The organism is Bacillus sp. DE0042, assembly GCF_007680225.1.
Taxonomy (GTDB): Bacteria; Bacillota; Bacilli; order Bacillales; family Bacillaceae_G; genus Bacillus_A; species Bacillus_A wiedmannii.
This window is the reverse complement of record NZ_VEJP01000005.1, coordinates 323,829-370,453: the sequence shown is the minus strand read 5'-3', so window position 1 is coordinate 370,453 and position 46,625 is coordinate 323,829. Positions and strand designations below refer to the sequence as shown.

Sequence of the window (46,625 nt, the reverse complement as noted above, 5' to 3'; positions counted from 1 at the left end):
TGAGTCCATATAAATATAGAACTCAGGTTGCTTAGTTGCGCTTTTTTAATACTGTCTACTTGACAGGGGTCACTGCAATCGGTAATCCTTTTTTATATTTCTCGACTATCTATTTGCTTTCTTTCTTCTAAATAACAGAAGTAATCCCGCTCCAACAAACGCCAAGCCTGCTCCAATTGTAGAAGCAACACTTGTACCTGTTTTCGGTAAATCACGTTCTTCTTTCTTTTCACTTACAGTTGTTGTTGTTTCTTTTGAGTTTTGATTATCCGTTGTAGTTTGTCCAGATCCTGGCGGTGTCGTTGGATTTTCTCCATTACTGCCTTCACCTGTTGGTGGTGTCGTTGGATTTCCTCCATTATTTCCTTCACCTGTTGGTGGTGTCGTTGGATTTCCTCCATTATTTCCTTCACCTGTTGGCGGTGTTGTTGGATTCTCTCCACCAGTTTCCTTATCATCATCGTTCTTCTTCGTTATATCAATTGCATATTTAGCAAATTCATTTTCAGATGGTCCAACATATGATATTTTCCCATCTTTCTTTATATACTTTTGTGCATTTGGTGAAGAATCGAATGTTGTATGTAATTTATCTGCAACAATCGGTTTAAACGTCCAATTTTTATCTGCTGCTGGATCAATAACTGGTGTTTCTTGCATATACTTCACAATGATTTGACGTGTTTCATCTTGTGATTGGTATACAACTTCTCCTTTACTTACACCTGGGAACGTTTGGCTACTTCCGCGATAGTTATTTGTAGCGACGATGAACTCTTGATTGTCAGCTACTGGCTTACCTTCATATGTCATATTTATAATACGATTCGTATTTGCATTTACAACTTTTCCATCTTTATCGTATTTCGTTGGTTGTGTTACATCAATTTCGTATTTTAAGCCATCTAAAATATCGAAGTTATATGTAGGATAGCCTATATTTACTAACGGCTGTTCTTCTGTTTTCTTTGGATCAATTTGATTAAACTGACCTGCAGACATTTCAAGCCATTCTTTCACTTGTGCACCATTTACTTTTACAGCATATAACGTATTTGGATATACATATAAATCTGCAACGTTTTTAATCGCTAACGTTCCAGCTGGAATATCCGTATAATATGTAGCACCGTTTCGGCCACCTGCTTTAAATGGTGCGCCTGCAGATAAAACTGGAATTCCTTTATATTTGCTATACTGTCCATTTTCAGCTAATAACTTTTCTACATACCATTTTTGTGCATTTGTTACAAGTTGTACAGAAGGATCATCTTGTACTAATGAGAAATAACTATTAATTGGCGCTGTCGTTTTTCCTACAGCTGTATTGACATAATCAATTGTCGCTTGGTGATCATCTTTAATTTCATTAACTAATTCTTGATTGGATTGTACTAATGAATTCCCTTTACTATCAGCAATCGGACGCAGTTGCGGCTTCGATTGCTCTTTTTGTATTTCCCATTTTCCGTTTACCTTTTTCAATTGCATATCAATAATACCTAGGTTACTTCCAAAGACACCAGGCATTACAACTGGAACACCATTAAATACATCCTTCATTTCAGTATGTGAATGTCCCATTAATACTGCATCTACACCAGGAACCTCTGTTAAATAATACGACGCGTTTTCCATGCCAACGTTGTATCCACTCTTATCAACACCGGAATGCGCTAGTGCAACGATAACATCTGCACCTTCTGCTTTCATTTTTGGCACCATTTTCTTCGCTGTTTCAACTATATCTTTTGCTTTCACTTTTCCTTCTAAATTCGCTTTATCCCAGTTCATAACTTGAGGTGGAACAAATCCCATTACGCCAATTTTCACTTTTTGCTTTTGACCTGATTCATCTTCTACTTCTTTTTCAAAAACATGATATGGTTTAAAGTAGTTTTTGTCGTTCTCTTCATTATTATCTTTATCATCCTTATAGACGTTCGAGTTAATAACCGGGAACTCTGTTTTACTAATTACTTTGTTTAAATAGTCTAAACCGTAGTTAAATTCATGATTCCCAAGAGAGATGACGTCATACTTCATTAAATTCATTACACGATATAATGGATGTGTATAACTAGGATCCACAGGCTTCTTCGGATCATTTATTTTATTAGCTACATAATCTCCAAGCGGTGTCCCTTGTAATGCATCCCCATCATCAAATAGGACAGAATTCTTCGCTTCTTCACGTGCTTTATTAACAAGTGTTGCTGTTTGCACGAGACCTACTTTATTATCTGTTTTCGTTTGATAATAATCGTAATTCATTAAGTTAACGTGAATATCTGATGTTTCTAGAATTCGTAAGTTAACCGTACTCTCCCCGTTGTTCTCATCCGCATGAGCTGTTGTTGGCAACACTTGTGGTGCTATTACACCAATAGCAAGAGTTGCTCCAGCTAGCATTTTTTTTGACTTTTTCACAAAAAATCCCCCTTATACAATTACCAAAAATAATGAAATAAACCTCTATTTGCCTCTAACCACATACCTTTTTTCTTCTATTAGAGACAAGATTTTCATTTCATCCTGCGCTAATGAGTAGTCCCCTTAAACGCCCGATTAGTGAAACTTTAATTAGCGAGAAATAAAGCCCTACTCATTAAAATTTCACCTTATCTGACATTATCATATATAATGTACTTTCATATCGTCAATATTTTTTGACATACTTCTACAAATTTTCTGTAAAGTTGTTGTAAACTTTTCATAAACATATAATATGCCCTTACATTGTTAATACTGCTGAATATGATACAATTACCAATTACAAGGAGGATGAATTTATGAAAAAAGTCATCTTAACAATCGTTTGTCTCCTCCTTCTAATCATTTCTTATTCTTATTTTGAAAAGAACGATGAGACAAAACAAAATGAACCCGAAGAAAATACAGAAAAAACATCTACTCCAAGTTGGATTGATAAGCAAACAAACGATTCCTTTTATCATCTCGTACTAGGTGATTCGCTCGCCAAAGGATATGGATCGACACAAGGGGGATTTGCTGAATTAGCTTCTAGACAAATAGAAGCACAAATTCATAAACCAATTACCGTAGAAAACCTTGGGGTAAACGGCCTTACAACAGATCGTCTCGCTAAAAAAGTGCAATCAGAAGATGTAAAGCAAAAAATTAAAGCTGCAAATATCATTACAATTAATATTGGAGGAAATAATTTATTCCGTTTAAATCGTGATGTCGGTGTTATAGATGGTATTAAAATGTTAAATAAAGAAAAAGCTCATTTTGAAGCGGATATAAAAAATATTGTAAAGACAGTTCGAGATCAAAATCCGAACGCTTTACTCATTCTCTCAGAACTCTATAATCCGTTACAACTCGATGACTCCATCTCCAGTTATGCAGATATGTTTTTAGATGGCTGGAATGAATCCGTTTATTCCATTTCAAAAGCAAATCAACCATCTATCGTTTTACCAATTCGTAAATTAATATCAAATGATAAAAAAGATTTACTCTTTGACCAAGTACACCCAAATGATAACGGCTACACGATTATTGCTAATACGTTTACAAAGCAAGTGTTATCCTACAAATATTAAAGCGTCTATGAAACAATTCTATTTTTATACCATGTCTTTTTTGTTACAATGATAGTGTGGAAGGGGGCCTTTATATGGAATCACGCGAGTGGGAACGTATTGTTGATCATCTTCTTTCGCTAGTGCCTCTTTTTTATCGCAAATTTATGCTTCCTGGAGAATTTTCTTCTCAAAGACATATGCCGCCATCACATACACAAGTATTGCTACTTCTGCATGAAAATGGCACATTAGCAGTTTCCGAAATCGGCAAGCGGCTAGCGATTTCACGGCCTAACATGACACCTCTATTAAACAAACTAATTCAAGAAGAACTAATAGAGCGTCATTATAGCGAAAAAGATCGACGGGTCATTTTAATTTCCCTAACAGCTGAAGGGAAATTGTTAGTAAATCAGTATCAACAATTCATTTTAGACAAATTAAAAGAAAATTTCCAAACATTATCTGAGGAAGAGCGCGAAAAGCTCATTCACTCTCTTCAAACCATTCAAAATTTAATTTTGAAAACAAACGCATAAAGCTGCTTCTACATAGAAGCAGCTTTATGATTCGTAATAATTACCATAGTACACATTTGAATATGGCCATGTCGTTAAATATGGTTTTTGTTCTTGCGTAGGCTGTTGTTGTGGTATTTGTGGTAATTGCTGTAATTGTTGTTGTCGATATAATTCGTATTGTCTACTCATATCATAAACAGGATAATAATTTACATATGGGTATACTTGCGGTACGTAATAATAATACATTCATTCTCTCCCCCTTTTTCTTAAACATATTCAAAGGAGAAAATGAATGTGACACTCTTTATATTTGCACGAGTGGTTCTCTCACTCGTTTCTTTCTATTCTTCAAGCGTAGCTTACGGTTCTTTTCATATAAATAATGCACAACGAAATATGAAATTCCCCCAAACACAACTCCTAAAATTGTCATTCCAATTAATACATACACTTCACTCTGCACTAAACCCTTTAATATCGTAAAAATATGACTCGAAAACAAGTCAGATATCGTAAATGGTTCATGATGTATTTTTTGTACATGAAATGGATATATCATTTTTCCTAACGCATAAGCAAATGGAAATAAAAATATCGGTAGAAACGATATTTTCCCAATAATATTGCCAATAACCGCAGCAGGAAAAGATCCCTTTGCTAATCGGACGATCGGATAAAATATTACATATACGAGCGATGCCGTATATATGACCAACATCTCTAAACCAAAACCAATCGCAAAACCTAATGATACTTTCTTTGCTCCTTCTGGTGATCGAAGCAACTTATAATATTGAAACTTTAATATTCTCCACATCCGCTGAAAAAACGAATATGTTTTCTTAGTTGTTTTCAAATTCATCATCTCTTTAACTATATTTTTTCTATCTAGTATGTCCTTACATGATATGAAAAACAAATGTAGTTTACTCTTTTTATTATAAATGATATAGAGATGATTAACCAAATATACATACGACATTTCAATATAAAAAAGCACACCTCCAATTGTTATTCGTACCTAACAATTGGGGTGCACATCATTCAGGAAAGTTCTTCTATATTTTTAAATAAACTTACTAATAATGCTTTTTGCGCGTGCAATCGATTACCAGCTTGCTCAAATACGATAGACTGTGGTCCATCTATAACTTCTCCTGTTACTTCTTCTTCACGATGGGCAGGTAAACAGTGTAAGAAACGATATGTTTGCTTTGCATGCATAACAAGTTCTTTATTGATTTGGTAAGGTTGAAATAAAGTATATTTCTCTTCTTCTCCCTCTTGCCCCATACTCATCCAAACGTCAGTATAAATGAAATCTGCTTCACTCACTGCTAATTCAGGGTTATGCAAAATTTCAATTTCAGCTCCTGTTTCTTCAGCGATCACTAACGCTTTTTTTACAATTTCCTCATTCGGTTCATATCCTACAGGCGTCGCAACAGTCATATTCATTCCAACTTTTGCACTCGCTAACAACAATGAATGACATACGTTATTCCCATCACCTACATAAGCCAATTTTATTCCTTTAAATGTATTTGTTTCTTCATATATTGTCATTAAATCTGCCAACGCCTGACAAGGATGGTGATCGTCCGTTAATCCATTAATAACAGGAATGCTCGATTCTTTTGCAAGCTCTTCTACATCGGCATGTGAGAATGTACGTATCATGATCCCATCAATATAATGAGATAATACTTTCGCAGTATCTGAAACGCTCTCTCCTCTTCCAATTTGCATCTCTTTCCCACTTAAAAACATGCCATGTCCTCCGAGCTGTACCATTCCTGCTTCAAAAGATACGCGAGTACGAGTTGAATGTTTATCAAAGATAAGCCCTAATATTTTGCCTCGTAATAAAGGCTCCTGCTTATTCTTTTTTAAATATATAGCGAACTCAATTAAAGAAATGATTTCTTCTTGCGTCAGTTCTTCTAGTGTTAAAAGATCTTTCGTGTTTAATTTTGGTACTTGTACAGTTGACATGAAACTTCCCCCTTATATGATTGATACGTTTTTTGTACAAACTACTTTTTTTATCATATATACTGCCTGTTCTAACTCTTCATTCATTACAATAAGTGGCGGTAATAGTCTTATCACATTAGGCCCTGCTTGTAATACGAGAAGTCCTTCTTTCTCTAGTTGTTCTATAAAACTTGCAACTTCATGCTTACACTCAATCCCAATCATAAGCCCCTTACCACGTATATTTTGAATATATTCAACATGTCGTAATTCCTCTCGCAACTTCTCTAATACGTACTCACCCTTTTCCTTTACCTCTTTTAAAAATGATGGATTCTTACTTACTTGCAATACTTCTTTCGCTGCAGCCATTGCAATATAATTTCCACCAAACGTTGAACCGTGTGATCCTGCAGTAAACGATGTTCCAAGTTCTTTCTGGCCAATCATCGCTCCAATGGGAATGCCATTGCCAAGCGCCTTAGCGGTAGTAACGATATGAGGATGTATTCCCATTTGTTCATAAGCAAATAATGTCCCTGTTCTTCCAATCCCTGTTTGTACTTCGTCAATAATAAATAAGGAACCGAATTTATTGCATAATGTTTCAATTGCTTTCAAAAAAGATAGATTAGCAGGTATGACTCCTCCCTCTCCTTGAACAACTTCTATCATAACTGCCGCGACTTCTTCATTCATTACTTCCTCTAACGCCTTTATATCGTTAAAAGGGATATGTAAAAAAGACGGAAGGAGCGGACCAAACCCTTCTTTCACTTTATTTTGTCCCGTCGCACTCATCGTTCCGAATGTTCTACCGTGAAAAGACTGCTCACATGTTATAACGAGAGATTTTCCAGTATGCTTACGGGCTAGCTTCAAAGCTGCCTCATTCGCCTCTGCCCCGCTATTACAGAAAAAAACAGAATCTAATGCTATATTTTCTGTTAATAATGACGCGACTTCTTCTTGTAAGCTATTTGTAAACAGGTTAGATATATGCCATATATCATGAAGTTGCTCTTGTACAGCTTTCATAACAGTAGGGTGACAATGACCTAAATTACATACGCCAATTCCTGATGTGAAATCTAAATATTGCTTACCATTTTTATCAATGACTTCCGTTCCACTCCCCTTTACAAACTCAATATTTCTTCTCCCATACGTTTGAAAAAGATGACTTGTCATACGATACTTACTCCTTTCGTTACCGTCGTTCCGATACAATCTCCCGTAACTTCAGTAAAATCTTTTGTACCGTTCACAATACTTATCTTTTGCACTCCCATTTTTAATGATGCTAGTGCCGCCTGTACTTTCGGGATCATCCCGCCTGTAATAACTCCTTTTTCTATAAAAGTAACAATTTCAAATTCATCCGTTTTCTTTACTAACTTTCCCTCATGTAATATCCCATCTACATCCGTAATAAAAATGAGTTCTTTTGCGGATAACGCGGCTGCAATTCCAGCTGCAGCGGTATCCGCATTTATGTTATAAATCTCATTATCATTTATCCCAACCGGAGCAACGACAGGAATATAATTCAAATTTATTAACCCTTTTAGTAAGGCTGTTTCAACATAACTTACTTCTCCCACATATCCTATTTCTTCGCTGACAGGTTGAACTTGAAGTAAATTGCCGTCACACCCTGAACAACCTACTGCAAGTAAATTATGCCTTTGCAACTTCATTACAAATTTTTTATTCGTACTTCCACATAGCACCATTTGAACAACATCCATAACTTCTTTTGGTGTTACTCGTAACCCATCTCTTTTTTCTACTTTGATGTTACAATCTTTTAATTGCGCATCAATTTCTGGGCCGCCACCATGGACAATCACTACTTTATACTTCTGTTGCAATTTCTTTATACAATCAAAAAACACATCATTTAATTGATCCAACATACTACCGCCGCATTTCACTACAATATAATCGCTCATCTTCCCTCTCCTTATGTACGATAACAAGCGTTTATTTTCACATATTCATAGCTTAAGTCACAGCCCCAAGCTGATCCGGTTTCTTCTCCTAAATGTAAATACACGTCAATCACAATTTCATGTTCTTTTAATTTCTTTTTCATTTCCTCTTCAGAAAACATTTGAGGTTCACTATTTTTTAACACAGCGATAGATTGAAGTGTAATATCAATTGTATTTGGATGAATCGCTACTTCACTTTGTCCCATACTGCTAATAATTCGCCCCCAATTTGGGTCTTCACCATGTATTGCTGTTTTCACAAGACTCGAACCGACTATTTGCTTTGCAATTTTCTTTGCCTCTTCATTCGTTCGAGCTCCTAGCACATTTACTTCTATTAACTTCGTAGCACCTTCACCATCTTGTGCAATTTTTTTTGCTAAATCTTCACATACCTTCTGTAAAGCAAATACGAAAGTTTCCCAATCTGCATGTTCCATATTGATTGGTTTCGTTTCTGATAATCCACTTGCCATAACGATGACCATATCATTCGTAGAAGTATCTCCATCCACCGTAATTTGATTAAATGTATGATTCGTTATTTGTGATAATGCTATTTGCAATACATCATGCTCTATATGAGCGTCTGTCGTAATAAAACTCAGCATCGTTGCCATATTCGGATGAATCATCCCTGAACCTTTAGCAACACCAGCAAGCACCACTTTCTTCCCATCAATCTTCATCTCATAGCACGTTTCTTTCGTTATAAGATCCGTTGTTAAAATCGCTTCAGCAAAAGAACGTGCTTTACTTACTTCCTTCGTCGGGATAAGATTTGCAACTCCCTTTCGGATTATATCCATCGGTAAAGGAACACCAATTACACCTGTTGAAGCTACTGCAACGTAATTTTCTTTCACTCCAAAATGTTCGGCCCCTAATGCACGTATCTCGTACGCATCTTGTAATCCTTTCATTCCTGTACAAGCATTTGCATTTCCACTATTGACGATAATCGCTTGTAATTTCCCTTCAGCTACTATACTGTCTTTCGTTACTTGCAGCGGGGCTGCTTGTATTTGATTCGTTGTATAAACGGCGGCACATGATGCTGGCACTTCACAAATGATTACACCTAAATCCTTTTTTTCTTTTTTTAAACCATTTGCAGTACCGATTGCCGAAAAGCCTTTTGGCGTTACAATTGAACCATTTTCTAATTTTGTTATAGACTCTACTTTAATCATCATGTCCCCCTTATAGATAAAGCGGCATATGTTGTAAACCTGTTGTTTCTTCTAGTCCCGCTACTATGTTTGCATTTTGAATCGCTTGCCCAGCCGCACCTTTCATCATATTGTCTATAACAGAAACGACTGTCACTCTTCCTGTTCTTTCATCGTAAGCTATCCCCATATCACAATAATTTGATCCCCTCACTTCTTTCGGACTTGGAAACTCTCCTTGCGTGCGAATTCGAATAAAAGCCGATTGTTCATATGTTTCTTCATATAATTTTTGAAGTTGTTCTATTTCCATTTCTCGTTTTACTTTCGCATAAAGTGTAACCATAATCCCTCGTGATATCGGTATTAAATGTGTACTAAACGTGATTGGCTTCGTTTCCCTATTCCACTCTGCAAGCATTTGCTCAATCTCAGGAATGTGTTGATGCTCATTTACTTTATAAATGTGCAAGTTATCGTATAACTCAGGAAAGTGAGTCATTGTTGTTGGCGTTTTGCCCGCTCCAGATACTCCTGATTTCGCATCAATAATAATGGAATCTTCTTCAATCATGCCGCTACGTACTAACGGCAATATCGCTAATAATGCGGCTGTAGCAAAACATCCTGGGTTTGCAATTAAATTTGCATTTTGAATCTCGGACCTTTTCCATTCACTTAACCCATATACAGCTTCCTTAAGAACTTTTTCTTTTGCAGCTCCCTTTTTATACCACTGTTCATATGTCGAAGGATCTTTCATACGAAAGTCTCCAGATAGGTCAATTACTTTTAAACCTACTGCTAATAATTTTGGAGTTAACTCTGCCGACACTCCTGCTGGGGTTGCTAAAAATACAATTTCTGCTTTCTTCTCTATCTCCTCAACATCAATTTCTTGTAACGTATAGACAAGAACATTTTGAAAATGCGGATATACATTTGTTATACACTCGCCAACTTGCGAAAAAGAATGGAGAGAGGCTATCGAAAAATATGGATGTTGCTCTAATAACCGAATTAACTCAATACCTCCATACCCAGTTGCTCCAATAATTGCGACTTTCATATGCTCCTCCTCATATCGATTATTTAAATTAAGTATGATTATAATATTGTATATTTATAGAGTCAATTAAATATTTATAAATTTTACAAACTTAAAAAACTTAATTTTACTAGAAAAACAATATACACAACCGAATTTTTATACAGAAACAGTGTATAGTAGTTTTTTCATTTCACTTCAAGTACAATAAAACAATACATGTATACATACAGGCGGGGAAAAACATGAATGAGAAATTAATTGAGAAAATGATCATAAAAAGTTTTCAACAATATCAATGTAATCCTATGTCAAATGAGGATCAGGAAATGCTAATTAAACATATTCAAACGATAATTCATTCAAATACTGAAATTGATGTATACGAGGCAGTTGAAGATATCGTTTACGATTATGTGACTGGAAAATAAAAAAATAGGAGATTTCCATATGGAAATCTCCTATTTTTTACTTAATGATTTACCTGCAACACGCTCAAATAAACCTGGGAATAGAGCATACAATTTCGGACCAATGCCCATCCATTTCGGTAAGTTTACTTCACGCTTTTTCGTTTGCATCGATTTTACAATTTGCTCTGCTACATACGTCGGCTTTAACATATAACGTCCCATATTTTTCACATATGTACCGGATTGATCCGCTATTTCAAAAAAGTTTGTATCTATCGGACCTGGATTAATCGCTGTTACGAAAATATTTGTACTAGACAACTCCATGCGTAAACTATTCGTAAATCCTAGTACTGCATGTTTCGTCGCTGCATACGCACTCGATTTCGGAGTTGCAATTTTCCCAGCAAGTGAAGCAATATTAATAATATGTCCTTCGTTCCTTTTCACCATATAGGGTAGTACCGCTTTCGTACAAGCTACTAATCCAAATACATTTACTTGGAACATATCTTTCACTTCATCCATTGACGCATCTTCAAATGTTTTAAAAATACCAAATCCCGCATTGTTTACTAATATATCAATACGTCCCACTTCTTGTAATACCTTTGAAAAAACAGATTGTACTTCCGTCTCTTCACTTACATCTAATACATAATAATAGCAAGGCGTATTATAAGTTTCTTTAATTTTCTCTGCTAACGCTTTTAATTTCTCTTCTGTTCTAGCCATTAATACTGGAGTCGCCCCCTGCTCTGCAACTTGCATTGCAACTTGCTCTCCAATTCCACTAGAAGCACCTGTAATGACGATTACTTTATTTTGTAAACGTCCCGTCATTGCTGTCACCTACTTTGCATAATAAATCAATTGTTGCGAAGATTCATCAATCATCACTTGTTGATTATATGCTAAAAAGTCTAATTGTCCAACAGTTTCTGAAATAGTAAGCGGCAATTGCTCCTTATATAATACCGGAAATAGTTTTACACATACTTCAAATGCTGTCATTGGTTTTTCCTTTAATAACTCAAGCACTTTAAACGCACGTGTTTCTTGCTTTTGTAATCTCGTTTCAATAAGTTGTTTCACATTTAGAACATCTTCTCCATGTCCTGATAAAATGCGCGAAATATTCATTTCACTTAAACGCTTTAATGTTTGATTATATTGTAATAACGGGCGCGCCCTTTCTGTTTGTCCTTCATATGGTGGTTCTAATATGGGATTCGAAGAAATATGACTAATGAGAGCATCCCCGCCAATTAATATTCCATCAGATTCTCTATATAATGAAATATGAGTGGAAGCATGACCTGGTGTTTCGATTACTGTAAATCCAGGTAAAGAATCAATACGATCTCCCTCTCTCACAGTATGCGTTAACGATCTATTACAAGAATATTTAAGTGTCTTCGTCGTCAATAACGCCTCGTCTTTCAAAAATGCCGCTGGAACACCAAATTGCAAAGCTGTCTCTCTAAAAAACTCATGATACCACTTTAAAAATTCTGGATTTTGCGTGATCCAAGGCTCATTCCAAGGATGTCCAATAATGTTCGTTTTCTCAGAAAATATATTTAAAAGCCCACAATGATCCGCATGATGATGCGTAATGACTACTGTTTTAATATCTTCTATCGCATATCCTAATGTACCTAATTGCCTTTCTAACGCACTTCTTGCCTCTTCTGTATTCGTCCCTGTATCAATTAATGTTAATGTCTCCCCCTCAACTAAAAACACATTCACAGTTTCAACTGCAAATGGCACAGGAATCTCCATTCGGTGAATCGCCGTCATGCTTAGCCCCCCTGTCTCTTTCCGGTTCAAAAATGAATACTTCTTCAGTTTACAACTTCTATATATATTTGTCATTATTTTCAGATAAAAAGAGGTGTTTCCTATAAAAAAACGAATGTATGTACATTTATAAGAATTTCTAACCAAATTTAAAGGAGGAACATCATGTCTATTCAAAACATTTCCTTTCTCGGTGCAGGCTCTATTGCTGAAGCTATTATTGGTGGCTTGTTACATGCAAATGTTGTGAAAGGCGAACAAATTACCGTAAGTAATCGTTCTAACGAGACAAGATTGCAGGAGCTACATAAAAAATATGGCGTCAAAGGTACGCATAATAAAAAAGAGCTACTTACTGATACAACTATTCTTTTTCTAGCAATGAAACCAAAGGATGTTGCAGAAGCACTTACTCCTTTTAAAGAAGATATACATAATAACCTGCTTATTATTTCCTTATTAGCAGGTGTTTCTACTCACTCGATTAGAAACCTGCTTCAAAAAGATGTTCCAATTATTCGTGCGATGCCAAATACATCTGCAGCTATTTTAAAATCAGCTACTGCTATCTCGCCTTCAAAACATGCAACAGCGGAACATATTCAGACTGCCATAGCTTTATTTGAAACGATCGGTCTCGTCTCTGTTGTAGAGGAAGAAGATATGCATGCTGTCACTGCATTATCTGGAAGTGGGCCTGCTTATATTTATTACGTAGTGGAAGCGATGGAAGAAGCCGCAAAAACAATTGGTTTAAAAGAAGATGTTGCAAAGTCACTTATTCTTCAGACGATGATTGGTGCTGCTGAAATGCTAAAAGCAAGTGAAAAACACCCTTCTGTTTTGCGAAAGGAAATTACTTCTCCTGGCGGAACGACCGAAGCAGGCATTGAAGTATTACAAGAACATAAATTTCAACAAGCACTTATTTCTTGTATTACACAGGCTACACAACGATCACATAATCTTGGGAAAACATTAGAACAACTAACAAAAGAAAAATAAAAAATGGAGCTCAATTTTACTTGAGCTCCATTTTTTATTAACATATATTGTTTAGTTATTAGTCTTCCCAAAAATCTCTTCTTGCAGACGGCGACCAGTTGGTGTTGCTGCAAGTCCACCTTCAGCTGTTTCACGAAGTGCTACTGGCATCGTTTGTCCGATTCTAAACATCGCCTCAATTACTTCATCACATGGAATTGTACTCGTTACGCCAGCTAATGCTAAATCAGCTGAAATCATCGCATTCGCAGCTCCTGCTGCATTACGTTTTACACAAGGTACTTCTACAAGCCCTGCAACAGGATCACATACTAAACCAAGCATATTCTTTAATGAAATCGCCATCGCTGTAGCTGCTTGATCTTGTGTTCCACCAGCCATCTCAACTGCTGCTGCTGCTGCCATTCCACTTGCTGAACCTACTTCAGCTTGGCAACCTCCTGCCGCGCCGGAAATACAAGCATTATTCGCAACAACCATACCGAAAGCTCCTGCTGTAAATAAAAATTCGATCATCTCTTCGCGTGTCGGCTGTAACTTTTCTTGCAGTGCAAACAGTACACCTGGCACTGTTCCAGCAGACCCTGCTGTTGGTGTTGCACAAATAATTCCCATCGCTGCGTTTACTTCATTTGTTGCAACAGCTTTACTCACCGCGTCCAAAATCGTATCTCCAGATAAGCCTTTTCCGCTATTCATATACGCCTGAACTTTTACAGCATCTCCGCCAGTTAAACCAGTTGGTGATTTCACTCCGCGAATACCACGTTCTACTGCTTGCTCCATCACGACTAAGTTCTTTTCCATACCAGCAATTACTTCTTCACGTGAAATACTTCTTGTTTTCATTTCACATTGAATCATAATTTCTGCGATTTTTACATTTTGTTCTTTAGCTTGCGCCACTAGTTCCGCTGCGTTCCGAAACATGGTGTGTCCCCCCTGCAATTATTCCATAATAGTTACTTGACAAATATTTTGTTGCGCGTTTATTTCTTCAATCACTTCATCTGCTAATAATTCATCTGTTTCGATAACCATAAGCGCTCTTCTTCCTTTTTCTTTACGAGAAACACTCATTGTACTAATGTTAATTTCATGTTTCGCAAGGATTGAAGCTACTGCTGCAATAGCACCGAAGCGATCGTTATTTACAATAAGTAGTGCTGGACTCGTGCCTGTTAATTGAAGATCGAATCCGTTTAATTCTACAACTTCAATTTTACCGCCACCAATTGAGCAAGCAACAACTTCAATTTCTTCTTCACCTTTATACAAACGAATTCTCGCTGTATTTGGGTGAGGTGCATTTGCATCTTCTTCAATGAATTCTACTTCGATTTTGCGCTCTTTTGCTATGTCTAGCGCCTCTGGAATACGTAAGTCATCTGTTTCAAACCCTAATATTCCACCGATCAATGCTACATCTGTACCATGCCCTCGATACGTCTTTGCAAATGATCCATATAATGAAATGCTTACTCTTTCTGGTTCATGACGAAACAGCTGGCGAGCAACTTGCCCCATTCTTGCTGCGCCTGCTGTATGTGAACTTGATGGACCAATCATAACTGGACCAATAATATCAAATACTGAGCGATACTTCATCATAACTCCCCCTAAACCTCTATGCAAAAATTTTTTACTATTCTATTAAGCTACCGAATCGGTTGCTTTTCCAGTTGTACGACGAATTTGTTCCGCTATACGAATTGGATAGTTTTTGAATAACAGTGAAGCAATATATCCTGAAATAATACCAATTATCATAATAAATAAGAAACTTAGCATTACCTTCATTTAAAAATAATATAAGCTAATCCAGAATAAAGTCTGGTAGCAATCCAAAGTTTAACACAGAACCCCTTACAAGGATAGCATAAACAAGTGAAACGCCCATTGCTTTCATACCTTTTAGTGCTTTAAGGCTAAAAAGTAAAAAAAAGACTTCATACAAATAATAGTAATATCTTTCCTATTATAAATTCCATGTTGCTCTCTCACGATTTAGTCAACTTCACTTATTACGACAAATGGCTAAAATGCATGTAGCCTACAATAAATTTTGATCTGCCCTCATTATAGCTCGTTTTTAATAAAACGCTTACTTTTAATGAATTTTAAAAGTTCTGAATAACGATTTGTTTTTGCTATTTGTACCACTCGTATGTCGTCTGACTTATATAACAGTTTTTCTAAACAATCGGTACTATGCATTTTTATCCCATCTCTTCACATCATTAAAACTTTCTGTTCCATCCAATATAAACATAAAATGATAACAGTTTTATTTTAAATTTTTTTTAGAAATAAAAAAATGGCAACCTTTCGTCACCATTTTTTCACACCATTATTATCTTTCTACCGGAAAAATTTTCAAGTCCGTAGCTATTTCTGTATTAGAAAATAGCTCTCTTGCCTCTTTCCATAATTCCTTATATGTATCCCCTTGATAACGAGAACTAATATGAGTCAATATTAATCGTTTTGCATTTGCCTGAAGTGCAATACTCGCAGCTTGCTTAGATGTAGAATGAAAATAATCATACGCTTGTTGTTCATCTTCTGCTGCAAAAGTTGCTTCATGAACAAGTACGTCAGCGTCTTGTGCCAGCTCTCTACTCGCTTCACAATATCTTGTATCACCTAAAATGGTAATAATTCTTCCCTTTTGAGGTGGACCAATAAAGTCTTTTCCATTTAATATCGTACCATTTTCTAATTCAACTACTTCTCCATCTTTTAAACGTTTAAAGAGCGGGCCCGGTTTCACACCCATCTCCAGCAATTTATCGACTAAAAGAGCACCTTGTATATCTTTCTCTACAATACGATACCCAAAACATTCAATACCGTGTGACAATCTTTTCGTTTCCACGTGAAATTCATTATCTTCAAATACAGTACCTTCTTCTGTTATCTCCACAATTTCAAGTGGATATTTTACATGTGTCGTACTGACTGATAATGCCACTTCAATAAATTGTTTAATTCCTTTTGGTCCATACACTGTTAAAGGTGTAGTCCCTCCTTGAAATGAACGGCTTCCTAATAAACCAGGCAAGCCAAAAATATGATCACCATGTAAATGCGTAATAAATATTTTTTCAATGCGGCGTGGGCGTACTGATGTATGTAATATTTGATGTTGCGTCGCCTCGCCACAATCAAATAACCAAGTCTGTCCTCGTTCTTCTAACAATTGCAAAGCAATTGCCGAAACGTTCCTTCCTTTCGAAGGAACACCTGCACCAGTTCCTAAAAATACAAATTCCACTTTCTTTCCTCCAGCTCTTTATATAATCTACCTTTCATCTTACGGAATGTTATTTCAAATGGCAAATCGAATTTACATAACCAATCATCTAGACAACTATATAACACGAACGTTATACTCGAAAAACTTAGCAATTGTTCGTGTTTTATGTTAAAATGATTATACTACATTTTAAGGGAGCGTTTTATTATGAAAGAAGCATTTCGTTTACAAACTGATTTTTCATCTTCATTTGATCGCTGGGTAAGTTCTTTCGTGTCTGATCACCCAGCACAATTAGAATGGACGACTTTGAAAGAATTAATCCATGAATATACAACAACACATACAAATGATTCATTACCAACATATATTTCTTCAGCTTTAACATATTACGCTCAACGCGTTTCAACAACAAACAGTTCAGAAATTGTTATTTTTGAAAATGCTACAATCTCATAATCTATAATAAAAAGCACTGTAATCAGTGCTTTTTATTTATGTTCATTACAGTATTTATTTTCCATCCATATTTCAACAAAACTCCTCTTTTTTCCTACTATATAGCCATCATAAACCTATTTGATTTTTCAAAAAAAGATATTGACACTATAAATTTACAGTGCTAACATTCAAATTGTAATTGAATATGGTCTCTGTTAGGTGAGGCTCCTGTATAGAGAAACGCTGCTGCCCAAAAATGTCGAGAGACGCCAATGGGTCAACAGGAAAGGTCGGAATGAAGGCCTTTCTTAACGTAGCTGGTTTCAGTACCTATGCTATACAGTGCTAAAACTCAACGAGGGAGAGGTGCATGTATTTTTTGTCATACACAAAAACTGTTTTTATCTATGTTTACTAACAGTCTTTGTTGTGGACTCTTTTAACTGCGAATTCAGACCTTTACTCGTTTTGAGTAAAGGTCTTTTTATATATGCACCTTACTATGAAACAAACATAGCATATTCAGAAACTACTAAATTGTACGGAGGTGAGGAACAGTTGGCAATTGATGATTCGGCCCAGATACCCATATGTTTTACGTTAATATTTCATCATGTAGGTAGGAAAGAAGCTGTTCCTCCTAATTTTAAATAGTCGAGTAACAGATTGTTTCCTCCTTCATGAAAAAGGAGGAACTACCGATGTTAAATTTACAAAGACAAGAAACAAAACATTCTTACGATCAAGATCGTATGAAAACAAATAATGAATTATTGGTGGAAGTCGCAACACAAGATGCAAACAAGGCGTTACAACTTTTAGAAACAACAGAAGATGGACTCTCTAAACAAGAAGCGGCTCGTAGACTTACTTTATATGGCCCGAATGAAATAGCTCATAATAAAACATCACCGTGGTACATTCAATTTCTACTAGCATTTAAAAATCCATTTATTTTTGTTTTATTAGCTCTCGGCGCACTCTCTTTTTTCACAAATGACATACAAGGAACCCTTGTCGTATCTGTAATGGTAATGCTAAGTGCAACGATTCGTTTTTTACAAGAATTTCGTTCTCAAAAAGCTGCGGATCAGTTAAAAGCTATGGTTCGAACAACGGCGAGCGTCTTTAGAATAGATGGATTTGTACACGAAACAAAAAAAGTAACAAATTTAAAGCAAAATTATACAATGGAAATTCCAATTGAAGAACTTGTACCTGGCGATATTATTTCACTTTCAGCCGGTGATATCATTCCGGCTGATGTGCGTATTTTATCAGCTAAAGATTTATTTGTGAATCAGTCTTCTTTAACTGGGGAAGCACTGCCTGTGGAAAAGTACGAAAACTGCTATCATACAGAGAATAAACATATCTTACCGAAAAACATGAAAAAAAATTATAATCCACTCGATATGGAAAACCTTTGTTTTATGGGTACAAATATTGTAAGTGGTAGTGCAAAAGCTGTTGTCATCTCCACAAGTACCGATACGTATTTCGGCTCTTTAGCAAAAAGGGTAATCGGCAAACGAGTAGAAACAAGCTTTGATAAAGGTGTAAACAAAGTAAGCTGGCTCTTAATTACATTCATGCTTATTATGGCGCCTATCGTTCTTCTCATTAACGGATTCACAAAAGGGGATTGGCAAGAGGCTTTCTTCTTCGCTATCGCAATTGCTGTTGGTCTCACACCTGAAATGTTACCAATGATTGTAACTGCTAATTTAGCAAAAGGTGCCGTTAACATGTCTAAACAAAAAGTAATTGTAAAACAACTGAATTCTATTCAAAACTTAGGTGCTATGAACATTCTTTGTACCGATAAAACAGGAACTTTAACAGAAGATAAAGTTGTACTTGTCCGCCATTTAGATCCTAACGGTAATACATGTAATCGTGTATTACACTTTGCCTATTTAAATAGCTTCTATCAAACAGGATTGAAAAATTTAATAGATAAAGCCGTTATGAAACATACAGAAGAAAACCAGAAGTTTAATCCATCCATTTTTCAAAAACTAGATGAAATTCCATTTGATTTTGCTCGCCGGCGTATGTCCGTCATCGTGAAAGATATTTCAGGTGAACATACAATGGTTTGTAAAGGAGCAGTAGAAGAAATTTTATCTATTTGTAACTACACTGAAGTAGATGGAAAAGTTGTTTCTCTTACCGATGACATGCGTTCGAATGTTAAACAACTAAGTGAGACATTAAATAGTGAAGGTATGCGTGTTATTGCTGTAGCTTATAAAAAAGATAGACCAATAAATGATACAGAGTACGCGGTACAAGATGAAAATGATATGATTCTCGCTGGATATATTGGCTTTTTAGATCCACCGAAACCATCTGCAGCTACTGCCATTCAAGCATTGCAAAAACATGGTGTACAAGTAAAAATTTTAACTGGCGATAACGAAATCGTGACAAGAAAAGTTTGCAAAGAAGTTGGATTAAATATCGGTGAGCCTGTCCTTGGTTACGAAATCGATTCTTTACCTGATAAAGCATTAGCAAAATTAGCCGAAGAAACAACTGTATTTGCTAAACTAAATCCAATGCAAAAATCTCGCATTATACGAGTATTACAAGGAAACGGACACACTGTAGGTTATATGGGAGATGGCATTAACGATGCCGTAGCGTTACGTGAAGCTGATGTTGGCATATGTGTTGATACTGCTACCGATATTGCAAAAGAGTCTTCCGACATTATTTTACTCGAAAAAAGTTTAACAATATTAGAAGCAGGTATTTTAGAAGGACGTACTACATTCGGAAATATTTTAAAATATATTAAAATGACAGCTAGCTCTAACTTCGGAAATGTATTTAGTGTATTAGTAGCAAGTGCTTTCATCCCCTTCTTGCCGATGCTTGCCATTCACCTTTTAATTCAAAACTTACTTTATGATATTTCACAACTGTCTATTCCATGGGACAAAATGGATAAAGAGTTTTTAGATAAACCAAGAAAATGGGATACTGCCAACTTACGAAACTTCATTATTTGCATCGGTCCAATTAGTTCCATATTTGATATTATCACATACGTAGTCATGTGGAACGTCTTCGGTGCAAATACAGCTAGCGAACAATCATTATTCCAATCTGGTTGGTTTGTCGTTGGATTACTAACACAAACTTTAATTGTTCACATGATAAGAACACAAAAGATTCCGTTCATTCAAAGTACTGCATCAATACCGGTTCTTTTATTAACCGCTTGTATTATGGCAATCGGAATTTATATTCCATTCTCGCCACTTGGAGCAGCCGTTGGATTACAAGCATTACCACTTAGCTACTTCCCTTGGTTAATAGGAATACTATTAGGCTATGCTTTCTTAACACAGTTCCTAAAAAAAGTTTATATTAAAAAGTTTCATAGCTGGTTATAAAGTGAAGCTTTCATCAGCCCGCAAATAGCGGGATAAAAATGAGAATGAGCAGGTACTCCCCACTCATTCTCAAAAATATAACATGGACTTATATGTATGGAGGTGACCATGATGGTATGGTATGACATTGTATTAAGATTATTTATCGCAATTATTGTAGGTGCTTGCATCGGAATGGAACGGCAATGGAGACACAGGATGGCTGGATTACGGACAAATGCTCTCGTATCACTTGGTGCCTGTATATTTGTTTTATTATCCGTCATGCTTGATCACGATGCTAGCCCCTCACGTATTGCTGCTCAAGTCGTTAGTGGGATTGGTTTTTTAGGAGGCGGCGTTATAATACGCGATGGTTTTAGTATTAGAGGGCTTAATACAGCAGCTACTCTATGGTGCGCAGCTGCTGTTGGTACTCTTACAGGTGCTGGTTTCCTCGTTGCAGCTATATTAGGTGCAGCCGGCGTTTTACTAGCAAATATACTACTTCGCCCAATCGCTCTCTTTATGAATCAGAAATCAAAAGAAGAATCACCTGAACAAACGAATTACTTACTTTCTCTTACTTGTTCAGAGGAACATGAATCCCATATTCGTTTTTTACTTATGCACATGGTAAGTTCTGAAGGCATCGGTTTAAAAGAATTGTATAGCGAAGACGTAGATTCTAATCAAAAAGTGTGTATACAAGCTACATTACATTGCAGTACAAATGCAGCAGTCTTAATTGAAAAAGTAGTAGGTAGAATGCTATTAGAATCTGACGTTACTGCAGCTGGGTGGAAAACTTCATTAGATTTAGAGGTAAGTTAAAAATGAAAGGTGTCATGATATTTACAGCTTCATGACACCTTCTACATAAACTTATTTTCTAACTTTTGCTGAAAAGACTTTTCTTGCTTACGTAATAATTGACTACCTCGTTGTAAAATCGGCATTCCATACTTATCATTAATTTGATCGATGACAGCAAGTAGCGGCTCTTCTTTCGCATCTTCTTCAAATGAAAACAAATCTAATTGTTTCACCGATTCTGTCTTCCACTCTATTTCAGTAGCTGTAACACCTAATAAACGAACGGAATCACCGTCCCAATGTTGCTTCCATAAACGAGAGGCTGCCTGAAAAATATCTCGTTCTTCCCAAATGGCATTTTTCAGTTGCTTACTCCGCGTTACTGTCCGCCTATCATGATATTTAATCATAATTTGAATATTATAGCTGACAAGAGTTCGCTTTTGTAATCTTTTACTCACTGATTTTGATAGCCGTTCTAACATATCAAGTAATTCTTTCTCTTCATCCATATCCTTTGAAAAAGTCATCGAATTACCGACACTTTTATGTTGTCCCATTTGACTCGGATCAACTTCCCTATCATCCATACCTTTTGCCCGCTGTTGTAAATCAACACCATGCTTTCCAATTTTAGCGCGAATGATATGTTCGTTTCCTTTTGCTAACTGCTCAATTGTTTGTATATGAATATCATTTAATTTTTCAGCTGTTTTTTCTCCAATTCCATGCATCGCTCCAACCGGAAGTGGCCAAATCATTTCTGGAATATCTCGTTTTCGAAGCACCGTAATACCGAGAGGCTTTTTCATATCAGAAGCTGTTTTTGCTAGGAAAAGATTTGGAGCAATTCCGATGCTACACGGAAGTTGTAACTCTGTTAATAACGCCTGCTGAATCATCTTTGCTATTTCAAGAGGCGAACCGAGTGCGTAGCAATCTGTAATATCTAAATACCCCTCATCTATAGAGACTGGTTGTATTTTTTCCGTAAAACGGGAAAGAATTTGAAACATTTGAAATGAAGCTTCACGATATAATGTAAAATTAGGACGCATTACAACTAATTGCGGGCATAACCTTTTTGCTTCCCAAAGAGGCATCGTTGTACGTATTCCATAGTCTCTTGCCTCATAACTACATGTTATGATAATTCCTTTTCTTTCTTTTTCATTCCCAGCAACTGCTAACGGCTTCCCTTGTAATGATGGGTCATGAGCAATTTCAACAGATGCGAAAAAACAATTCATATCTACATGCAAAATAACACGACCATTTTTCGGATACATTTCTCGCATAGTACTCACCCCCCTAATCAGAACGTTCGTTCTTTCATTATATCAAATTTTGCATAATAGTTATAATAATTGCGTGTTCTTTTCCTTTTATACATTTGATATAATTTACATAAAATGTATAAAATCACAAAAAAGGGTGATTATGATGAAATCAACTAATAAACTCAACTATACGTTCCTTGTGATTATATTAATCATAGCCATTAATTATTTACTGCTTCCTATTTTTAATATTAATACGTTTGGGTTCTTCCCTCGCCTAGTACATATAGCAACAACTTATATATTGCCATGGATTTTCTTATATTGGCTGATCCGCCTTGTAAAAGCAATTGAATCAAAATAAAAAGCGTGTAAATCAATTGTGATTTACACGCTTTTTCTATTACATTACTTCGCTACTTCTTCAATAATTGCTATAACTAATTCTGCTGTTTTCGCTAATTCTTCAACAGGAATCTTTTCGTTTGTTGTATGAATTTCTTCATAACCAACCGCTAAGTTAACTGTTGGGATACCGTGTCCTGCAATTACGTTTGCATCACTTCCGCCACCACTTTGGTGAAGAGAAGGTGTACGACCAATGTTTTCAGCTGCACGTTTTGCAACTTCTACAACGTGATCGCCATCAGCAAATTTAAATCCTGGATACATAACGTTTACTTCAACGTCTGCTTGACCGCCCATTTCTTTTGCAGTTGTTTCAAATGCTTCTTTCATTTTCGCAACTTGTACTTCCATTTTCTCATTGATTAAAGAACGCGCTTCTGCAAAGATTTGTACATGATCGCAAACGATATTTGTTTGTGTACCACCTTCAAAACGTCCAATATTTGCAGTTGTTTCAGAATCAATACGACCAAGTGGCATCTTCGCAATTGCCTTCGCTGCGATAGTAATTGCAGATACACCTTTTTCTGGTGCTACACCAGCGTGAGCTGTTTTCCCACGAATAATTGCATTCACTTTCGCTTGTGTTGGAGCTGCAACAACGATTTCACCAACTTTTCCATCGCTATCTAATGCGTAACCGTATTTCGCTGTAATGCGCTCACGATCTAATGCTTTTGCACCAACAAGACCAGATTCTTCTCCAACTGTAATAATAAATTCAATTTTACCATGAGGAATGTTTTTCTCTTTTAAAACACGAATTGCTTCGAACATTGATGCTAATCCAGCTTTATCATCCGCACCTAAAATCGTAGTACCATCTGATACGATATATCCATCTTTAATAGAAGGCTTAATTCCATTACCAGGAACTACTGTATCCATATGAGAAGTAAAGTAAATTGTATCAACACCATCTTTTGTTGCTGGTAAAGTACAAATTAAATTACCTGCACCATGCCCAGTAACAGCCATTGTGTCATCTTCAAATACTTCTACACCTAAATCTGTAAATTTCTTTGTTAATACTTTGCAAATTTCTGCTTCAAATTTCGTTTCAGAATCTACTTGTACTAATTCCATAAATTCATTTACTAAACGTTCTTGATTAATCATAAGACTGCGCCTCCTGCACTACCATTATGTATGTAACACTATTAATTATAACAGAATTTCGCAAAAGTTTCGAAATACAAGACAAAAAACAGACGGTTTATATGTCTAGATAACCATCTGCTTTCTATTACTCATTTAACAATACCCAGCGCATATGATCTTCCCATACTCCATTTACCATTAACATCTTCCTAGACACGCCCTCATATTGAAAGCCTATCTTCGTCACTACTTGTATAGATGCTAAATTTCGTGGCATAATCGGTGCTTCTATACGATGTAACTGAAATTCTTCGAAAGTAACTTGAATAGCTTTCCTAAGCGCTTCTGTCGTGTAACCTTTATTCAACTCTGCCTTATCTAATTTATAGCCGAGCACACAAGATTGATAAATACCGCGAACGATTAGATTAAATGAGATACACCCAATAATTTTTGTATCATCACCCTTTTTAAAAATCCAAAGCCTGATGATTTTACCTTCTGCAAACTCTTTTCTATCCTTTTGTAACTTTTTCTTCTGATAATCTAACGTAAAAAAATCATCCGGTCTATACTCTTCCCAAGCTTTTAAAAATTCACGATTTCTGTCGTAATATTGAAGAACTTTTTCAGCATACGACTCATCAATTTCCCTTAAATGTAAACGATTTGTTTCATATATTTTCATCATCGTATCTCCATTCTTCAGCTTGCATAACAAAAAAATTATACTCTATCATTATTATATATTCTCTACATACATACAAATTTCCTGTTATACTTTACACGCACTTCTCGAATTTTGTCACTTCTCTCCCCTTGTCCACAATATCATTTCTCGTTACAATGATATTGTACTGATTTGCAAGGGGGTTTAACGATGCATAAAAAAGCTCAAAAAGTTATGATTTATGTAATGCTAATTTCTATGCTTGTAACAACATTACTTGCTGGCGCAAGTATGTTTTGGTAAAAAGGACGATCTGTTCGTCCTTTTTTTACTTTTTACACATAACATAATAAAATAAACCATCTCGATATCGAGATGGTTTATTTTATATAAAGCACAATCGCTACAATACTAAAGGAAAATGACATTACAAGTGCTGTTATAAAACTTGTATATTGTTTCTGCTGAAATGCTCCAATAACAAAAGTAAGATTGAGTAATGCCATACATACAATTGCTACAAGATAAGAACATATATTAAAAGTTGCCAATATGAATGTAATAACAAATAGAAATCCCATAAAAAATTGCATATACGAAATTTTTGGATTCAAGTACATATGAGCAACCCCTTTATCTAATTTTTTATCCCGATTGGTGAGGGCTGATAATCCGCGGGTAAAAAACCTCCCACTGATTAAAGTTTCACTTTATCTTTCTATACTCTCATTAACTCATGGTTATGTACACATGTCAAGACAACTTATTACAATAGAAAAAGCCAACCTTTTCGTTGGCTTTTTCATATGCAATGGCTCCTTTTTGTTTTGCCAATTGCTGAAATGATTTTTTCGACTTCACAATCCATACTTTCGTTCCAATTGGAATGCGATCAAATAAATACTCCACATCGTTTTTCTTCATTCTTATACATCCTTGTGAAATATACTTTCCAATTGAACTAGGTTGGTTTGTTCCATGTATTCCATATTTACTTCCATCAGTTCCTCTTGCATTAAATCCAATCCACCTTGACCCAAGTGGATTTTTCGGTGACCCACCTGGAATATCCTTCGCAATATAATACGGATCCTTTGCTTTCATTACAACATCAAAAGTTCCATCTGGAGTTAATTCATTTGTTTTCCCTGTCGCTACTGGAAAAACCTTTTGAATCTTTCCGTCGTCAATATAAGCTAGTTTATTCGTCGCTTTATTTACAATAATAAAAGGATCTCCGGCACGTGGATTATCACCAAGAGGCCAAATAGGCGATAAAGAAAGACATAATATGAAAGAGAGAAGATACGGCATAATAATTCCTACCTTCTATATAAGTTCTTTTATATTATCCTTTCCCTTAAAACGGCTTTTAATGAGTAAATATTGTTCCATCTCATACACAAGTTGAACAAGCTTCGCACGTATCTCAAATTCTTCACGTGTAACGGGCAATGGCATGTCTCTAAATAATTCTCTCATTTCTTGAAGCTGTCTTAAGGAAATAACCCCAGTACTCTCAGGGCTAATAGCATTTCCAATGTTTTCAACCACATCCGCAATCATATCAGCTTGTTCATATGTCCATGATAAAGAAGCTGCTAATGGTATCATCCGTTCTAAAATTTCGAATTGTTGCATGCGCATATTAAAATAACGATAGTAATAGCCATCTTCTCGCATAAATGCATTCTCAAGTTTCTTAAACGATAAATCCCTTGCTTCATTTAGCATATTTTCAGTTTCAATAAGTTCTGCCCCGCTCCAGCTACTTTCTCTGTTTCGTAAATACACGACCATTTCAAACAAAATTGTTTTAAAGTTACTTTCTATTGTATCCTGATACTCTTTTAGCTTATTTTCACTACTTGGCATATACATATTCACTAATAAAGCCACGCTAATTCCTATCGTTAATATCGCAATTTCATTCCCAACAATAAGCCATGTAATTTGTTTCAATGAATATAGATGCATCACAATAACTGAACTCGTGACAATACCTTCTTGAATTTTGAGCATAACTGCAGTCGGAATAAATGTAAGTAATAATATACTAATTGCAAGTGGTGTATATCCAATTGTTTCAAAAATACAAAACGCGAATACCATTGATAATACACAAGCTAAAAAACGATGTAGCGATACTTGAAGTGATTTACGTTTCGTATTTTGTACACATAATATAACTAAAATGCCCGCTGAACTATAAAATTCTAATCCTAATAACTGCGCAATAAAAACTGCTGCGCCTGTCCCTATTGCTGTTTTTACTGTACGGTATCCAATTTTGAACATAGCACTGCTCCTATATGTATAAACGTATTTACAGTTAGTATAAAAAAAGGATGACACAATGTCATCCTTTTCTACTTATTATTCACGCAACCTTTACATATTACAATATTTTTTGTAAAAATTGTTGCGCACGTTCACTTTTCGGTGCTACAAAAAATTCTGTTGGCGCGCTATCTTCTACAAGCTTTCCACCATCTAAAAAGAGAACACGATCTGCTACTTCTTTTGCAAATCCCATTTCATGTGTAACAATCACCATTGTCATTCCTGTCGTAACTAATGATTTCATAACTTCTAACACTTCTTTTACCATCTCTGGATCTAGTGCTGATGTTGGTTCATCAAATAACATAACTTCTGGTTCCATCGCTAACGCTCTCGCAATTGCTACACGTTGCTTTTGTCCTCCCGAAAGACGATTGGGATACGTATCTTTTTTATCTAATAAACCGACCTTTTCTAAAAGTTTCTCGGCTTTCTTGTCAGCTTCTTGTTTCGTTACTCCTTTTACATTGATAGGAGCATACGTAATATTTTCTAATACAGTCATATGAGGAAATAGGTGAAAATGCTGAAATACCATTCCGACATTTTCACGAACGTGCATAATATTCGTTTTCGGATTCGTTACTTCTTCCGTTCCAATCCAAATGTGACCATTTGTCGGTGCTTCTAGCACATTCATACAACGTAAAAATGTTGATTTCCCTGATCCAGACGGTCCAATAATTGCTACTACTTCCCCTTTTTCAATCGTTGTTGTAATCCCTTTTAATACTTCGTTTTTTCCAAATGATTTATGAAGGTTTTCAATTTTAATCACTTTTCTTCATTCTCCCTTCAATTGCCTTCCCGACTAATGTAAGAATAATGACTAGCATATAATAAATGAGTCCAACAAAAAGTAATGGTTCAAGATATTTAAACGTCTCACCGCCTACAATGTAAGCACGGCGCATTAAATCTGTCGCTCCTATTACTGTTACTACAGCCGATTCTTTCGTAAGTGTCGCAAACTCGTTCACAAGCGCTGGTAATATATTTTTTAATGCTTGAGGGAAAATGATATTTCGCATCATTTTCCCGTAAGGAATTCCTAAAGCCATCGCCGCTTCTGTTTGTCCTTTATCAACCGCTTGAATGCCGGCACGAATTACCTCTGACATATATGCACCTGAATTTAAGCTAAATGCTAATACAGCTGCTACGAATGCTGGTATTTCATAACCAATTATTTGCGGGACACCGAAATAAATAATCATTAATTGCAATACAAGTGGTGTACCACGGAAAATTGATGTATAAAAATCTGCCGCTATATTTAATGCTCGTATTCTAGCAATTTTGCAAAGCGCTAATAACGTTCCTAAAATAAACCCAACTAACGCTGATACTGCTACAATTTTTAAAGTAACTTCTAGCCCTTTTAGTATATATGGTATCGAAGGCGTAATCGCCGAAAAATCTAAGTTCATTCTTTTCATTCCCCTCACAGAAAAGTGAAAGGCAGCTTATTTTTCGCTGCCAAACCATTTCTTCACTAATTTATCCATTTCTCCATTTTCTTGCATTTTTTTAATTACTTTATTAAATTCTGCTGTTTTATCACTGTTTTTCGGAAGGGCAATTGCTGCTCCTACTTCTTCTGGTGCTTCTTTAATTTCAATTCCTTGTAATTCTTTCATTTTTTCTAAATAATTTTTAGCAACTGTGTCTTCTATAATTGCAGCTTCAAAACGACCAGCTTTAATTTCTTGTACGATTTCTGGTATACGGTCACGTCCCTCAACTTTGAAATCTACTTGTTTTTTAAATTCTGCTGCTTTCTCTTCTTGGATAGATCCTGTTTGTACCCCTACTTTTTTCCCTTTTAAATCCTCTACAGATTGAATATTAGAATCCTTTTTAGAAACGACCATGTTTTTCGCAACAAAATATATATCTGTGAAATCAACATTATTTTTACGCTCTGCCGTTGGCGTCATACCTGCCATTACGAAATCAACTTTTCCTGAGCTAAGGGATGCTAATAAACCACCAAAATCCATATCTTTCACTTTCACTTCATAACCAAGTTCTTTTCCAATATATTTAGCAACATCAACATCAAAGCCGATAATTTCATCACTTTTTGAAGCTTCTACGTATTCATATGGTTTATAATCTGCTGAAGTCCCCATAACCAGTACTTTCTTATTTTTTCCACTAGCCTTTTCTTCCCCATTACTACAAGCACTGAACATACTTACAATTAAAATAAGTGCAAACGATATTGATAATAACTTCTTCATCTTTCTTCCCCCTAATAATGTATATTTAAAAGTTTAATAGAATATTTATTCGATGTTTGTATTGTATCAGCACTTTAATTTTTATGCAATATATAAAATAAAAATAAATAAAACATCAATACAAACACCGTTCGGTATGTATAAAATATTGCATAAAATAACACAACTATGCATGTCCCATAAATTTTAATACTAAATAAAAAAAGGCGGTACATCCACTTCACTGTGGACGTACCGCCTTTTCGCTTATATTTATAGTTCTTCACAATTCTCTTCGAAATAAGATTGTAGTTTTGCAATAACTTGCATTGGTTCATGACCTTCAATTTCATGACGTTCTACCATCGTTACAATTTTTCCATCTTTTAATAAAGCGAATGATGGAGAAGAAGGTGGATATCCCTCGAAATATTCACGAGCTGTTGCTGTCGCTTCTTTATCTTGACCTGCAAACACCGTTACAAGATGGTTAGGACGTTTATCATAATGTACGGAATGCGCAGCAGCAGGACGAGCAATACCACCTGCACAACCACATACAGAGTTTACCATTACAAGTGTTGTTCCATTTCTTTTAAACGCTTCTTCTACTGCTTCCGGCGTCGTCAATTCTGTATATCCAGCAGAGACAATCTCTTCACGCGCTTGGCGGACAACATCATTCATAAAAAAGTTAAAATTAATCAATCTTTTCCCTCCTCTAAAACTACCTATTTGTATCTTACCAGTTAATGTTTATGAAATACAAGTAAGTTTACTTGTATTTGAGTATAGAAAAGGTGTTAGAGCTCTTGCTCTAACACCTTTTTTAATGGCCACGATGCTTTTGCTTTGCTTTTTGTACTTTAATTAAGCGTCTTCTTTGTTTTTCAGCTTCTCGCTTCTCTTTAGACTGCACTTTCTTTTCTTGTTTATGCAGTTCATAAGATAAGCTAATTGCCTCTTGCGCCTTAGTAAAACGGTTTACATTTACTTCTTTTGCTGCTTGTCGTATAATCCGCTTTATATTTTTTGGACGCTGTTTTTCTTTCACTTCCACACCACATTTTGCAAAGTGCTGAAAATACGCTAACATTGAACCGTTCACAAATATAAGCACTTCTTCGTCTGAAGGTTCCGTTCCAAAAATATACCTTGCTCCATACAACTTCCCTTTTTCTTTACATGTAATAATTCCTACGAAAAATTGACCATCGTGATATACTGTCAAATCCATTGACAGCCCCTCCTTTAAAAAATTAGAAATACTGGACATCCCGGAGGGGAAGGTTACTGACATAAAATCATGCGTCTGGACTACCAACCAGAGCTGTGTTTTTGTATTTCTTTCACTATTATTATATCTTTTTTTCCATAATCTTCATATATTCAACAATCATTTTTTTATGAGATCCTACAATATAGTCAGGTAGTTCTGTTACTTGAAAAAATTTAAGCTGAACCGCTTCTTCTTTATTCATAACAAAATCCCCTTCGTATTCATCTGTATAATAAGCGGTCGTTACAGATTGAAATTCATCACCGTTTGCTAATTTTGTAAAATAGTTCGCTCCAGAAAATACATTAATTAATCGTAAGTTCTTCACTTTTATTCCTGTCTCTTCATATACTTCCCGGTAAGCTGTTTCTTCTGGTGATTCACTAAGTTCCATGAGCCCACCAGGCAGCCCCCATTTTCCGTACGGCTCTGTTCGTTGCTGTAGTAATACATATCCATTTTCATTTATAACGAGTACAACAGCACCAACTAAAATTAAAGGGCGATGACCAACTATTTTTCGTAATTCTTCTACATATCCCATCGTATCCCTCCTTTTTCGTTGTCCACACTATTGTATCATATGTATGAAAAGACAAAATGCGTATATTTTTCATTTTTTTAACAAAATATTTATTTTATGCGCTTCATCCACTGTAGCTAACATAATGGATTCGATTTCCGCACTCTTCTCTAAAAACTCTTTCGCCCACTCTTCTGTTTTTCCTAATAAAGCAAGAACATCTTGCTGAATCCTCCCATCCTTTACTAATATAAAAGAAACTGGAGATCTTCTTCCCGCCACTTTCAGATCAAGCCGCGAAACTGCTTCATATTCTGGATACCGAAATATAGAAACAACACCGCTCGCTTCCCATAGTGCTAATTTAATCGTCTGAATATCGCTCACATTTCGCATACGAAGTTCCGAAAATAAATATTCCACAGTAATTCTCGCTTTTTTCAAATTGCTAAAATCAATGAAACCATTGTGTATAAGAATAATAGGTGCTGGCTCTAAAAAGCGTCTCCATCTATCCCATTTCAACATTAGAACTGAGCTTATAATGTGAAGTACAACGAGTATGAACGTTGTAATCATCGAACCGAGTAATCCCACTTTTTCATCAGATAATGCGTTAGAAATATTCCCACCAAGCAATAACACTAATACGACATCTAAAAAACGAAGTTGTGCGATGGACCTTTGCCCCATCGCTTTCGCAACTAATATTAAAAATATGTATGCTATAATAGCCCGAATAACCCATTCACTATTAGAAAGATGCCGTGCCCCTTCAAAAATATGCATATGCATCACTTTACACTCCTTACCCGTCTCAAACTGCTACTTTGTTTTAGTTTGCAACGTTTAAGAGCATATATGTAAAAAAGCTGATTCGTTTTTAAACGAATCAGCTTTTTTACTTGACGGAAAACATATACTTTTTATACGTTTTTCGTACGGATAATATGAGACCCATCATAATCATATTCGAGAACAAGGAACTTCCCCCATATGATAAGAACGGTAATGCAATCCCTTTTACAGGCATTAATCCAACGATCATACCGATGTTTTGGAATATTTGAACCGTTAATATCCCAATTGATCCAGCACATAATAATGTACCGAATAAATTATCAGCAGAATAACCGATAATAATTGTTCGATATAGTAATAATAGGAACAAGAATACAACTAACGCTGCTACGATAAATCCACCTTCTTCGGCAATTGTAGCGAAAATAAAGTCAGTATGCTTCTCAGGGATATAGACGTTCCCTTCGCCAAATCCTTTCCCTTCCATACCGCCACTACCTACAGCTAAAATCGATTGCTGTGTTTGATAACCTTGATCTGTATGTTCGAATGGATCTAACCAACCTAAAATACGTGATTGTTGGTGAGGTTTTAGTAACGTAACTAACTTATTAAAGAAGAAATCTTCATACCTTACGTAAATAAATATTAACGTAGATAATATGGTGACTGGAATAACTGTACATAACGCTATCAATTTCTTCTGAATACCTGACATAAATAAAATACATGCAATTGCAGCAGCATATAAGAACACCATCCCTGTATCCGGTTGGCTATATACAACAGCCATAGGCGGGAGGGATACTAACACAATTTTACCTACTAATTGTAAATCCGTTTGGAATGTCCTTGCCATATACTGTGCATTATGTTTCACTGCTATACTTGCTACTACGAGAAGCAATGAAATTTTGAAAAACTCAGATGGTTGAATTTGTCCAACTAACGGAAATACAAACCATCTTTTTGCACCTAATTTTTCAGGTGTGAAAGTGGAAACCGGTAGTATTTTCAAAAGAATAAGTGAACCAAATCCAACGATATAAAGTGGCCAAGACAATTTTTGTAATTGATCTAAGTCGATGCTTGCAACAAGCAATAACAATACAACTCCAATTATGTAGTTCAAACCCTGTTTCATCGCAAAGTTTGCCTCTCCATATTGGCCGGTTTGCTGACTGCTATATATAGCAGCTATACTCGTAACACATAATGCTAACAAAATTAATATTAATTTTACATCTAAACTTTTTAGAAACTCGGTACTTCTTTTCATGACATCCTCCTGAAACATTGTTACAGCAAAATAAAAAACCAGGAGTCAACATTCTTCATGTTTTGACGACTGATTACACATTATCTATAAAACACTTATATAGAATAACTCTCTTTTTCATACAATACAATATATTATACTACAGTTTCGTCAGTAAGATTTGCCAAAAAAATTATTCTTTTCTTATTTTATATCCATATACCATATATCAGCAATGTATTTTCATAAATTCCTAATACATAATCGTTCATTGTAAGATTACTGGGGAAGATATTATACATATAGTAGGATGTAGATGAAGAAATAAGATGATAAAAAGCTCGCATAAGCGAGCTTTTTATTAATATACAGATGTATTATTTTCTGACGTATTTTCTAAAATTTCTTTTACACGTCCTAAGAACTTACCACAAATTAAGCCATCTAGTACACGGTGATCAAGTGATAAACATAAGTTAACCATGTCGCGAGCACCGAACATACCATTATCCATAATTACTGGGCGTTTTACAATCGATTCAACTTGTAAAATAGCCGCTTGTGGGTAATTAATAATACCCATAGATTGAACAGAACCAAATGATCCTGTGTTATTAATTGTAAATGTTCCACCTTGCATTTCGTCCGCTTTTAACGATTTCGTACGTACTTTTCCTGCAAGCTCTGTAATTTCACGAGCGATACCTTTAATCGTCTTCTCATCCGCGTGTTTAATTACTGGTACAAATAGTTCGTCCTCTGTTGCAACAGCGATAGAAAGATTAATATCTTTCTTCTGAACGATCTTATCGCCAGCCCACATTGAATTGATTTGAGGATACTCTTTTAACGCTTGCGCTACTGCTTTTACGAAGAAAGCAAAGAACGTTAAATTAAAGCCTTCGCGCTTTTTGAAATCACCTTTAATTGAATTACGGTATGACACAAGGTTTGTCACATCTACTTCAATCATCATCCAAGCATGTGGTGCTTCGTGTTTACTACGTAACATGTTCGCTGCAATTGCTTTACGCACACCTGTTACTGGAATTTCGATATCGCCAGGCATTGTTGGTACAGAAACTGGTTTTGCAGCTTCTACTTTTTGTGCTACTGGCGCTGCTTTTGGTGCTTCTGGACGCGCTTCTACTACTGCTGCTACCGCTTCCGCTTTCTTCGCACCTGCTTGCGGAATATTTCCAGATTCCACTAGCTTTAAAATATCTTTACGAGTGATACGGCCATTTGCTCCCGTACCTTCTACTAAATCTAAATCAACATTATGCTCACCTGCAAGTTTTAAAACAGCTGGTGAAAAACGTGGTTTTCCATCAGTTGGTTGTTTTGCTTTCGGTGCTTTTTCAGGCGTAGCTACTTCTGCCTTTGGTTCTTCTTTTGTTTTTTCCTCAACAGCTGTCGCTGCTACTTCATCTGCGCCTTCTACTTGAATAACACAAACTACTTCACCTACAGCTAACGTCTCACCTTCACCAGCGATTAATTCTTTCACAATACCAGTGAAAGAAGATGGTACTTCAGCATTTACTTTATCAGTCATTACTTCTGCAAGCGGATCATACTTGTTTACGTGATCGCCAACATTAACGAGCCATTTACTAATTGTACCCTCTGTAACGCTCTCCCCGAGCTGAGGCATTGTGATATTTTCTACAGCCATGTATAGTCCCCCCGATTAAAATTCCGCAAGTTCACGCATTGCTTTTTCAACTTTATCTGGATTTACCATAAAGAATTTTTCCATTGTTGGTGCATATGGCATTGCTGGAACGTCTGGACCTGCAAGACGTGCGATTGGCGCATCTAAATCAAACAGACAGTTTTCAGCAATAATTGCTGCCACTTCACTTATAATACTTCCTTCTTTATTGTCTTCTGTTACAAGAAGAACTTTACCTGTTTTAGAAGCTGCTTCAATGATTGCTTCTTTATCTAATGGATATACAGTACGTAAATCAAGAACATGTGCAGAGATGCCATCTTGCGCTAACTTTTCAGCTGCTTGAAGAGCAAAGTGAACACATAATCCGTACGTGATAACAGTAATATCATCACCTTCGCGTTTTACATCTGCTTTTCCGATTGGTAATACGTAATCATCCTCTGGCACTTCACCTTTAATTAAGCGATATGCACGCTTATGCTCAAAGAATAATACTGGATCTTCATCACGAATTGCTGCTTTTAATAAACCTTTTGCATCATATGGTGTAGAAGGAATAACAATTTTCAAACCTGGTTGGTTCGCAAACATCGCTTCCACAGATTGCGAATGATACAATGCACCGTGAACACCGCCGCCAAATGGCGCACGAATTGTAACTGGACAAGTCCAATCGTTATTAGAACGATAACGAATTTTTGCTGCCTCAGAAACAATTTGGTTTACTGCTGGCATGATGAAATCGGCAAACTGCATTTCAGCGATTGGACGCATACCATACATTGCCGCACCAATTGCTACCCCAGCAATTGCAGATTCTGCAAGCGGTGCATCAAGCGCACGATCTTCACCAAATTGATCATATAATCCGTGTGTCGCTTTAAATACGCCACCTTTTTTACCAACATCTTCACCTAAAACAAATACTTTCTCATCGCGTTCCATTTCTTCGCGCATTGCTAATGTAATAGCATCAATATAAGACATTACAGCCATGAAACGTTCCCCCCTATTCTGCGTATACGTGCTTCAATGCATCTTCAGGTGCTGCATACGGAGCATTTTCTGCATATTCTGTTGCTTCATTTACGATATGCATAATTTCGTCTAACATTTGTTTTTCAAATTCCTCAGTTAACACGCCAGCTTCTTTTAAATAAGCTGCAAATGTTATAATTGAATCTTTTTTCTTTGCTTCTTCTACTTCTTCTTTATCACGATAAACACGATCATCGTCGTCACTAGAATGTGCTGTTAAACGATATGATACTGTTTCAATTAAAGTTGGGCCTTCACCACGACGGCCGCGGTCTGCTGCCTCTTTTACAGCTTTATATACTGCAAGCGGATCGTTTCCGTCTATTGTATATCCAGGCATACCGTAACCAATTGCACGGTCTGATACGTTTTTACATGCTAATTGTTTTTCAACTGGAATAGAGATTGCGTATTTATTATTTTCACACATGAAAATAACAGGTAGTTTGTGTACACCAGCAAAGTTTGCCCCTTCATGGAAGTCACCTTGGTTTGAAGAACCTTCTCCAAATGTAACAAACGTTACTAAATCTTTCTTTTCCATTTTTCCAGCTAATGCAATACCAACTGCATGTGGTACTTGCGTTGTTACTGGAGATGATCCTGTCACAATACGATTTTTCTTTTGCCCGAAGTGACCAGGCATTTGACGACCACCAGAGTTTGGATCTCCAGCTTTCGCGAAAGCAGACAACATAAGCTCTTTAGCTGTCATACCGAACGCTAGTACAACACCCATATCACGGTAGTATGGTAATGCATAATCTTTCTCTCTATCAAGAGCGAATGCTGCTCCAACTTGTGCAGCCTCTTGTCCTTGACAAGAAATTACGAATGGAATTTTACCCGCACGGTTTAATAACCACATACGTTCGTCGATTTTACGTGCAAGTAACATCGTACGGAACATTTCTAATACTTGCTCATCACTTAAGCCAAGCTCTTCATGGCGCTTTTCTTTTACTTCTGCCATTTTTCATAACCTCCTAAATCCACATTTTTATGCGTGTAACGCTTTTCCATCTACAGCTAATGCTGCTTCACCAATCGCCTCAGATAATGATGGATGCGGATGAATTGTATGTGCTACTTCCCACGGTGTTGCATCAAGTACTCTTGCAAGACCAGCTTCAGAAATCATATCTGTTACATGTGGTCCAATCATATGAACACCAAGAATGTCATTTGTTTCTTCATCAACTACAAGTTTTACGAAACCATCTGATTCGCCGTATACAAGTGCTTTTCCGATTGCACGGAATGAGAACTTACCTACTTTTAGCTTATAGCCTTTTTCTTTCGCTTCTTGTTCTGTTAAACCGACAGAAGCAACTTCCGGACTGCTATATACGCATTTTGATACCATAGAGTAATCAATTGGTGTAACTTCTTTACCAGCAATATGTTCTACTGCAACAATTCCTTCATGAGAAGCAACGTGAGCAAGTTGTAAGCCACCGATTACATCTCCAATTGCGTAAATATGAGATTCTTTCGTTTGATAAAACTCATTTGTTTGAATGTATCCTTTTTCCACAACGATATCCGTATTCTCTAAACCAATATTTTGCGTATTGGCTTGTCTTCCTACAGATACAAGCATTTTTTCTGCTTTAAATTCTTTATTCTCACCGTTATGTTCAGCTTGAATTGTTACTCCATTATCTTTTACCAATGTTTCTGGTAATACTTTTGCACCAGTTACCACTTTAATACCTTTTTTCTTGAATAGACGTTGCATTTCTTTTGAAACGTCCTGATCTTCTAGTGGTAATATCGTTTTCGCATACTCTAATACTGTAACTTCTACACCGAAGTCAGCAAGCATAGATGCCCACTCAATACCGATTACACCGCCACCAACGATAATAATTGAGCTAGGAAGCGTTTCCATTTTTAGAGCATGATCGGAAGACATTACATACTCTCCGTCTAATTCTAAACCTGGTAATGAATTCGGACGAGAACCTGTTGCAACAAGTACATTTTTTGGAATTAACATTTCATTCTCTTCTCCACTTGCAAGTTCAACTGAAATTGTCCCTGGCATTGGAGAGAAAATAGATGGGCCAAGAATACGGCCGATACCTTCAAACACATCAATTTTACCTTGTTTCATTAAGTGTTGAACACCTTTATGAAGTTGCGTTACAATCTTCTCTTTACGCTCTTGCACTTTCGCAAAGTTTAGTTCTACATTACTTGCAATAACTCCGAACTCTTCGCTTTTTTTAGCAGTTGCGTATACTTCCGCACTACGTAAAAGAGCTTTACTAGGAATACATCCTTTGTGCAAACAAGTACCACCAAGATTTTCTTTTTCAACAAGTGCAGTTTTTAAACCTAGTTGTGATGCTCGAATAGCAGCAACATATCCACCAGTACCACCGCCAACGATGACTAAATCATATTCTCTTGCCATTATCTCAACCCCTAGCTACTGTTTGTTTTTCTCGTACAACATACTCTTTCGGCGCTTCTTCTTCACGTAATACACGAAGTGCTCCTTCTGCTAATGCTTGTAATTCATCTTCCCCTGGATGTACGATAACATCTGCAATCCAGTCAACACGTTCTTTTATTTCATCAACAAGAATTTTACTGTACGCAAGTCCACCAGTTAAAACGATTGCATCAATTTTCCCTTGAAGTACAGCGCTAGCTCCGCCAATCTCTTTTGCAACTTGATATGCCATTGCTTTATAAATAAGAGTTGCTTCCGGATCACCTTTTTCAACCATTTGTTCTACTTTGATTGCATCATTTGTACCGATTAGGCTTACAAGTCCACCTTGTCCAACAAGTTTTTTAACCATTTCGTCACGGTAATACTCACCAGAGAAACACATCTCCACTAATTGCCCTACCGGTACTGTACCCGCACGCTCTGGACTAAATGGGCCTTCTCCGTTTAAGCCGTTATTCACATCAATAACTTTTCCTTTTTTATGAGCACCAACTGTAATACCGCCACCCATATGTGTAACTAATAAATTTAAATCCTCGTATTTGTGATTTAATTCTTCAGCCACTTTACGAGCAACCGCTTTTTGGTTTAATGCATGGAAAATACTTTTACGTTCCATACCAGCAATACCGCTTATACGAGCAATCGGCTCCATTTCATCTACAACGACAGGATCTACTATGAATGCCGGAATATTTAATCCAGAAGCGATTTCATATGCTAAAATGCCTCCAAGGTTTGAAGCATGATGACCGCTAAACCCATTTTTTAAATCTTCTAACATCGAATCGTTTACTGTGTATGTTCCGCCTTCAATTGGACGAAGTAATCCCCCACGCCCACAAACTGCGTTTAACTTTGAAATGTTAATACCATGAGAATGTAGAACTTCTAAAATCGTTTCTTTGCGAAACTCATATTGATCGATAATTCGCTTATATTTTCCAATTTGTTCTTCGTCATGACGAATAGTTTCTTCTAAAACGGGCCTTTCATTATCAAAAACACCAATTTTTGTGGATGTACTACCCGGATTAATAACAAGAATTCGATTTAAAGACACTGTTGCTACCTCCACTAATAAATTCAAAAGGAGGTGGAAACCTCATAAGAGGTAACCACACCTTTTGTAAAAGTAATATATGAATGATTAGCGACGGCTAATAATGTCGTGACCGTTGCGTAAGTATGTGCTACGAGAGTTTTTCAAGCTTGCAATGCGCTCTTCAGCTAAACGATCTGCTGCTACATAAGTTGCAATGCCATCGCGTTTTGAAATTTCGATTACTTTTGCAATTGTGTCATAAATAGACTCAACACGTTTTAGTGCACGTTCTCTATTGTATCCATATAATTCGTCTGCTACGTTAATTACACCACCAGCATTAATAACATAGTCTGGTGCGTATACAATACCCATTTCATGAATCATGTCGCCGTGACGATTTTCTTTTAATTGGTTATTTGCAGAACCTGCGATTACTTTTGCTTTAAGTTGTGGAATAGTTTCGTCATTAACTGTTGCGCCTAATGCACATGGTGCGTAAATATCACATTCAACACCGTAAATTTCATTTGGCTCAACTGCTGATGCACCGAATTCTTCTACCGCGCGTTGTACAGCTTCTTTATTAATATCTGTAACGATTAATTTTGCTCCTTCAGCATGTAAATGTTTGCATAGGTGATATGCTACGTTACCAACACCTTGAACAGCAATTACTTTTCCTTCTAAATTATCAGTACCGAAAGCCTCTTTAGCAGCTGCTTTCATACCACGATAAACACCGTATGCAGTTACTGGAGATGGGTTACCAGAAGAACCGAATGATGGTGAAATACCTGTTACAAAGTCAGTTTCTTCGTGAATAATATCCATATCATCTACTGTTGTACCAACATCTTCAGCTGTAATGTAACGTCCGTTTAGTCCTTGAATGTATCGTCCTAATGCACGGAACATCGCTTCGCTCTTATCTTTACGTGGATCACCGATAATTACTGTTTTCGCACCACCTAAGTTTAAGCCAGCTGCTGCGTTTTTGTATGTCATCCCTTTTGCAAGACGCAATGCATCTTCAATCGCCGCTTCTTCAGAATCATATGTCCACATTCTTGTTCCACCAAGAGCTGGTCCAAGTGTTGTATCATGAATTGCAATGATTGCTTTTAAACCAGATTCTTTATCTTGACAAAATACTACTTGCTCATAATCATATTTTTCTAAGTATTCGAAGATTTCTAATGTCATTGTCGTTTCCCCCTAGTGTTTTACCCTTTTTGGTTTATTTTGAAGCAGTCGCAACTGCCAATGCTAATGAATATACTTTTGTTTCTGCTGAATCAGCACGAGATGTTAAAACAATCGGTGCTTTTGCGCCAGCAATCATAGCTCCTACTTTTGCATCCGCAAAGTATACGAGTGATTTGTATAGCACATTTCCAGCTTCAATCGTTGGGACGAGTAAAATGTCTGCCTTACCTGCTACATCACTTACTATGCCTTTATGTTCTGCTGCAATTTGTGATACTGCATTATCTAAAGCAAGTGGTCCATCAACGACACAATTTTTAATTTGTCCGCGGCGATTCATTTGAGTTAACATCGCTGCATCAATTGTCGCTTGCATCGCAGGATTCACAACCTCTACCGCTGCAATTGGTGCTACCTTTGGCAAATCTATTCCTATTGCCTGGGCAACTTCTACAGTATTCTGTATAATAGCAGCTTTTTGTGTTACATCAGGTGCAATGTTCATCGCTGCATCTGTAACAAAGATAAGACGATCGTAATTTGGAACTTCAAATGCTGCAACGTGTGAAAGTACGCTACCTTTACGAAGTCCCCACTCTTTATTTAATACAGCTTTCAAAATATTTGCTGTCGGGATGTTTCCCTTCATAAGCACATCTGCTTCGCCATTTCTTACAGCTTTAACAGAAAGTTCTGCAGCCTCAGCACTTGACGCTGCTGCAATCACTTCAATGTGTTCTGAAGTTTGTAAACCATGTTCTTGTAGCATCCCCATTATTTTTTCTTGATTTCCATATAGACGAAATTGAGCTAGCTGTAATTTAATTGCTTTCGCTACAGCTTCAATTACTTCATGATCTTCAGCTACTGCTACAGCCACAGTTTTTTTAGGCTGTCCTGCTGCTTGATCAATTAAGTGTTCTAACTTCATATTTTGTAATCAACCCTTTCCGTCGTCCCTCGTCTATTTATAAAGCAAATACCGTGCCAACTTTTAAAAGTGGTCTTACCAATAATGAAAACGCATTCAAAATGCAGTAAAATCAATACTTTGGAAAATAACAAAACATTCTGTCTTTTTTTGTCGCATTTTGTATACCATGCAATAAATTGCATGGTACGCAATTTATTGCATGCTATTTTTTGCACACTCATACTTTTCTAGCTTGTAATATAAATTTCGAACCGAAATTCCTAATGCTCTTGCAGTTTTTGTTTTATTTCCATCAAACCTCTCTAAACATTCATGAATGATACGCCCTTCAAACTCTGTCACTAAATGTTCAAGTGGCTTTTCTTCTAATTCAGGTAATAATTTATTTTGTTTTACCTCAGTCTGCTCTTCTGTATGTAAAGGTGGTAAATGATGGACATCAATATATATTTCGTTATAATTCATAAAGATAATAGCTCGTCCTAAAATGTTTTCAAGCTCCCTCACATTTCCTGGCCATTCATATGATTGTAAATATGAAATAGCCGAATCAGTGAGCCCCTCTACATTCCGGCCATAATCTTGGTTAATTTTTTGAATCAATCTGTCTGCAATTGCTGGTATATCTCCTTTTCGCTGACGAAGAGACGGAATTTGAATTGGAATTTTATTTAATCGATAATATAAATCCTCTCTAAACTCTCCTTCTAGAATGCCCTTTTCTAAATTCACATGTGTTGCTGCAATTACCCGGACATTTATAGGTATCGCTTTCGTTCCACCAACTTTTACAATTTCTTTTTCTTGCAACACGCGAAGGAGTTTCGCTTGCGTATTTGCAGACAATTCTCCTATTTCATCTAAAAAGATACTACCGTTATTCGCTTCCTCAAAAAAACCTCGTTTTCCGCCTCTTTTTGCTCCTGAGAATGCACCTTCCTCATAACCGAATAGTTCACTTTCTAATAAAGTCTCGGAAATAGCAGCACAGTTTACCCGGACGAATTTATTATATTTTCGATTACTTCCATTATGAATTGCATGTGCAAACAATTCTTTACCCGTTCCAGATTCTCCGCGTAGTAATACTGTTGCTGGTGTATTCGCCCCAAGTTTCGCCTGCTCAATAGCAGCCGTTGTTTCATCTGAATTTCCGACAATGTCATCAAATGAATATTTCGCTTCTAACGTTCGAATAATTTGCCTTGCCCTATTCAATTCATTTGTTAACTTTTGAATTTCTGATACGTCACGAATTACACCAACGCTTCCTTTCAATATCCCATCCACTATAACTGGCGCTACGTTTACAATTACATCACGCTTCTTTTGTCCAATCTTCATATGTATTCCGCGTACCGCCCTACGCGTTCGAAGTACTTTCATATGCATACTTTCACCTTCTACAATATCAGTTGTAGCCGGTTTCCCAATAATGTCCTCTTCTGTTAAACCTGTTAATTTCGTATACGCAGGGTTAATTACTAATCCTCTTCCCTTTTCATCCACGACCGAAATTGCTTCCTCAGACGAGTTGATAATCGCCTCAAGTAACGTTTGAATCTCCTTTAAATCTGTAACTTCTTCCGCAAGATCTACAACCTCTGTTATATCTTTAAAAATCGCAAATGCCCCTTGCACCTCTCCTCCCTCTTTTAATATTGGAATACGGGTTGTAATAATTTTCTTTTCATTCTCTAATGTCAGTTCATAATTTACTTCTATTTGTTTCGTACGTATAATACGAAGCAACTTACTAGTCGGAATAACTTCTAAAATATATTTCCCTACCGCATCTTCTTTTTTATATCCGATAATACGCTCTGCACTTTTATTAAATAGGCGTACTTGTCCCTCTCGATCAATCACAATCATACCGTCATGCGTAGAATTTAAAATTAAATCCCCTTGCTGCGTCTGTTCTTCTAACTTTCCAATTAAACCTTCCTTCTCATGTGCTAATCTCGTAACAATTTTCGCAATATCACCTGGTATAAGAAGAGTATCTTTATGCTTTTTCTTTATTAAATCTTTATGTAAATCATCGTCACCCGTCATATCAAACATTACATCAATATGCATAGAAAGAAACGGCGTTACACTCTCTCCAATTGTAACCCCGTATTCCTTAGCCATTTGTAATCCCTTTGCTATCGGATTTATATCAATAATCCCTATAATTTGAAATATATTTGAACTTTGTAACAGATTCAGCAGTGTACTACCACCTTCACCTGCACCAACAATTAAAACTTTTTGTTTCATATATTACACTTCCTCTCGAAGTATCTCTGCAAAATTTTTCACACCCTTATCTTACTCGTTCAGCCCCCTCTTGACAAACCCCCTTTTCATATAACATCATTAAAATAAACAAAATAATCTGAAAAGGAGCGTTTATATGCAGCGTTACCTTGCTCTATCATTAGCACTCATCCCTATTTCATTAGCTGTGTTTGGCATTAAGTTAATGAGAGATACTGTATTCGGGATTCTATTTCCTCCACTCTCTATACTATGGTTACAATTTTTAATCGGCGCTCTCTGCTTCGGGCTCGGGTTTTATATCTTCGGAGGCTTCGTCTTACACCGAGACCGTAAACGAAATAAAGTACAAGCTCGCTTTAGAAGGTAGGAAGGCCCCACTATTTATAAATAAAAAATGAGACCGTTACATGCGGTCTCATTTTTTTATTGGCAATAACATTCTTGCCGTTTCAGGATAATCAGTAATAATCGCCGAAATATTCATGTCAAAATATTTACGCATAAGCGTTTCTTCATTAATTGTATAAGGGCGAACCTCTACACCACTCTCCATCGTTAATTCAGCAACGGCATCTTGAAGATAACGATAATTAGGATGCACTGCTGTGGCGCCCATTTTTTTCGCATATGCCCACGGACTATGCAAACCTTCGCGATATAAAATCGCTGTTTGAATATCAGGAGCCATCATATGACACCTTTTCATACTGTAGTGATTAAATGAGGAAAATATAACACGATCTTCTAGATTACATTTCCGTACAAGCGTTATAACTTCTTCCTCTAAACCTCTGTATGAAATTTTATTATTTTTAAGTTCAATATTAAGTAGCAACTCTGTTTTTTCAATCCATTCTAACACCTCTTCTAAAAGAGGTATTTTACAAAAACCTACTTTATCACCGAATTTATAGCTCGCATCTAATTTACATAAATCCTCATATAAATAATTACGAACCGCACCTTTTCCATTTGTTGTCCGGTCCACTGTTTCATCATGAATGACGACAACTTTTCCATCTTTCGTTAATTGAACATCGAGCTCAATTCCATCTGCTCTAAAAGATTCAGCTGCTTCAAATGAAATCATTGTATTTTCTGGGTACGTTCCCGCTGCACCACGATGTGCAAATATAAGAGTCATCCTCACTCCCCCAATCTTATGCTATACTATACGAAAAAGGAGGTACTTCTATGAGACCATTACAAATTTCTCCAGACACTGCAGTCCGCCTATCAAAAGCATTAGGTGTTCCACTTGAACAACTCATGCATATGCCGCAGCACATTTTAATTCAAAAGTTAGTTGAATTAGAAAAACAAAATAAAGACGAAGAATAATACAGTCCTGTTTTGCAGGGCTTTTTATTATTTTCTATTATATCACGGATGACTTCCCTACTAAAATCCTTTAACAGATATACTATGATTCCATTTAATCTTTTCTTCAAACATTTATAATCAATAAATTAAAACCCCTCTTTTAATAAAAGAGGGGTTTCTTACTACTCATTTCAGTTACTCAAATTATGCAGTTTTCTTTTCTTTTTTAAAAATCATAAACAATTTATACAATCCTAAAGAAGCTGGAATATTCATAAATGCAAATGCCTCATAAGTATAATGAGGAGCTGTTTCCCATAGTAATAAGAAAGTAAACATCCCTAACGTACTAATCATCGCAATTCGTATAACTTCCGATTCATTTTCATCTTTCTTTTTATAAAGAATAATAGCCGCTAGAACAGCTCCATACACGAATAATTTGATAACATACGAATATACAGTAACGATTTTATAATTCGTTGTACTATAGTTCGATACGTAATTAGTTACAGTGTCGTTCTTCTGCTCAAACCATTGTCCAATACGGTACATGGAGAACTGGCTCGATACCCATTCTCTAGTTATTTTTTCGTTTAAATGCTGTACATAACCCATTACGCCAAGTTCATTAAAACGCTGGACTATAACTTTTTTATTATGTTCATCCAAATCCTTTGTATTTTTTATATTTTCATCATTAATATAATCTGTATCTGCCTGATTCCAAACACCATACGTATCTTTATTCAAACCCATTTGCACCCAATGGGTATATGGAATTTTTTCAATTTCATTATCGGTGCTGAGATTTAACTTTGTCGTTATACCTTTAAAACTTACAATAAGGATTAAACAAAATAAAACACTACTTAACACCTTTACAGAATACTCCTTACGAAATTTAAAAATATTTTCAATTAAAATCGCTAACGCTACCGCCAATGCTGTCGGTCTTATAATATAAGTACAAGCCGCAAAAACTCCTAATAAAATCCATAAAATAATCTTCAGCCTTTTTGTTTCCGCTGTTTTCAAGCACAAATATGTATACATCGTTGCTGAAATAAAAAATATTACTAATGTATGCGTATAGAAAACTGGCGCCTGCCAATATATAAAAATGTTTAGCACAGATAACACGATCGATATGTGGGCAACTTTAAAGTTTGTAATTTTCTTTACAATCAATACATTTAAAATAATACTACCTGTTATACATACTATTGGCAATATTTTTATCGCCACATCTACGCTTCCTACCAATTTAGCAAAATATCCTCCTAATAATACAATATGTGTATTATATGGATAAAATAAAAGCTGTCCCATTTCTAAAAATTGATTATCTCCCTTAAACACAGAGACAATTCC

Annotated in this window: 49 protein-coding genes and 1 riboswitch (1 of these 50 only partly in view); of the genes, 11 read left to right on the top strand and 38 right to left on the bottom strand. The window is 36.2% G+C overall.

Annotated elements, in window-relative coordinates; all coding sequences use genetic code 11:
• Nucleotides 1-105: 105 nt before the first annotated feature.
• Nucleotides 106-2,430 carry a bifunctional 2',3'-cyclic-nucleotide 2'-phosphodiesterase/3'-nucleotidase gene (cpdB, locus tag FS802_RS20660; RefSeq protein ID WP_000748626.1) on the bottom strand — a complete coding sequence of 775 codons (2,325 nt, stop codon included), beginning with the start codon at nucleotides 2,428-2,430 and terminating at the stop codon, nucleotides 106-108.
• 362 nt (nucleotides 2,431-2,792) lie between these two features.
• Between cpdB and FS802_RS20655 the strand changes: the two genes are divergently transcribed.
• A complete protein-coding gene (locus FS802_RS20655) occupies nucleotides 2,793-3,572 on the top strand; it encodes a GDSL-type esterase/lipase family protein (RefSeq protein WP_000755846.1) in 780 nt (259 codons plus the stop codon).
• A gap of 74 nt (nucleotides 3,573-3,646) precedes the next feature.
• Complete coding sequence (locus FS802_RS20650; RefSeq protein WP_000445817.1) at nucleotides 3,647-4,093, top strand: MarR family winged helix-turn-helix transcriptional regulator; 447 nt, start codon at nucleotides 3,647-3,649, stop codon at nucleotides 4,091-4,093.
• 24 nt (nucleotides 4,094-4,117) lie between these two features.
• Here FS802_RS20650 and FS802_RS20645 read toward each other — a convergent pair whose 3' ends face one another.
• The 7 genes from FS802_RS20645 to argC all read right to left on the bottom strand — a co-directional run bounded on the left by FS802_RS20645 (nucleotide 4,118) and on the right by argC (nucleotide 10,293).
• A complete protein-coding gene (locus FS802_RS20645; protein ID WP_000291951.1) occupies nucleotides 4,118-4,324 on the bottom strand; it encodes a hypothetical protein in 207 nt (68 codons plus the stop codon).
• A gap of 58 nt (nucleotides 4,325-4,382) precedes the next feature.
• Nucleotides 4,383-4,943, bottom strand: coding sequence for a DUF2062 domain-containing protein (locus tag FS802_RS20640; RefSeq protein WP_033657731.1), 561 nt, complete (start codon nucleotides 4,941-4,943; stop codon nucleotides 4,383-4,385).
• A gap of 179 nt (nucleotides 4,944-5,122) precedes the next feature.
• A complete protein-coding gene (gene argF / locus FS802_RS20635) occupies nucleotides 5,123-6,073 on the bottom strand; it encodes an ornithine carbamoyltransferase (RefSeq protein WP_098707521.1) in 951 nt (316 codons plus the stop codon).
• Between the two features lie 12 nt (nucleotides 6,074-6,085).
• Nucleotides 6,086-7,246: an acetylornithine transaminase gene (locus FS802_RS20630; protein WP_000200520.1), complete on the bottom strand. Its 1,161-nt coding sequence runs from the start codon at nucleotides 7,244-7,246 to the stop codon at nucleotides 6,086-6,088.
• Nucleotides 7,243-8,010 carry an acetylglutamate kinase gene (gene argB / locus FS802_RS20625; protein WP_098653303.1) on the bottom strand — a complete coding sequence of 256 codons (768 nt, stop codon included), beginning with the start codon at nucleotides 8,008-8,010 and terminating at the stop codon, nucleotides 7,243-7,245. The genes FS802_RS20630 and argB overlap by 4 nt, the downstream gene beginning before the upstream one ends.
• 11 nt (nucleotides 8,011-8,021) lie before the next feature.
• Nucleotides 8,022-9,245, bottom strand: coding sequence for a bifunctional glutamate N-acetyltransferase/amino-acid acetyltransferase ArgJ (gene argJ / locus FS802_RS20620; RefSeq protein ID WP_141547094.1), 1,224 nt, complete (start codon nucleotides 9,243-9,245; stop codon nucleotides 8,022-8,024).
• 10 nt (nucleotides 9,246-9,255) lie between these two features.
• Entirely contained in the window at nucleotides 9,256-10,293 is a 1,038-nt protein-coding gene (gene argC / locus FS802_RS20615; RefSeq protein WP_000861234.1) for an N-acetyl-gamma-glutamyl-phosphate reductase, read from the bottom strand.
• A gap of 224 nt (nucleotides 10,294-10,517) precedes the next feature.
• On the opposite strand from argC, the gene FS802_RS20610 reads away from it, so the two are divergent.
• Nucleotides 10,518-10,703 (top strand): YqzH family protein, encoded by a 186-nt coding sequence (locus FS802_RS20610; RefSeq protein WP_001003210.1) that lies wholly within the window; start codon nucleotides 10,518-10,520, stop codon nucleotides 10,701-10,703.
• Nucleotides 10,704-10,733: 30 nt separating this feature from the next.
• Here FS802_RS20610 and FS802_RS20605 read toward each other — a convergent pair whose 3' ends face one another.
• Complete coding sequence (locus FS802_RS20605) at nucleotides 10,734-11,528, bottom strand: SDR family oxidoreductase (RefSeq protein ID WP_000147808.1); 795 nt, start codon at nucleotides 11,526-11,528, stop codon at nucleotides 10,734-10,736.
• A gap of 9 nt (nucleotides 11,529-11,537) precedes the next feature.
• Entirely contained in the window at nucleotides 11,538-12,491 is a 954-nt protein-coding gene (locus tag FS802_RS20600; RefSeq protein WP_064474854.1) for an MBL fold metallo-hydrolase, read from the bottom strand.
• A 165-nt stretch (nucleotides 12,492-12,656) separates the two neighbouring features.
• Here FS802_RS20600 and proI point away from each other — a divergent pair, with 165 nt between their 5' ends.
• Nucleotides 12,657-13,496, top strand: coding sequence for a pyrroline-5-carboxylate reductase ProI (proI, locus tag FS802_RS20595; protein WP_000027261.1), 840 nt, complete (start codon nucleotides 12,657-12,659; stop codon nucleotides 13,494-13,496).
• A gap of 51 nt (nucleotides 13,497-13,547) precedes the next feature.
• On the opposite strand, the gene sdaAA is transcribed toward proI, so the two are convergent.
• From sdaAA to rnz, 4 genes are all read right to left on the bottom strand, one after another.
• Nucleotides 13,548-14,426, bottom strand: a complete 879-nt coding sequence (gene sdaAA / locus FS802_RS20590; RefSeq protein ID WP_000489470.1) for an L-serine ammonia-lyase, iron-sulfur-dependent, subunit alpha — start codon at nucleotides 14,424-14,426, stop codon at nucleotides 13,548-13,550.
• Nucleotides 14,427-14,444: 18 nt separating this feature from the next.
• The gene (gene sdaAB / locus FS802_RS20585) at nucleotides 14,445-15,104 is read right to left on the bottom strand and encodes an L-serine ammonia-lyase, iron-sulfur-dependent subunit beta (protein ID WP_000877441.1); all 660 of its coding nucleotides are present in this window, start codon (nucleotides 15,102-15,104) and stop codon (nucleotides 14,445-14,447) included.
• Nucleotides 15,105-15,149: 45 nt separating this feature from the next.
• Nucleotides 15,150-15,287 carry a hypothetical protein gene (locus tag FS802_RS31215; RefSeq protein ID WP_164083070.1) on the bottom strand — a complete coding sequence of 46 codons (138 nt, stop codon included), beginning with the start codon at nucleotides 15,285-15,287 and terminating at the stop codon, nucleotides 15,150-15,152.
• Nucleotides 15,288-15,849: 562 nt separating this feature from the next.
• Entirely contained in the window at nucleotides 15,850-16,773 is a 924-nt protein-coding gene (gene rnz, locus FS802_RS20580) for a ribonuclease Z (protein ID WP_000397450.1), read from the bottom strand.
• 189 nt (nucleotides 16,774-16,962) lie between these two features.
• On the opposite strand from rnz, the gene FS802_RS20575 reads away from it, so the two are divergent.
• The 3 genes from FS802_RS20575 (at nucleotide 16,963) to FS802_RS20565 (ending at nucleotide 21,416) form a co-directional block, all read left to right on the top strand.
• A complete protein-coding gene (locus FS802_RS20575; RefSeq protein WP_000656495.1) occupies nucleotides 16,963-17,214 on the top strand; it encodes a DUF3932 family protein in 252 nt (83 codons plus the stop codon).
• A gap of 186 nt (nucleotides 17,215-17,400) precedes the next feature.
• A riboswitch (M-box (ykoK) riboswitch) is annotated at nucleotides 17,401-17,568 on the top strand.
• A 329-nt stretch (nucleotides 17,569-17,897) separates the two neighbouring features.
• Entirely contained in the window at nucleotides 17,898-20,603 is a 2,706-nt protein-coding gene (gene mgtA, locus FS802_RS20570; RefSeq protein ID WP_141547095.1) for a magnesium-translocating P-type ATPase, read from the top strand.
• A gap of 111 nt (nucleotides 20,604-20,714) precedes the next feature.
• Nucleotides 20,715-21,416 (top strand): MgtC/SapB family protein, encoded by a 702-nt coding sequence (locus FS802_RS20565; RefSeq protein WP_116443035.1) that lies wholly within the window; start codon nucleotides 20,715-20,717, stop codon nucleotides 21,414-21,416.
• A 41-nt stretch (nucleotides 21,417-21,457) separates the two neighbouring features.
• Here FS802_RS20565 and FS802_RS20560 read toward each other — a convergent pair whose 3' ends face one another.
• On the bottom strand, nucleotides 21,458-22,696 hold the full coding sequence (locus FS802_RS20560) for a DNA polymerase IV (RefSeq protein WP_001208847.1): 1,239 nt from the start codon (nucleotides 22,694-22,696) through the stop codon (nucleotides 21,458-21,460).
• A gap of 145 nt (nucleotides 22,697-22,841) precedes the next feature.
• Here FS802_RS20560 and FS802_RS20555 point away from each other — a divergent pair, with 145 nt between their 5' ends.
• Nucleotides 22,842-23,042: a hypothetical protein gene (locus tag FS802_RS20555; protein ID WP_046957503.1), complete on the top strand. Its 201-nt coding sequence runs from the start codon at nucleotides 22,842-22,844 to the stop codon at nucleotides 23,040-23,042.
• Between the two features lie 44 nt (nucleotides 23,043-23,086).
• On the opposite strand, the gene FS802_RS20550 is transcribed toward FS802_RS20555, so the two are convergent.
• Both FS802_RS20550 and FS802_RS20545 read right to left on the bottom strand, forming a co-directional pair.
• Complete coding sequence (locus tag FS802_RS20550; protein WP_000609806.1) at nucleotides 23,087-24,205, bottom strand: tripeptidase T; 1,119 nt, start codon at nucleotides 24,203-24,205, stop codon at nucleotides 23,087-23,089.
• Nucleotides 24,206-24,332: 127 nt separating this feature from the next.
• Complete coding sequence (locus FS802_RS20545) at nucleotides 24,333-24,878, bottom strand: GNAT family N-acetyltransferase (protein ID WP_033657628.1); 546 nt, start codon at nucleotides 24,876-24,878, stop codon at nucleotides 24,333-24,335.
• A gap of 189 nt (nucleotides 24,879-25,067) precedes the next feature.
• Here FS802_RS20545 and prli42 point away from each other — a divergent pair, with 189 nt between their 5' ends.
• Nucleotides 25,068-25,160: a stressosome-associated protein Prli42 gene (gene prli42 / locus FS802_RS31210; protein WP_000549038.1), complete on the top strand. Its 93-nt coding sequence runs from the start codon at nucleotides 25,068-25,070 to the stop codon at nucleotides 25,158-25,160.
• A 77-nt stretch (nucleotides 25,161-25,237) separates the two neighbouring features.
• On the opposite strand, the gene FS802_RS20540 is transcribed toward prli42, so the two are convergent.
• The 19 genes from FS802_RS20540 to FS802_RS20435 all read right to left on the bottom strand — a co-directional run bounded on the left by FS802_RS20540 (nucleotide 25,238) and on the right by FS802_RS20435 (nucleotide 43,925).
• A complete protein-coding gene (locus FS802_RS20540; RefSeq protein ID WP_000281162.1) occupies nucleotides 25,238-25,477 on the bottom strand; it encodes a DUF3894 domain-containing protein in 240 nt (79 codons plus the stop codon).
• Nucleotides 25,478-25,610: 133 nt separating this feature from the next.
• On the bottom strand, nucleotides 25,611-26,171 hold the full coding sequence (locus FS802_RS20535) for a L,D-transpeptidase (RefSeq protein ID WP_098653298.1): 561 nt from the start codon (nucleotides 26,169-26,171) through the stop codon (nucleotides 25,611-25,613).
• Nucleotides 26,172-26,186: 15 nt separating this feature from the next.
• Nucleotides 26,187-27,155, bottom strand: coding sequence for an aromatic acid exporter family protein (locus tag FS802_RS20530; RefSeq protein ID WP_000472675.1), 969 nt, complete (start codon nucleotides 27,153-27,155; stop codon nucleotides 26,187-26,189).
• A gap of 100 nt (nucleotides 27,156-27,255) precedes the next feature.
• Nucleotides 27,256-27,978 carry an amino acid ABC transporter ATP-binding protein gene (locus FS802_RS20525; RefSeq protein ID WP_087985156.1) on the bottom strand — a complete coding sequence of 241 codons (723 nt, stop codon included), beginning with the start codon at nucleotides 27,976-27,978 and terminating at the stop codon, nucleotides 27,256-27,258.
• Nucleotides 27,971-28,630: an amino acid ABC transporter permease gene (locus tag FS802_RS20520; protein ID WP_001046922.1), complete on the bottom strand. Its 660-nt coding sequence runs from the start codon at nucleotides 28,628-28,630 to the stop codon at nucleotides 27,971-27,973. Before FS802_RS20520 ends, FS802_RS20525 begins: the two co-directional genes overlap by 8 nt.
• Nucleotides 28,631-28,666: 36 nt before the next feature.
• Nucleotides 28,667-29,446: a transporter substrate-binding domain-containing protein gene (locus FS802_RS20515; protein WP_000735469.1), complete on the bottom strand. Its 780-nt coding sequence runs from the start codon at nucleotides 29,444-29,446 to the stop codon at nucleotides 28,667-28,669.
• Between the two features lie 252 nt (nucleotides 29,447-29,698).
• Entirely contained in the window at nucleotides 29,699-30,112 is a 414-nt protein-coding gene (locus FS802_RS20505; RefSeq protein ID WP_002008492.1) for a BrxA/BrxB family bacilliredoxin, read from the bottom strand.
• Nucleotides 30,113-30,254: 142 nt separating this feature from the next.
• Entirely contained in the window at nucleotides 30,255-30,662 is a 408-nt protein-coding gene (locus FS802_RS20500) for a YjdF family protein (protein ID WP_000366594.1), read from the bottom strand.
• 121 nt (nucleotides 30,663-30,783) lie between these two features.
• Complete coding sequence (locus tag FS802_RS20495; RefSeq protein ID WP_002096322.1) at nucleotides 30,784-31,248, bottom strand: NUDIX hydrolase; 465 nt, start codon at nucleotides 31,246-31,248, stop codon at nucleotides 30,784-30,786.
• A 69-nt stretch (nucleotides 31,249-31,317) separates the two neighbouring features.
• Complete coding sequence (locus FS802_RS20490; RefSeq protein WP_098707525.1) at nucleotides 31,318-32,022, bottom strand: DUF421 domain-containing protein; 705 nt, start codon at nucleotides 32,020-32,022, stop codon at nucleotides 31,318-31,320.
• Between the two features lie 106 nt (nucleotides 32,023-32,128).
• Complete coding sequence (locus FS802_RS20485; protein WP_000831203.1) at nucleotides 32,129-33,307, bottom strand: FtsW/RodA/SpoVE family cell cycle protein; 1,179 nt, start codon at nucleotides 33,305-33,307, stop codon at nucleotides 32,129-32,131.
• A gap of 340 nt (nucleotides 33,308-33,647) precedes the next feature.
• Complete coding sequence (locus FS802_RS20475; RefSeq protein ID WP_144525415.1) at nucleotides 33,648-34,964, bottom strand: dihydrolipoamide acetyltransferase family protein; 1,317 nt, start codon at nucleotides 34,962-34,964, stop codon at nucleotides 33,648-33,650.
• A 15-nt stretch (nucleotides 34,965-34,979) separates the two neighbouring features.
• Nucleotides 34,980-35,963 (bottom strand): 3-methyl-2-oxobutanoate dehydrogenase subunit beta, encoded by a 984-nt coding sequence (gene bfmBAB / locus FS802_RS20470; RefSeq protein ID WP_000290073.1) that lies wholly within the window; start codon nucleotides 35,961-35,963, stop codon nucleotides 34,980-34,982.
• A 13-nt stretch (nucleotides 35,964-35,976) separates the two neighbouring features.
• Nucleotides 35,977-36,978, bottom strand: coding sequence for a 3-methyl-2-oxobutanoate dehydrogenase subunit alpha (gene bfmBAA, locus FS802_RS20465; RefSeq protein ID WP_000852549.1), 1,002 nt, complete (start codon nucleotides 36,976-36,978; stop codon nucleotides 35,977-35,979).
• 27 nt (nucleotides 36,979-37,005) lie between these two features.
• Complete coding sequence (gene lpdA, locus FS802_RS20460) at nucleotides 37,006-38,427, bottom strand: dihydrolipoyl dehydrogenase (protein ID WP_000090438.1); 1,422 nt, start codon at nucleotides 38,425-38,427, stop codon at nucleotides 37,006-37,008.
• A 4-nt stretch (nucleotides 38,428-38,431) separates the two neighbouring features.
• Nucleotides 38,432-39,535, bottom strand: a complete 1,104-nt coding sequence (gene buk, locus FS802_RS20455) for a butyrate kinase (RefSeq protein WP_000056196.1) — start codon at nucleotides 39,533-39,535, stop codon at nucleotides 38,432-38,434.
• 87 nt (nucleotides 39,536-39,622) lie between these two features.
• Nucleotides 39,623-40,723, bottom strand: coding sequence for a leucine dehydrogenase (locus FS802_RS20450; protein WP_000171359.1), 1,101 nt, complete (start codon nucleotides 40,721-40,723; stop codon nucleotides 39,623-39,625).
• A gap of 34 nt (nucleotides 40,724-40,757) precedes the next feature.
• Nucleotides 40,758-41,657, bottom strand: coding sequence for a phosphate butyryltransferase (gene yqiS, locus FS802_RS20445; protein WP_000763067.1), 900 nt, complete (start codon nucleotides 41,655-41,657; stop codon nucleotides 40,758-40,760).
• A gap of 195 nt (nucleotides 41,658-41,852) precedes the next feature.
• Nucleotides 41,853-43,925, bottom strand: a complete 2,073-nt coding sequence (locus FS802_RS20435) for a sigma-54 interaction domain-containing protein (protein ID WP_000810987.1) — start codon at nucleotides 43,923-43,925, stop codon at nucleotides 41,853-41,855.
• A 136-nt stretch (nucleotides 43,926-44,061) separates the two neighbouring features.
• Between FS802_RS20435 and FS802_RS20430 the strand changes: the two genes are divergently transcribed.
• Nucleotides 44,062-44,295 (top strand): DUF2627 domain-containing protein, encoded by a 234-nt coding sequence (locus tag FS802_RS20430; protein WP_001190198.1) that lies wholly within the window; start codon nucleotides 44,062-44,064, stop codon nucleotides 44,293-44,295.
• A 48-nt stretch (nucleotides 44,296-44,343) separates the two neighbouring features.
• On the opposite strand, the gene FS802_RS20425 is transcribed toward FS802_RS20430, so the two are convergent.
• A complete protein-coding gene (locus FS802_RS20425) occupies nucleotides 44,344-45,072 on the bottom strand; it encodes a glycerophosphodiester phosphodiesterase (protein ID WP_000172570.1) in 729 nt (242 codons plus the stop codon).
• Between the two features lie 50 nt (nucleotides 45,073-45,122).
• On the opposite strand from FS802_RS20425, the gene FS802_RS20420 reads away from it, so the two are divergent.
• Nucleotides 45,123-45,269 (top strand): YycC family protein, encoded by a 147-nt coding sequence (locus FS802_RS20420; protein ID WP_001247671.1) that lies wholly within the window; start codon nucleotides 45,123-45,125, stop codon nucleotides 45,267-45,269.
• A gap of 186 nt (nucleotides 45,270-45,455) precedes the next feature.
• Here the strand turns inward: FS802_RS20420 and FS802_RS20415 are convergent, their stop codons facing one another.
• Nucleotides 45,456-46,625: the 3' portion of a glycosyltransferase family protein gene (locus tag FS802_RS20415; protein WP_144525413.1), read on the bottom strand. It continues 357 nt past the right edge of the window; the window shows 1,170 of its 1,527 coding nt (coding positions 358-1,527); its start codon lies off the right edge, out of view — the gene reads right to left on this strand; its stop codon occupies nucleotides 45,456-45,458.

What these genes read in the sequence shown, in the direction of transcription:
- FS802_RS20540 (WP_000281162.1), bottom strand. Translation starts at nt 25,477, where the DNA reads ATGTACTTGAATCCAAAAATTTCGTATATGCAATTTTTTATGGGATTT.
- FS802_RS20630 (WP_000200520.1), bottom strand. Translation starts at nt 7,246, where the DNA reads ATGACAAGTCATCTTTTTCAAACGTATGGGAGAAGAAATATTGAGTTT.
- FS802_RS20475 (WP_144525415.1), bottom strand. Translation starts at nt 34,964, where the DNA reads ATGGCTGTAGAAAATATCACAATGCCTCAGCTCGGGGAGAGCGTTACA.
- FS802_RS20600 (WP_064474854.1), bottom strand. Translation starts at nt 12,491, where the DNA reads ATGACGGCGATTCACCGAATGGAGATTCCTGTGCCATTTGCAGTTGAA.
- FS802_RS20640 (WP_033657731.1), bottom strand. Translation starts at nt 4,943, where the DNA reads ATGATGAATTTGAAAACAACTAAGAAAACATATTCGTTTTTTCAGCGG.
- argB (WP_098653303.1), bottom strand. Translation starts at nt 8,010, where the DNA reads ATGAGCGATTATATTGTAGTGAAATGCGGCGGTAGTATGTTGGATCAA.
- FS802_RS20505 (WP_002008492.1), bottom strand. Translation starts at nt 30,112, where the DNA reads ATGAATGATGTTGTCCGCCAAGCGCGTGAAGAGATTGTCTCTGCTGGA.
- lpdA (WP_000090438.1), bottom strand. Translation starts at nt 38,427, where the DNA reads ATGGCAAGAGAATATGATTTAGTCATCGTTGGCGGTGGTACTGGTGGA.
- FS802_RS20420 (WP_001247671.1), top strand. Translation starts at nt 45,123, where the DNA reads ATGAGACCATTACAAATTTCTCCAGACACTGCAGTCCGCCTATCAAAA.
- FS802_RS20555 (WP_046957503.1), top strand. Translation starts at nt 22,842, where the DNA reads ATGAAATCAACTAATAAACTCAACTATACGTTCCTTGTGATTATATTA.
- FS802_RS20485 (WP_000831203.1), bottom strand. Translation starts at nt 33,307, where the DNA reads ATGAAAAGAAGTACCGAGTTTCTAAAAAGTTTAGATGTAAAATTAATA.
- FS802_RS20530 (WP_000472675.1), bottom strand. Translation starts at nt 27,155, where the DNA reads ATGTTCAAAATTGGATACCGTACAGTAAAAACAGCAATAGGGACAGGC.
- FS802_RS20650 (WP_000445817.1), top strand. Translation starts at nt 3,647, where the DNA reads ATGGAATCACGCGAGTGGGAACGTATTGTTGATCATCTTCTTTCGCTA.
- prli42 (WP_000549038.1), top strand. Translation starts at nt 25,068, where the DNA reads ATGCATAAAAAAGCTCAAAAAGTTATGATTTATGTAATGCTAATTTCT.
- FS802_RS20545 (WP_033657628.1), bottom strand. Translation starts at nt 24,878, where the DNA reads ATGATGAAAATATATGAAACAAATCGTTTACATTTAAGGGAAATTGAT.
- FS802_RS20430 (WP_001190198.1), top strand. Translation starts at nt 44,062, where the DNA reads ATGCAGCGTTACCTTGCTCTATCATTAGCACTCATCCCTATTTCATTA.
- FS802_RS20500 (WP_000366594.1), bottom strand. Translation starts at nt 30,662, where the DNA reads ATGGATTTGACAGTATATCACGATGGTCAATTTTTCGTAGGAATTATT.
- FS802_RS20575 (WP_000656495.1), top strand. Translation starts at nt 16,963, where the DNA reads ATGAAAGAAGCATTTCGTTTACAAACTGATTTTTCATCTTCATTTGAT.
- bfmBAA (WP_000852549.1), bottom strand. Translation starts at nt 36,978, where the DNA reads ATGGCAGAAGTAAAAGAAAAGCGCCATGAAGAGCTTGGCTTAAGTGAT.
- FS802_RS20535 (WP_098653298.1), bottom strand. Translation starts at nt 26,171, where the DNA reads ATGCCGTATCTTCTCTCTTTCATATTATGTCTTTCTTTATCGCCTATT.
- FS802_RS20610 (WP_001003210.1), top strand. Translation starts at nt 10,518, where the DNA reads ATGAATGAGAAATTAATTGAGAAAATGATCATAAAAAGTTTTCAACAA.
- bfmBAB (WP_000290073.1), bottom strand. Translation starts at nt 35,963, where the DNA reads ATGGCTGTAATGTCTTATATTGATGCTATTACATTAGCAATGCGCGAA.
- yqiS (WP_000763067.1), bottom strand. Translation starts at nt 41,657, where the DNA reads ATGAAGTTAGAACACTTAATTGATCAAGCAGCAGGACAGCCTAAAAAA.
- FS802_RS20550 (WP_000609806.1), bottom strand. Translation starts at nt 24,205, where the DNA reads ATGATTAATCAAGAACGTTTAGTAAATGAATTTATGGAATTAGTACAA.
- FS802_RS20645 (WP_000291951.1), bottom strand. Translation starts at nt 4,324, where the DNA reads ATGTATTATTATTACGTACCGCAAGTATACCCATATGTAAATTATTAT.
- argC (WP_000861234.1), bottom strand. Translation starts at nt 10,293, where the DNA reads ATGAAAGTCGCAATTATTGGAGCAACTGGGTATGGAGGTATTGAGTTA.
- FS802_RS20435 (WP_000810987.1), bottom strand. Translation starts at nt 43,925, where the DNA reads ATGAAACAAAAAGTTTTAATTGTTGGTGCAGGTGAAGGTGGTAGTACA.
- FS802_RS20425 (WP_000172570.1), bottom strand. Translation starts at nt 45,072, where the DNA reads ATGACTCTTATATTTGCACATCGTGGTGCAGCGGGAACGTACCCAGAA.
- mgtA (WP_141547095.1), top strand. Translation starts at nt 17,898, where the DNA reads ATGTTAAATTTACAAAGACAAGAAACAAAACATTCTTACGATCAAGAT.
- FS802_RS20520 (WP_001046922.1), bottom strand. Translation starts at nt 28,630, where the DNA reads ATGAACTTAGATTTTTCGGCGATTACGCCTTCGATACCATATATACTA.
- FS802_RS20560 (WP_001208847.1), bottom strand. Translation starts at nt 22,696, where the DNA reads ATGCGAGAAATGTATCCGAAAAATGGTCGTGTTATTTTGCATGTAGAT.
- FS802_RS20495 (WP_002096322.1), bottom strand. Translation starts at nt 31,248, where the DNA reads ATGGGATATGTAGAAGAATTACGAAAAATAGTTGGTCATCGCCCTTTA.
- FS802_RS20490 (WP_098707525.1), bottom strand. Translation starts at nt 32,022, where the DNA reads ATGCATATGCATATTTTTGAAGGGGCACGGCATCTTTCTAATAGTGAA.
- proI (WP_000027261.1), top strand. Translation starts at nt 12,657, where the DNA reads ATGTCTATTCAAAACATTTCCTTTCTCGGTGCAGGCTCTATTGCTGAA.
- FS802_RS20655 (WP_000755846.1), top strand. Translation starts at nt 2,793, where the DNA reads ATGAAAAAAGTCATCTTAACAATCGTTTGTCTCCTCCTTCTAATCATT.
- FS802_RS31215 (WP_164083070.1), bottom strand. Translation starts at nt 15,287, where the DNA reads ATGCTAAGTTTCTTATTTATTATGATAATTGGTATTATTTCAGGATAT.
- FS802_RS20450 (WP_000171359.1), bottom strand. Translation starts at nt 40,723, where the DNA reads ATGACATTAGAAATCTTCGAATACTTAGAAAAATATGATTATGAGCAA.
- argF (WP_098707521.1), bottom strand. Translation starts at nt 6,073, where the DNA reads ATGTCAACTGTACAAGTACCAAAATTAAACACGAAAGATCTTTTAACA.
- sdaAB (WP_000877441.1), bottom strand. Translation starts at nt 15,104, where the DNA reads ATGAAGTATCGCTCAGTATTTGATATTATTGGTCCAGTTATGATTGGT.
- FS802_RS20565 (WP_116443035.1), top strand. Translation starts at nt 20,715, where the DNA reads ATGGTATGGTATGACATTGTATTAAGATTATTTATCGCAATTATTGTA.
- FS802_RS20515 (WP_000735469.1), bottom strand. Translation starts at nt 29,446, where the DNA reads ATGAAGAAGTTATTATCAATATCGTTTGCACTTATTTTAATTGTAAGT.
- sdaAA (WP_000489470.1), bottom strand. Translation starts at nt 14,426, where the DNA reads ATGTTTCGGAACGCAGCGGAACTAGTGGCGCAAGCTAAAGAACAAAAT.
- FS802_RS20605 (WP_000147808.1), bottom strand. Translation starts at nt 11,528, where the DNA reads ATGACGGGACGTTTACAAAATAAAGTAATCGTCATTACAGGTGCTTCT.
- argJ (WP_141547094.1), bottom strand. Translation starts at nt 9,245, where the DNA reads ATGATTAAAGTAGAGTCTATAACAAAATTAGAAAATGGTTCAATTGTA.